This is a genomic window from Microbacterium sp. NPDC055312, assembly GCF_053645675.1.
The window spans coordinates 56,743-112,530 of sequence record NZ_JBSHMU010000002.1; the positions used below are offsets into that span (position 1 = coordinate 56,743).

General features: G+C 66.9%; 56 protein-coding genes, 2 tRNA genes and 1 pseudogene (2 of these 59 cut by a window edge). 22 read left to right on the top strand and 37 right to left on the bottom strand.

Annotated elements, in window-relative coordinates:
* Positions 1-57 carry the end of a cell division protein CrgA gene (locus ACWIDW_RS04600; protein ID WP_454123351.1) on the top strand. The gene continues 183 nt to the left of window position 1, outside the view, so 57 of the gene's 240 nt are visible here — the last part of the coding sequence; its start codon lies beyond the left edge, outside the window; it ends in the stop codon at positions 55-57.
* 232 nt (positions 58-289) lie between these two features.
* Here ACWIDW_RS04600 and ACWIDW_RS04605 read toward each other — a convergent pair whose 3' ends face one another.
* Positions 290-1,171 (bottom strand): rhomboid family intramembrane serine protease, encoded by an 882-nt coding sequence (locus ACWIDW_RS04605; RefSeq protein WP_454123353.1) that lies wholly within the window; start codon positions 1,169-1,171, stop codon positions 290-292.
* 25 nt (positions 1,172-1,196) lie between these two features.
* Complete coding sequence (locus tag ACWIDW_RS04610; protein ID WP_313357467.1) at positions 1,197-1,754, bottom strand: peptidylprolyl isomerase; 558 nt, start codon at positions 1,752-1,754, stop codon at positions 1,197-1,199.
* A 144-nt stretch (positions 1,755-1,898) separates the two neighbouring features.
* On the opposite strand from ACWIDW_RS04610, the gene ACWIDW_RS04615 reads away from it, so the two are divergent.
* Both ACWIDW_RS04615 and ACWIDW_RS04620 read left to right on the top strand, forming a co-directional pair.
* Positions 1,899-2,396 (top strand): DNA helicase, encoded by a 498-nt coding sequence (locus ACWIDW_RS04615; protein WP_452321765.1) that lies wholly within the window; start codon positions 1,899-1,901, stop codon positions 2,394-2,396.
* A gap of 23 nt (positions 2,397-2,419) precedes the next feature.
* Positions 2,420-2,908 carry an aminoacyl-tRNA deacylase gene (locus ACWIDW_RS04620; RefSeq protein WP_454123355.1) on the top strand — a complete coding sequence of 163 codons (489 nt, stop codon included), beginning with the start codon at positions 2,420-2,422 and terminating at the stop codon, positions 2,906-2,908.
* 1 nt (position 2,909) lies between these two features.
* Here the strand turns inward: ACWIDW_RS04620 and ACWIDW_RS04625 are convergent, their stop codons facing one another.
* From ACWIDW_RS04625 to ACWIDW_RS04675, 11 genes are all read right to left on the bottom strand, one after another.
* Positions 2,910-3,995: a glycosyltransferase family 4 protein gene (locus tag ACWIDW_RS04625; protein ID WP_454123356.1), complete on the bottom strand. Its 1,086-nt coding sequence runs from the start codon at positions 3,993-3,995 to the stop codon at positions 2,910-2,912.
* The gene (locus ACWIDW_RS04630) at positions 3,992-5,566 is read right to left on the bottom strand and encodes an ABC transporter permease (RefSeq protein WP_454123357.1); all 1,575 of its coding nucleotides are present in this window, start codon (positions 5,564-5,566) and stop codon (positions 3,992-3,994) included. The genes ACWIDW_RS04625 and ACWIDW_RS04630 overlap by 4 nt, the downstream gene beginning before the upstream one ends.
* Positions 5,563-6,336 carry an ABC transporter ATP-binding protein gene (locus ACWIDW_RS04635; RefSeq protein ID WP_452321768.1) on the bottom strand — a complete coding sequence of 258 codons (774 nt, stop codon included), beginning with the start codon at positions 6,334-6,336 and terminating at the stop codon, positions 5,563-5,565. Before ACWIDW_RS04635 ends, ACWIDW_RS04630 begins: the two co-directional genes overlap by 4 nt.
* A complete protein-coding gene (locus ACWIDW_RS04640; RefSeq protein ID WP_454123358.1) occupies positions 6,326-7,354 on the bottom strand; it encodes an ABC transporter substrate-binding protein in 1,029 nt (342 codons plus the stop codon). Before ACWIDW_RS04640 ends, ACWIDW_RS04635 begins: the two co-directional genes overlap by 11 nt.
* Before the next feature lie 25 nt (positions 7,355-7,379).
* Entirely contained in the window at positions 7,380-8,408 is a 1,029-nt protein-coding gene (locus ACWIDW_RS04645) for a lysylphosphatidylglycerol synthase transmembrane domain-containing protein (RefSeq protein WP_454123360.1), read from the bottom strand.
* On the bottom strand, positions 8,405-9,226 hold the full coding sequence (locus ACWIDW_RS04650; RefSeq protein WP_454123361.1) for a CDP-alcohol phosphatidyltransferase family protein: 822 nt from the start codon (positions 9,224-9,226) through the stop codon (positions 8,405-8,407). Before ACWIDW_RS04650 ends, ACWIDW_RS04645 begins: the two co-directional genes overlap by 4 nt.
* 118 nt (positions 9,227-9,344) lie before the next feature.
* Positions 9,345-9,788: an NUDIX hydrolase gene (locus ACWIDW_RS04655; RefSeq protein WP_452321772.1), complete on the bottom strand. Its 444-nt coding sequence runs from the start codon at positions 9,786-9,788 to the stop codon at positions 9,345-9,347.
* Between the two features lie 35 nt (positions 9,789-9,823).
* Positions 9,824-10,135, bottom strand: a complete 312-nt coding sequence (locus ACWIDW_RS04660; RefSeq protein WP_452321773.1) for a DUF7882 family protein — start codon at positions 10,133-10,135, stop codon at positions 9,824-9,826.
* Between the two features lie 101 nt (positions 10,136-10,236).
* Positions 10,237-11,157 carry a helix-turn-helix transcriptional regulator gene (locus ACWIDW_RS04665; protein WP_454123364.1) on the bottom strand — a complete coding sequence of 307 codons (921 nt, stop codon included), beginning with the start codon at positions 11,155-11,157 and terminating at the stop codon, positions 10,237-10,239.
* Between the two features lie 126 nt (positions 11,158-11,283).
* The gene (locus tag ACWIDW_RS04670) at positions 11,284-12,414 is read right to left on the bottom strand and encodes an aminotransferase class V-fold PLP-dependent enzyme (RefSeq protein WP_454123366.1); all 1,131 of its coding nucleotides are present in this window, start codon (positions 12,412-12,414) and stop codon (positions 11,284-11,286) included.
* 91 nt (positions 12,415-12,505) lie between these two features.
* Positions 12,506-12,578 (bottom strand) — tRNA-Ala (locus ACWIDW_RS04675).
* 158 nt (positions 12,579-12,736) lie between these two features.
* Here ACWIDW_RS04675 and ACWIDW_RS04680 point away from each other — a divergent pair.
* Positions 12,737-13,216, top strand: a complete 480-nt coding sequence (locus ACWIDW_RS04680) for a DUF3253 domain-containing protein (protein ID WP_454123367.1) — start codon at positions 12,737-12,739, stop codon at positions 13,214-13,216.
* 47 nt (positions 13,217-13,263) lie between these two features.
* Here the strand turns inward: ACWIDW_RS04680 and ACWIDW_RS04685 are convergent.
* The 4 genes from ACWIDW_RS04685 to ACWIDW_RS04700 form a co-directional block, all read right to left on the bottom strand.
* Positions 13,264-13,337, bottom strand: a tRNA-Ile gene (locus tag ACWIDW_RS04685).
* Between the two features lie 80 nt (positions 13,338-13,417).
* Positions 13,418-14,221, bottom strand: coding sequence for a hypothetical protein (locus ACWIDW_RS04690; RefSeq protein ID WP_454123369.1), 804 nt, complete (start codon positions 14,219-14,221; stop codon positions 13,418-13,420).
* The gene (locus ACWIDW_RS04695) at positions 14,218-14,919 is read right to left on the bottom strand and encodes a LuxR C-terminal-related transcriptional regulator (RefSeq protein WP_454123371.1); all 702 of its coding nucleotides are present in this window, start codon (positions 14,917-14,919) and stop codon (positions 14,218-14,220) included. Before ACWIDW_RS04695 ends, ACWIDW_RS04690 begins: the two co-directional genes overlap by 4 nt.
* Positions 14,907-16,268 (bottom strand): histidine kinase, encoded by a 1,362-nt coding sequence (locus ACWIDW_RS04700; RefSeq protein WP_454123373.1) that lies wholly within the window; start codon positions 16,266-16,268, stop codon positions 14,907-14,909. Before ACWIDW_RS04700 ends, ACWIDW_RS04695 begins: the two co-directional genes overlap by 13 nt.
* Before the next feature lie 108 nt (positions 16,269-16,376).
* On the opposite strand from ACWIDW_RS04700, the gene ACWIDW_RS04705 reads away from it, so the two are divergent.
* Entirely contained in the window at positions 16,377-17,099 is a 723-nt protein-coding gene (locus ACWIDW_RS04705) for a VIT1/CCC1 transporter family protein (RefSeq protein ID WP_454123375.1), read from the top strand.
* Positions 17,100-17,167: 68 nt separating this feature from the next.
* On the opposite strand, the gene ACWIDW_RS04710 is transcribed toward ACWIDW_RS04705, so the two are convergent.
* The 7 genes from ACWIDW_RS04710 to dnaA all read right to left on the bottom strand — a co-directional run bounded on the left by ACWIDW_RS04710 (position 17,168) and on the right by dnaA (position 27,014).
* On the bottom strand, positions 17,168-17,572 hold the full coding sequence (locus ACWIDW_RS04710; RefSeq protein WP_101188886.1) for a DUF3566 domain-containing protein: 405 nt from the start codon (positions 17,570-17,572) through the stop codon (positions 17,168-17,170).
* 20 nt (positions 17,573-17,592) lie between these two features.
* On the bottom strand, positions 17,593-20,151 hold the full coding sequence (gene gyrA / locus ACWIDW_RS04715) for a DNA gyrase subunit A (protein ID WP_454123377.1): 2,559 nt from the start codon (positions 20,149-20,151) through the stop codon (positions 17,593-17,595).
* A gap of 26 nt (positions 20,152-20,177) precedes the next feature.
* Complete coding sequence (gene gyrB / locus ACWIDW_RS04720; protein ID WP_454123379.1) at positions 20,178-22,226, bottom strand: DNA topoisomerase (ATP-hydrolyzing) subunit B; 2,049 nt, start codon at positions 22,224-22,226, stop codon at positions 20,178-20,180.
* A 116-nt stretch (positions 22,227-22,342) separates the two neighbouring features.
* On the bottom strand, positions 22,343-22,849 hold the full coding sequence (locus ACWIDW_RS04725; RefSeq protein ID WP_454123380.1) for a DUF721 domain-containing protein: 507 nt from the start codon (positions 22,847-22,849) through the stop codon (positions 22,343-22,345).
* Entirely contained in the window at positions 22,833-24,014 is a 1,182-nt protein-coding gene (gene recF, locus ACWIDW_RS04730; protein ID WP_454123382.1) for a DNA replication/repair protein RecF, read from the bottom strand. The genes ACWIDW_RS04725 and recF overlap by 17 nt, the downstream gene beginning before the upstream one ends.
* 45 nt (positions 24,015-24,059) lie before the next feature.
* On the bottom strand, positions 24,060-25,202 hold the full coding sequence (gene dnaN, locus ACWIDW_RS04735) for a DNA polymerase III subunit beta (RefSeq protein WP_454123384.1): 1,143 nt from the start codon (positions 25,200-25,202) through the stop codon (positions 24,060-24,062).
* A 417-nt stretch (positions 25,203-25,619) separates the two neighbouring features.
* Entirely contained in the window at positions 25,620-27,014 is a 1,395-nt protein-coding gene (gene dnaA / locus ACWIDW_RS04740; protein WP_454123386.1) for a chromosomal replication initiator protein DnaA, read from the bottom strand.
* A gap of 343 nt (positions 27,015-27,357) precedes the next feature.
* Here dnaA and rpmH point away from each other — a divergent pair, with 343 nt between their 5' ends.
* From rpmH to ACWIDW_RS04795, 11 genes are all read left to right on the top strand, one after another.
* Positions 27,358-27,495, top strand: coding sequence for a 50S ribosomal protein L34 (rpmH, locus tag ACWIDW_RS04745; RefSeq protein WP_022879826.1), 138 nt, complete (start codon positions 27,358-27,360; stop codon positions 27,493-27,495).
* Positions 27,496-27,550: 55 nt separating this feature from the next.
* The gene (gene rnpA, locus ACWIDW_RS04750) at positions 27,551-27,853 is read left to right on the top strand and encodes a ribonuclease P protein component (RefSeq protein ID WP_454123387.1); all 303 of its coding nucleotides are present in this window, start codon (positions 27,551-27,553) and stop codon (positions 27,851-27,853) included.
* Complete coding sequence (gene yidD / locus ACWIDW_RS04755) at positions 27,850-28,200, top strand: membrane protein insertion efficiency factor YidD (RefSeq protein WP_454123389.1); 351 nt, start codon at positions 27,850-27,852, stop codon at positions 28,198-28,200. The genes rnpA and yidD overlap by 4 nt, the downstream gene beginning before the upstream one ends.
* Positions 28,201-28,203: 3 nt before the next feature.
* Positions 28,204-29,268: a membrane protein insertase YidC gene (yidC, locus tag ACWIDW_RS04760; protein WP_454123390.1), complete on the top strand. Its 1,065-nt coding sequence runs from the start codon at positions 28,204-28,206 to the stop codon at positions 29,266-29,268.
* Positions 29,268-29,753 carry a Jag family protein gene (locus ACWIDW_RS04765; RefSeq protein WP_454123392.1) on the top strand — a complete coding sequence of 162 codons (486 nt, stop codon included), beginning with the start codon at positions 29,268-29,270 and terminating at the stop codon, positions 29,751-29,753. Before yidC ends, ACWIDW_RS04765 begins: the two co-directional genes overlap by 1 nt.
* Before the next feature lie 132 nt (positions 29,754-29,885).
* On the top strand, positions 29,886-30,512 hold the full coding sequence (rsmG, locus tag ACWIDW_RS04770) for a 16S rRNA (guanine(527)-N(7))-methyltransferase RsmG (protein ID WP_454123394.1): 627 nt from the start codon (positions 29,886-29,888) through the stop codon (positions 30,510-30,512).
* 890 nt (positions 30,513-31,402) lie between these two features.
* A complete protein-coding gene (locus tag ACWIDW_RS04775; protein WP_454123396.1) occupies positions 31,403-31,708 on the top strand; it encodes a GIY-YIG nuclease family protein in 306 nt (101 codons plus the stop codon).
* A gap of 1,540 nt (positions 31,709-33,248) precedes the next feature.
* On the top strand, positions 33,249-34,130 hold the full coding sequence (locus ACWIDW_RS04780; RefSeq protein WP_454123398.1) for a ParA family protein: 882 nt from the start codon (positions 33,249-33,251) through the stop codon (positions 34,128-34,130).
* Positions 34,130-35,113 (top strand): ParB/RepB/Spo0J family partition protein, encoded by a 984-nt coding sequence (locus tag ACWIDW_RS04785; protein ID WP_454123400.1) that lies wholly within the window; start codon positions 34,130-34,132, stop codon positions 35,111-35,113. The genes ACWIDW_RS04780 and ACWIDW_RS04785 overlap by 1 nt, the downstream gene beginning before the upstream one ends.
* Positions 35,114-35,294: 181 nt before the next feature.
* Complete coding sequence (locus ACWIDW_RS04790) at positions 35,295-36,743, top strand: sugar porter family MFS transporter (RefSeq protein WP_454123402.1); 1,449 nt, start codon at positions 35,295-35,297, stop codon at positions 36,741-36,743.
* 9 nt (positions 36,744-36,752) lie between these two features.
* Positions 36,753-37,043 (top strand): tryptophan synthase subunit alpha, encoded by a 291-nt coding sequence (locus tag ACWIDW_RS04795; protein WP_177243789.1) that lies wholly within the window; start codon positions 36,753-36,755, stop codon positions 37,041-37,043.
* 161 nt (positions 37,044-37,204) lie between these two features.
* On the opposite strand, the gene trxA is transcribed toward ACWIDW_RS04795, so the two are convergent.
* The 4 genes from trxA to ACWIDW_RS04815 form a co-directional block, all read right to left on the bottom strand.
* Entirely contained in the window at positions 37,205-37,528 is a 324-nt protein-coding gene (gene trxA / locus ACWIDW_RS04800) for a thioredoxin (protein ID WP_454123404.1), read from the bottom strand.
* A gap of 65 nt (positions 37,529-37,593) precedes the next feature.
* The gene (gene trxB / locus ACWIDW_RS04805) at positions 37,594-38,568 is read right to left on the bottom strand and encodes a thioredoxin-disulfide reductase (RefSeq protein ID WP_454123406.1); all 975 of its coding nucleotides are present in this window, start codon (positions 38,566-38,568) and stop codon (positions 37,594-37,596) included.
* A gap of 154 nt (positions 38,569-38,722) precedes the next feature.
* Complete coding sequence (gene murJ / locus ACWIDW_RS04810; protein WP_454123408.1) at positions 38,723-40,342, bottom strand: murein biosynthesis integral membrane protein MurJ; 1,620 nt, start codon at positions 40,340-40,342, stop codon at positions 38,723-38,725.
* Positions 40,339-42,453 carry a DUF6049 family protein gene (locus ACWIDW_RS04815; protein ID WP_454123409.1) on the bottom strand — a complete coding sequence of 705 codons (2,115 nt, stop codon included), beginning with the start codon at positions 42,451-42,453 and terminating at the stop codon, positions 40,339-40,341. The genes murJ and ACWIDW_RS04815 overlap by 4 nt, the downstream gene beginning before the upstream one ends.
* 82 nt (positions 42,454-42,535) lie before the next feature.
* Between ACWIDW_RS04815 and ACWIDW_RS04820 the strand changes: the two genes are divergently transcribed.
* The 4 genes from ACWIDW_RS04820 (at position 42,536) to ACWIDW_RS04835 (ending at position 47,555) form a co-directional block, all read left to right on the top strand.
* Positions 42,536-44,053, top strand: a complete 1,518-nt coding sequence (locus ACWIDW_RS04820) for a class I SAM-dependent methyltransferase (protein WP_454123411.1) — start codon at positions 42,536-42,538, stop codon at positions 44,051-44,053.
* Between the two features lie 29 nt (positions 44,054-44,082).
* A complete protein-coding gene (locus ACWIDW_RS04825; RefSeq protein WP_454123413.1) occupies positions 44,083-45,138 on the top strand; it encodes an LLM class flavin-dependent oxidoreductase in 1,056 nt (351 codons plus the stop codon).
* Between the two features lie 207 nt (positions 45,139-45,345).
* Complete coding sequence (locus tag ACWIDW_RS04830) at positions 45,346-46,458, top strand: adenine-specific methyltransferase EcoRI family protein (protein WP_454123414.1); 1,113 nt, start codon at positions 45,346-45,348, stop codon at positions 46,456-46,458.
* Positions 46,455-47,555, top strand: coding sequence for an HNH endonuclease family protein (locus ACWIDW_RS04835; protein ID WP_454123415.1), 1,101 nt, complete (start codon positions 46,455-46,457; stop codon positions 47,553-47,555). The genes ACWIDW_RS04830 and ACWIDW_RS04835 overlap by 4 nt, the downstream gene beginning before the upstream one ends.
* A 233-nt stretch (positions 47,556-47,788) precedes the next feature.
* Here ACWIDW_RS04835 and ACWIDW_RS04840 read toward each other — a convergent pair whose 3' ends face one another.
* From ACWIDW_RS04840 to ACWIDW_RS04850, 3 genes are read right to left on the bottom strand one after another with little or no spacing between them, the layout of a single operon-like run.
* Entirely contained in the window at positions 47,789-48,040 is a 252-nt protein-coding gene (locus tag ACWIDW_RS04840) for a hypothetical protein (RefSeq protein ID WP_454123417.1), read from the bottom strand.
* On the bottom strand, positions 48,033-48,338 hold the full coding sequence (locus ACWIDW_RS04845; protein WP_454123418.1) for a hypothetical protein: 306 nt from the start codon (positions 48,336-48,338) through the stop codon (positions 48,033-48,035). Before ACWIDW_RS04845 ends, ACWIDW_RS04840 begins: the two co-directional genes overlap by 8 nt.
* Positions 48,335-49,042: a recombinase family protein gene (locus ACWIDW_RS04850; RefSeq protein WP_454123420.1), complete on the bottom strand. Its 708-nt coding sequence runs from the start codon at positions 49,040-49,042 to the stop codon at positions 48,335-48,337. The genes ACWIDW_RS04845 and ACWIDW_RS04850 overlap by 4 nt, the downstream gene beginning before the upstream one ends.
* 278 nt (positions 49,043-49,320) lie before the next feature.
* Between ACWIDW_RS04850 and ACWIDW_RS04855 the strand changes: the two genes are divergently transcribed.
* Complete coding sequence (locus tag ACWIDW_RS04855) at positions 49,321-49,827, top strand: hypothetical protein (protein ID WP_454123422.1); 507 nt, start codon at positions 49,321-49,323, stop codon at positions 49,825-49,827.
* A 63-nt stretch (positions 49,828-49,890) separates the two neighbouring features.
* Here the strand turns inward: ACWIDW_RS04855 and ACWIDW_RS04860 are convergent, their stop codons facing one another.
* Positions 49,891-50,736: a hypothetical protein gene (locus tag ACWIDW_RS04860; RefSeq protein ID WP_454123423.1), complete on the bottom strand. Its 846-nt coding sequence runs from the start codon at positions 50,734-50,736 to the stop codon at positions 49,891-49,893.
* A 137-nt stretch (positions 50,737-50,873) separates the two neighbouring features.
* Between ACWIDW_RS04860 and ACWIDW_RS04865 the strand changes: the two genes are divergently transcribed.
* A complete protein-coding gene (locus ACWIDW_RS04865; RefSeq protein WP_454123425.1) occupies positions 50,874-52,004 on the top strand; it encodes a hypothetical protein in 1,131 nt (376 codons plus the stop codon).
* A gap of 341 nt (positions 52,005-52,345) precedes the next feature.
* Here ACWIDW_RS04865 and ACWIDW_RS04870 read toward each other — a convergent pair whose 3' ends face one another.
* The 5 genes and pseudogenes from ACWIDW_RS04870 to ACWIDW_RS04890 all read right to left on the bottom strand — a co-directional run.
* A complete protein-coding gene (locus ACWIDW_RS04870) occupies positions 52,346-52,519 on the bottom strand; it encodes a hypothetical protein (RefSeq protein WP_454123427.1) in 174 nt (57 codons plus the stop codon).
* Positions 52,520-52,529: 10 nt separating this feature from the next.
* The gene (locus ACWIDW_RS04875; RefSeq protein WP_454123429.1) at positions 52,530-52,736 is read right to left on the bottom strand and encodes a hypothetical protein; all 207 of its coding nucleotides are present in this window, start codon (positions 52,734-52,736) and stop codon (positions 52,530-52,532) included.
* 61 nt (positions 52,737-52,797) lie between these two features.
* Positions 52,798-53,235 (bottom strand): hypothetical protein, encoded by a 438-nt coding sequence (locus tag ACWIDW_RS04880; protein ID WP_454124522.1) that lies wholly within the window; start codon positions 53,233-53,235, stop codon positions 52,798-52,800.
* Positions 53,236-53,343: 108 nt separating this feature from the next.
* A pseudogene (locus tag ACWIDW_RS04885) lies at positions 53,344-53,469 on the bottom strand (competence protein CoiA family protein); the annotation flags it as partial.
* Positions 53,470-53,502: 33 nt separating this feature from the next.
* A protein-coding gene (locus tag ACWIDW_RS04890) for a phage/plasmid primase, P4 family (RefSeq protein ID WP_454123430.1) crosses the window boundary here: on the bottom strand, positions 53,503-55,788 show its 3' portion. The gene runs 504 nt beyond the window's last position; only the last 2,286 of its 2,790 coding nucleotides appear in the window; its start codon lies off the right edge, out of view; its stop codon occupies positions 53,503-53,505.

Genomic DNA, 55,788 nt, shown 5'->3' on the forward strand with positions numbered 1-55,788 from the left:
GGCATCGGCCTGGGTATCGCGCTCATCGGCTTCCTGATGACGACCCGCTGGCGCTGACAGTCCTCTACGCGATCGGGCGGTCCGCTGCTCGACAGACGCCCTCTCACGGCCCGGTGAGAGGGCGTCCTGCTTTTCCCCAGAGGGTTGTCAACACCCCTCTCCACCTGTGAATAACACCGGTGTAATTCTCCCCAGGTGTGGACAGTCCTGTGGATAACTGGGCGCAATGCTGTGCAGAGGCGTGTGGACAGCCTGTGCAGAGTGTGTGCAGAACGAGGCGCGGCGAGCGTCAGAACAGGCTGCGCAGCACCACCGGAGACACGAGGAACGCTATGGCCAGAAGCACGATCGTGAGCACGACGAGCAGCAGGATCTGAACCGTGCGCTGCGAGTGCCGGCGGGTACGGGCGAAGATCAGGCCGATCAGCGCGCCGACGGCCGCTCCTCCGATGTGCGCCTGCCAGGCGATGTTGAGCGTCTGGATGAAGCCGATGGCGAGGTTGATCGCGAGGATCACCAGTATCCCGCGGATGTTGGCGCCGATGTGCCGGCCGATCACGAGCAGCGCACCCATCAGGGCGAAGATGCCGCCGGACGCGCCGACCGTGGCGGCGACGGGATCGAGCACGGCCATCGCGACCGAGCCGCCGAGCCCGCCGATCAGATAGAGGGCGACGAACCGCCATCGGCCGAGCAGCGGCTCGAGGCTGCGACCGATCATCCACAGCGCGAGCATGTTCAGCAGGAAGTGCGTGATGCCCGAGTGCACGAGCATCGTCGTCAGCAGCCGCCACGGCTGGAACGAGAAGTCGCCGCCGAACATGTCGGGGAAGAGGTACGGCGTCGCGAACAGCAGGGTCTGGTTGATGATCGGGCCGAGCAGCAGCTGCAGCACGCCCACCACCGAGGTCACGGCGATGATCGCGTACGTGGCGATCGGCTTCGAGGAGTCTGCGCCCGAGCGCCAGACGCGACCTGCGCGGCGCTGCGCCGGTGTCCGCGCCTTGCGGTCGGCCTTCATGCACTCCGGGCAGATGACGCCGACGGGTGCCTGGGTCTGGCAGTCGGCGCAGACGGTGCGCGTGCAGCGCTGGCAGAGCACGAAGCTCTGCCGATCCGGATGCCGGTAGCAGAAGTTCTCGCGGTTGCGCGTGAAATCAGGAGAGGTCATCCGGATCGGCTCGAGCGGTCGTGGGTCAGTTGGCGACGACGTCGACGGAGTGCAGCACGACGTCCTCGACGGGACGGTCCTGCGCGCCGGTGCGCACCGCGGCGATCTCGTCGACGACAGCCTTCGAGGCGTCATCGGCGACGACGCCGAAGATGGTGTGCTTGCCCTGCAGCCACGGGGTCGGGTCGGTCGTGATGAAGAACTGCGAGCCGTTGGTGCCCTCGGCCTGGCCGGTGATGGCGTTGCGGCGCAGGCCGGCGTTGGCCATGGCGAGCACGTACGGGTCGTTGAAGTTCAGCTCGGGGTGGATCTCGTCGTTGAAGTTGTACCCGGGACCGCCGATGCCCTGACCGAGCGGGTCGCCGCCCTGGATCATGAAGTTGGGGATGATGCGGTGGAAGATGACGTCCTTGTACAGCGCGCCCTCGCCGGGCTTGCCGGTGGCGGGGTGCGTCCACGCCTTCGAGCCGTCGGCGAGGCCGACGAAGTTGGCGACCGTGTTCGGAGCGTGATCGCCGAACAGGTTGATGACGATGTCACCGTGGTTGGTGTGCAGGGTTGCGACGTGAGATGCATGAGGCATGGATCCATTGTCGCAGAGCCGCCCTGTGCGAGCGCGGCGTATTCTCTCCTTTCCTCACGCCGACCGCCAGACTCTGCTCGTATCCAGTGTGTTGTGATTGGATGATCAGCGGAACGGACATCGACCGACCGACGGGAGAGCAACGTGAATCTCAGCCGCAAGCGCAAGAAGGAACTGCGTCGACTTCAGCAGGACGCCGGACGACTCTGGGAGTCGCAGCAGGTTCTCGTCGGGCACGCTGCCGACGTCGCCCGTGAGGCCGGCCGCCAGCTCGGGCATTTCAACCGCGAGCAGGTCCTGCCCACCGTGCACGACTCGTACGAGCGTCACCTCGCACCCGCCGTCGACCGCGGCGTCAAGTTCGGCAAGCACGTCGTCGACCACCGGGTCGTGCCGGTCGTGGGTGGCGTCGTGGGAACCGCGCTGTCGGCGTGGGATGTCGCGAACAAGAAGCGTCACGATCTCGGCTGGGGCCCCCGTCACGTCGCCCCGCCCAAGAAGAGCATGGGCTTCGGCTCGGTCGTCGCCATCGTGCTCGGCGTCGCCGCGGCGGTCGGCGTCGTCGCCGCCGCCTGGCAGGCACTGCGCGCCGACGACGAGCTGTGGGTCGCCGACGACCCGCTGTCGCCGCCCAACGCGTGATCGAAGCCGACCCGCATCAGCGGGTGCGTGCTGCTGCGACCGCTCGAGGACTCGACATCGAGATCCGTGAGCGGCCGCAGGCGCGCAGTCTGCCGGAGGCGGCGGCCCTTCTCGGCCTGCAGCCCTCCGACATCGTGAAGACCCTCGTCGTGAAGACCTCGGCGACCGGCTCGGGGAACCGGGCCCCCTACGTCTTCGCCCTGGTGCCCGGTGGACGTTCCATCTCGTGGCCGAAGCTGCGCGCCGTCGTCGGCGTGAACAGGCTGCGCCTGCCCGAGCCCGAGCTCGCTCTGGCTGCCACCGGCTTCGAGCGAGGCACGATCGTGCCGATCGGCAGCACTACCGACTGGCCCGTGTACGCCGACGAGACCATCGTCGGGCGGCGCATCGCGATGGGCGCGGGCGCCCACGGCTACAGTCTCTTCGTCGAGGCCGACGATCTGATCCGGGCCTACGGCGCGACGATCGCCGACATCTCCCAGCCCGAAGCGTCTCCCGACAGCCGTCGCTGATTCACAGCCCGTCGACCACGTCGGCGAGCACCGCGTCGAGTACGCCGGCAGCGACCTCAGCGGTGTCCTCCCATGTCGGCAGCCGTGCACCGGCGCGCGCTGCGGCCGCTGCGAGGCGGGCTCGATGCGCGCGGTCGACGAGCAGCGGGCGCAGCGCATCGGCGAACGCCTCCGGGTCGTCGGGTGCGGCCAGCACCCCGGCATCCGGCGGCACCGTCTCGGGAACCGCTCCGGTACGGCACGACACGATCGGCAGGCCGTGGGCGAGGGCCTCGTCGAAGACGAGCCCGTATCCCTCGTAGCGAGTGGCGAGGGCGAACACGTCCGCCGCTCGGTAGAGTGCGTCGCGCTCGGCGCTGCTCACCGCGCCGGCCAGCCGCACCCGCGACTGCAGACCCAGCCGGACGGTCAGCCGGCGCAGCTCTTCGACGTGGTCGGCGTCGTGCGGCGTGCCCGCGATCACCGCCCGCCACGGCAGGTCCGCGAGCCGGGCCAGTGCGCGCAGCAGCACGTCATGACCCTTGCGCGGGTGCTGGATGCCGACCGCGAGAACGAGCGGCGACGTGTCGCCCGTCGCACCGACAGCCGACGACGAGGGGGTGGGCGGGCGCGGCGGCTCGGTTCCCGGCCGGGCGACGATCACCCGCTCGGCAGGGACCTCGTATTCGCCGATCAGGATCCGCGCGGTGTGCGGACTGGGTACGAGCACCGCGCGCAGCAGGGTCAGGTTGTCGCGCTCGGTGCGGAACAGGTGCTCTCTGCGCGCGTCGTCGAGTCCGTCCTCGTGCGCGAGGGGGTGGTGCACGATGCCGACCATGGGCGCGGTGACGGTCTGGAGCGCCGCGGTGGGCATCGCGCCGACCAGGAAGCCGTCGAGGATGAGCGGCACCCCGCGGTCGACGGCCGCGAGCGCGGCGGCGGCGTCAGCGACATCGGCGGCACTGGGCTCGGGAAACGAATCGCCGAGCGCGAGATGGGCGACCTCGAGGCCGAGCGCGCGCAGCCCCTCCAGCAGGTTCCGCTCGTAGACGTAGCCGCCGGTCACCGTGTGCAGGTCGCCCGGCACGGCGAACACGGCCCGGCTCACCACTGCTGCTCCGGTGCGTAGCGGCGCAGCACGCGCGATTCCACCGCGCCCACCAGTGCGTAGCCGAGCGCCGACGCCGCGGTGACGAGCACGGTCGCTCCGGCGAGCAGGTCGTATCCCGAGCGCGACGCCGCCAGCGCCATGAGGTTGCCGATCCCCGAACCGGTGGCCAGCCACTCCACCACGGTGACGGCGAGCACGGCCGCCGGCACGCTCATCCGCGCGGCGGCGAAGAAGCCCGGCAGCATCGCGGGTACGCGCACCCGCATCAGGGCGGTGAGGTCGGATGCCGCGTAGCTGCGCAGCACGTCCAGTGCCTGCCCCGGTGCCTGGCGCAGTCCCTGCAGGCAGGCGATGAGCGTGGGGAAGAAGACCATGATCGCCACGAGGACGATACCGCCGACCGGCCCGCGACCGAGCAGCAGCACCACCAGGGGAGCGGTCGTGACGATCGGCACGGCGCGCAGGGCGATGGCGAGAGGCATGCTCACCGCCGCGATCGGCGGAGCGAGCACGAGCAGCATGGCGAGCCCCGCACCCACGGCGAGACCGACGAGGTAGCCGGGCACGGCGAGCGCGGCCGTCTGTCCGAGCGCGGCGACGAGGGTGTCACGCACCGCGCCCTCGTCGTCGACGCCGAGCAGCACGCGCGCGACGTCGACCGGCGTGCGGGCGAAGAACGGGTTCAGCCCGGTGACGATGATCCCACCCCACCACAGCACGAGGATCACGACGATGAAGCCGACGGCGGATGCCATCGCGCGGCGCACCCGGTGCGCGGCCGAGGCGGGCGGGCGCGGCGGGGCCAGGATGAGCGGAGGCGGGCCCGCGTGCATCCGACGCCCCACGGCGCCGACGAGGGCGTAGGCGAGCACCGACACGATGGTCGCGACGGTGGCGATCGCCCAGGTCAGCTGCACGTCGAGATCACGAGCGGCGCGCACAGTCAGCACGCCGAGTCCGCTCTCGGCGCCGGTGAACTCGCCGACCATCGCGCCGAGGAACGCCGCGGGCGCCGCGATCTGCAGCCCGGCGACGAGGTACGGCAGGCTTGCGCGTGCCCGCACGTACCGCAGGGCGGCGGCATGCCCGCGCCCGTAGCTCTGCACGAGATCGAACCAGCCGGCCGGGGCGGCGCGCAGACCGACCAGCACGGGGATCATCGTGGTGTAGTACACCGCGAGCGCGGCCAGGGCGATCTGCGGGCCGTCGCCCGGGCCCAGCACCACCCGCAGCACGGGGCCGGTCGCCACCAGCGGAAGGCAGAACACGACCAGCGCGACCGTGGTGATCACCGGCTGCGTGCGCGGCAGCAGCACCGCGAGCGCGGCCAGGGCGACGGCGGCGAGATTTCCCAGCACGAAACCGGCGAGCGCCGCGGCGCCGGTGACCCCGAGCGCGCGCAGCAGCAGTCCGGCGTCGTCTTTCAGCGTGAGCAGGATCTCACTCGGCGCGGCCAGCACGTATGCGCCGGCGAGCAGCCGGGCGACCGCCTCCCAGAGCAGCAGCAGCGCGAGCACCGTGAGCAGGGTCAGCAGCCGGCGCCGCACCACAGGGGGACTCGCGCTCATGCGGCCGCCGTACCCCGCGAGCGGGCGAGGGCGAGGGTCACCTCGTCGAGGACGGCCTCGAAGCCCGGGGTGCGGACGCTGTCCGCCGTGCGGGGATGCGGCAGATCGACGACCACGTCGGCCACCACCCGCGCCGGACGCGGGCTGAGCACGACGATCCGGTCCGCGAGGCGCACCGCCTCGACTATCGAGTGGGTGACGAGCAGCGTCGTCGCGCCGCCCTCGCGCCACAGCGGGGGCAGGTCGACGAGCAGGTCCTGCCGGGTCAGTTCGTCGACCGCGCCGAAGGGCTCGTCGAGCAGCAGCAGCCGCGGGCGCGTCACCAGCGCACGGGCGATCGCCGCACGCTGACGCATGCCGCCCGACAGCTCGGCGGGGCGCGCGTCGCCGAAGCCGTGCAGACCCACCAGCGCGATGAGCCGGTCGACGGCATCCGGATCGGCGGGGCGACGAGCCAGTCGCAGGGCGAGCGCGATATTGCCGCGCACGGTGCGCCACGGCAGCAGAGACGGATCCTGGAATGCCACCGCGAGGTCGCCGCGCCCGGCGACCTCGCTCGGTGGGGCGTCGTCGATGGCGACCCGGCCGCTGCTGGGCCGCTCCAGACCGGCGACGAGGCGCAGCAGGGTCGACTTCCCGCAGCCCGACGGCCCGACCAGCGCCGTCGTCTGTCCGGCGGCGAAGGTGAGATCGGTGGGGGTGAGCGCCTCGAGATCACCGAACGTCCTGCTCGCCCCGGCAAGATGAACGACCGGGGGCTCAGCCACCATGGATCTGCTCCAGGATCGACCGATCCCACAGGTCGGCATCGACGTCACGACCGAGCAGGGCGAGGGTCCTGCGATTCGCCTCGACGGTCTCATCGGTCCAACAGCCGAAGCCGTGCTCGTCGGTGAGATCGGAGAACATCAGCGGAACCTGCCGCTGCGCCTGCAGCTTCTGCACCTCGGCGTCGAGACCGGCGTCGGGGAACATCTTCAGCGTGAGCTGCGCGGCCGCATCGGTGTCTTCGCGGTACTTCTCCCAGCCGCGGATCTCACCGGTCATCAGCGCCACGAGCTCGTCGCGGCGCTCGGCCAGGCTCTGCTCGGTGGCGATGTAGGTCTGCGAGTGCAGCACGTAGCCGTGATCGGCCATCAGCATGGTCACGGACTCGACCCCCTGCACCGCCATCGCCACGGGCAGATCGGTCTCCCAGCACAGCAGGCAGTCCACCTCTCCCGCCAGCAGCGGCTGCGCGGAGTACTGCGTGGGAACGACCTCGATGCGATCGATGTCGACGTCGTTCAGCGTGCACAGCGTCTCGAGCACCGGGGTGTTCGCGGTGGCCATGCCGATGCGCAGGCCCTCGAGGTCTTTCGGCTCGTTCACCGGCTTCGCCGGCAGCGAGGCGATCACGAAGGGGTTCTTCTGCATGGCGACGCCGATGATCTTGAACGGCGCGCCTTCGGCCACCGCCGCCGCCGTGTAGTCGGCGGCGGAGATGCCGATCAGCGCCGCTCCCGACACCACCGGCGGTTCGACCGGGGCGTTCGGACCGCCCTGCAGCAGGCTGACCTCGAGATTCGCGTCGCGCCACCAGCCGCGGTCGAGCGCGATGTAGCTGCCGGCGAACTGCACGGAGTGCAGCCACGAGAGCTGCAGCGAGGCCTTCGCGGGGTCGCCGGCCGACGGCCGGCCGCCCCCGGGCGCGCTGCAGGCCACGGCGCCGAGACCGATCATGCCGAGCACGCCCGCGCCGAGAAGCGTGCGGCGCGAGAGCACGGGGGTGTGATGCAGGTCGTTCATGAGGTCTCCTGATGTTCGAGGCGAGTCATCGGTTCGGTGACGACGCCGGTGCGGCACGCACGTCGTCCAGGCCGTGCACGTCGGGGGGAGTCAGGTCACCGCGGTTCGAGTGGCGCCGTCGTGCCCACACGGCGCCGATTCCCGGCAGCGCGGCGAGCAGGGATGTCAGGCCGAAGGCGATGCTGACCGCGAGGGACTGCGACGCGCTGATGCCCGCGATCGGCAGCAGCGCCACGGCGGCGCCCTCGCGCACCCCCCAGCCGGCGATCGAGACGGGGATGAGCATGGCCAGCAGCACCAGCGGCACGACGGAGACGACCGCAGCGAAGCTGAGCGGCGCACCGATCGCGAGCGCGCAGCAGCCGAACGCGCCGAGCACGCAGCTCGCCGTGGCCGCGCCGAGCATCACCTGCTGCCACGGCGCGGCGCGCAGACTGCGGCGCAGACCCTGCGCAGCGCGCGCCGCCCGGCCCGAGCCTGCCCGCTGCGCGCGCAGGCTGAGAAGCACGGCGAGCGTCGTGCCCCAGGCCAGCGGAAGCAGCACCGCGAGGGCGGTCAGCACGGGGCGAGGCCAGTCGATCGACGGGCGCACGACGAGCGTGCCCACGAAGCCGGTGGTGAGCACGACGAGCATGGCGAACTGCCCGATCGTCCGCTCCACGACGACCGCTCCGGCCGCCGCGGCCGCTCCGGCGTCGTGGCGCGAGCGTGCGGCGCGGCCGACGTCGCCGAGCACGCCGCCGGGCACGGTGGTGTTAACCAGCTGCGCCAGGTAGTACTCGCCGATCGCCTGGCGGATGCCGAGCCGGATGCCCAGAGGCGCGGCGGTCAGGCGCCAGCGCAGCGCGCCGAGAACGGTCAGCGCCATCAGCAGCATCAGCGCCGCCGCCAGCCAGCCGACGTGCGCGCCGCGGACGAGGTCGAGCGCGTCCGCGCCTCCGGCGATGCGCCAGACGAGCAGCAGCAGCACGAGGGCGGCGGCGGTCTGCACGGCGCGCATCAGCCGGCGGCGCGCCCGGTGGTGCCGCGTCACAGGTTCGTCCGTCGTGCTCACGACGGCACCCGGCGTCTCCAGAGGGCGCGCACGTCGACGCCGAACGACCACGCCAGCGACAGTCCGGTCACCGCGACCAGCGCGACCGCCGCTGTCGGGGGCAGGAAGGGCAGCTGCAGCGTCAGCAGGGCGATCAGCTGCACCACGCACACCACCTTGCGGCTGTACCGCTCGTCGAGTGGGCCGTTGAGCCAGGGAGCGACGACGGCGGCGATCGCGAACAGGTACCGCGGCAGGCCGAGCAGCAGTGCGAGCGCACCGGCCGGGCCGTGCATGGCGAGCAGCGCGAGCACCAGGCCGAAGGCCGCGTCGACCTCCATGTCGAAGGAGGCCCCGAACGGCGACGCCGTTCCCTGACGGCGGGCCAGGAAGCCGTCGAGGCCGTCGAGGGCCAGCGCGAGCGTGCCGGCGCTTACCGTCAGCACGACGACCGCGTCGGTGAGGGGGCCGCTCGCGGGGAGCACACCCAGCAGCAGCGCGACGATGGCCATCCGCACGAGAGTGACCACGTTCGCCGCGCCGAGGCGGGAATGCGGATGACGGCGCGACAGCAGCACAGCGAACAGCGCAGTGGCGGCGGCGAACGATGTGCCCGCCACGGCCAGCCTCGCCGCCGGAATGCCCAACGATGCCGCGACGGCCAGCATGCCCGTCCCGGTGAGCGCGGCGACCGCCAGGAAGCGGCCGACGGGAGGGATCCGGCGAGGATCTCGGGCGCGGCTTCCGTCGTCCTCAGCGGGACCGCGGTCGGCCCTGCCCTGCCCGCGACCGTCTGACACCGGCCAGCGGCCGAGCATCCCTGCGGGTGCGGCAGCCATGCTCGCACGATATCAGCGCACGACGGTATGCCGGCCCGTCTCGCCCCGCCGGATGGCGCGTCGCCCACGGTCGGCGAGGCGCCGCGGCCGACGGCCCGGCGCCCGGGAATCGCAGCGCTCAGCCGGCAGCGGTCGGCAGCAGGCCGGCCATTCGCAGGCCGATGTCGACGAGCTTCACCCGCTGCAGCTCGGCCACCTCGTCGAGGGTGAACCACGCCGCCTTGTCGGTGGATCCGTTCTTCTCGAACTGCAGCTCTCCGCCCGTGATCTCGGCACGATAGACGATCCGCAGCGTGTGCAGCGGCAGCTTCTTCTCGTCGCGGCGCACGCGTCGCGACGCCGGGATCACCCGCGAGTGGATGCCCAGCAGCGCCGTCGTCTCGATTCGGAAGCCCGTCTCCTCGCGCAGCTCACGGCGCACGGCGAGCTCGGGATCCTCCCCCTCCTCGAGTCCGCCGCCGGGAAGGGTCCACGCCATGCGACGCCCCTCGACCCACCGGGCCAGCAGCACGTGCCCGTCGTCGTCTGTGACGATCCCGTAGGCGGCGACGCGCAGGTCCATGCACTCACAGTAGTCGCGGTGCGGCCGACTTCCGGTCAGACGGTCTCGACGGGCTCGATGTGCTCTTCGGTGAGCAGGATGCCACCGCTCGTGTTCGCGGAGGTCGACAGCTCTCTGAGCCACTGCTGGCTGAGCTCGGGAGCCACGGGCTCGTCGAAGCTGAAACGCAGCGGGATCGAGGGGTGCAGCCACAGCGTCGATCGTCCGGATCCGTCAGGATGCCGCCACGACAGCGTGAAGCTCTCGTTTCGGCGCAGCTTCAGCGCGATCACGACCTTGATGTGGGCGAGCGTGCGATCGTCCACCTCGATCGGATCGGGTGAGTTGCCGTAGTAGATGAGTCCCATTTGTCCTCACCGTACGAGCGCCCCGCCACCCCGTGCATCCTCGGGGTCCGCCGCGCAACGCAACGCGCAACCGCTGTTCGTTCTCTGAACGGTTCGCGCACTCAATCCCCGCGCAGCGTCTCCTTGGCCGTGCGACCGTACGTCTGCCGGTACAGCGCGTTGAACCGCGATCCGTTGGCGAAGCCCCAGCGCCGCGCGATCTGCGACACCGACTCGTCGGTGCCGCCGTTGCGCAGGTCGCGATGCGCGCCGTCCAGACGCACCCGGCGCAGATACTCGGTCGGAGTGGTGTCAAGACTGCGGCGGAACGCGTACTGCAGCCCGCGGGTCGAGATGTGCACGGCCTCGGCGACGTCATCGACGGTGATCGGCCGGTGGGCGTTCTCGTCGATGTAGGTCAGTGCCCGGCGCACGGTGGCCGCGCCGTGACCGCCGCCGTCGCGGGTGATCGCCGACGAGAAGGTCGAGGGGAAGCAGCTCAGGATGCTCGTCAGAGCATGACGGGTGAGACCCGCCTCGATCAGCTCGTCGTCGACACCGTCGAGCGACATCGCCGAGGTGAGCAGGTAGTCGAATGCGCGGATCCACTGACGCGCCGCGGGATCCGACCGCGGATGCACCGACGTCAGCCGCAGCGAGAGCAGCTCGTCTCCGGTGATCCGGCGCGCGAGCTCCTGCGCGCGCACGCGATCGAGGATGAGGGCGGACACCTCGGCCGTGCCCGTCCATTCGGCTTCGACCTGGGCGCTGTCGGTCGCCCACGGCATCCCCGGTTCGATGATCGACCGCCGCGTGCGCAGCTCGCTGTCGGCGGCCACCAGCCGGCATGCGAAGAGCTGATCCTCGGGTTGCACGCGGGAGTGCACCTCGGCGGTGAGCGAGTACCGCACGATCGCGACGTCGCTCAGCGTCGCCGACCGCCACCGGAATGCGAACTCGGCCGGGTCGATGTGCAGCAGGGACGCCGAGGGCACGAAGGTCTTCCAGATCTCCGCGACATCGGCGCTGTCGTCTGATTCCACTCGCAGAATCTCCGCCACAGACTCCTCCTGTGCGTACCGTCGACGATGGGCATGGCGCACCCTTCAGAATAAACCGAGGGGTCGCCCGCCCGCGGAACGACGGCGTTCCGGCGTGCCCGTCGATGCTCAGACGCGAAGATCGATGAGCGCTCGCTCGAGGCGGGCCACGGCGGCATCCACGTCGCCGAGCTTGTCGAGGCCGAACAGCCCGACCCGCAACGTTGAGAAGCCCTCCGGCTCGTCGCAGTGCAGGGGCACGCCGGCCGCGACCTGCACTCCGTGCTGCCGGAATGCCGCGCCGGTTCGCAGCTCGGGATCGGCGGTGTGCACGACCACCACGGTCGGCGCAGCGAACTCCGGTGCGGCGACCGACGGCATCCCGTGCTCGGCCAGCAGCGCGCGCACGCGCGTGCCAAGGTCGATCTGCGCGGCGCGCAGCGTGTCGAAGCCGCGCTCGCGGGTCTCGACCATCTGGCGCAGGTTGCGCGCGATGGTGTCGGTGGGCATGGTCGAGTGGTATCCGGCTGAGCCGTCCCGATAGCCGTCGGAGATGCCGAGCCAGCGGTTCAGGTCGAGGGCGAAGCTGGTCGCGGTGCCGGATGCCACGGCATCCCTGCCCTTCCCGCTGAGCATCACGTACCCGACTCCCGGCGACCCGCTCCACCCCTTCTGCGGGGCGGAGAGGAGCACGTCGACGCCGAGGGCGCGCATGTCGACCCACATCGCACCGGAGGCGATGCAGTCGAGCACGAGCACGCCGCCGCCCTCGTGCACCGCGTCGGCGAGCGCGCGGACGTAGTCGTCGGTCAGGATGATGCCGGCGGCCGTCTCGACGTGCGGCGCGAAGACCACCTCCGGGCGCTTCGCGCGGATGGCGGCGACAACCTCGTCGATCGGCGCCGGGCTCCATGCCGCCTGCACGTCATCGCTGTCGGGCCGGGCGAGGCAGACGGTGACGTCGGAGGCGATTCCGCCCATCTCGAGGATCTGCGACCAGCGGTACGAGAACAGGCCGTTGCGCACGATCAGGGCACGCCTGCCCGTGGCGAGGTGGCGGGCGACGGATTCCATCGCGAAGCTGCCGCCGCCGTTGACGAGTGCGGCGCTGTCGGCGCGGTACGCCTCGCAGAGGATGTCGATGGTCTGCTGCATGATGCCGATGAAGCGCGTCGACATGTGGTTCAGCGACCGATCGGTGAACACCACCGAGTACTCGAGAAGTCCGTCCGGATCGATGTCAGCGTGCGGCAGAGTCATGCGTCCACCCTGGCACTGTCTGCGGATGAAGAGAACAGCGCTTCCGTGAAGCGGAAGAAAGCCCCGGCAATGCCGGGGCTTTCTTCTCTTGTGGAGCCTAGGAGATTCGAACTCCTGACATCTTGCTTGCAAAGCAAGCGCTCTACCAACTGAGCTAAGGCCCCTCACGGTGCGAGCACCGCGTCAATGATACATGCCGCCGGGTTCGCCGTCGCAATCGCCGCCGGCGGCCGGGCATCCGCGCGTGTCGGGAAACTGCCGGCAGCGAGGCAGCGAGGTCAAGTCCCTGTCGGTGAGCGCGCGTCGGGCGGATGCTTGTGACATGGATCCGGAGATGACGGCCGACGGTCACCACATCATCGTCGACGGGCGGCGGTGGCGGGCGACCGACCCGTCGATCCCCGACTCGTTCCGTCAGGAGCTGGTGGACGAGCTCATGTCGGCGCGACGCGCCGTGAAGGCGGGGGAGAGCGACGCTCGACGCCGGGTGAACGATGCGAAGACCGCCCTCGGCGAGAGGGGAGCGCCCTGGTGGGACGAGCGCGCCGGCGCGGACTTCGACGAGCGGATCGCCGCGGCCGTGCGCGCCCTCGTGCGCAAGCGCCACGCGTCGTCGATCTGCCCGAGTGATGTCGCTCGCACGGTCGGCGCGCAGTCGTGGCGGTCGATCATGGACGACGTGCGGCGCGTCACCGCTCGGCTGGCGGACGAACGGCAGGTGATCGTGACGCAGAAGGGCGAGCCGGTGCAGATCGGCGATTCCCGCGGACCGGTGCGCATCGTGCGCGGCCCCGAGCTGTGACGACGAAGAAGGCCCCGCCGGAGCGGGGCCTTCTTCGTCGTCTTGAGTGGGGCTACCAGGACTTGAACCTGGGACCTCTTCATTATCAGTGAAGCGCTCTAACCGCCTGAGCTATAGCCCCGTCAACCTCCAAGACTTTACCGGATGATCCTGCCGAAAAGCGAATCGAGCCCGGCCTGCGCACAGGCCGGGCGTTTCGACTCATTCCGCGGTGCCGCCGGGACGCAGCGTCGCGGATCCGGCGGAGACGCTCCCCGTGATCCGATGCCGGCTGGAGCTGCTCTGATCGAGGCTGCTGTCCAGGGATCCTGCACTCACCTCGCGGCGCAGGTCGTACTCCTCGTCGGGCAGCGTGAGGTCGAGCGCTCCGGCCGACACTGTGAAGTCGACACTGTCGGGCACGCTCGTGAGGGTCGACACCACGCGACCCGCGCTGATCCGGTACTGCGCCTGCTCGACGCCTCGCAGCTCGACATCGGCGCGCCCGGCGTTCAGCTCGATGTCGAGCGCGCGAGCATCCCCGGCCAGCGCGAGCGATCCGGCGTTCACATCGACTCCCAGATCGGCGAACTCACCCGCGACGTCGAGCCGGCCGGCGTGCAGGGTGAGCTCGGCATCCACTCCCTCCAGAGCGAGCGGCAGCACGAGGGTCGCCTGCTGGTCGCCTCGCAGCCAGTCCGGACTCCACCAGTCGAAGCCCCGGTCGGGCCCGCGGACCTTCAGCCGGCCGTCGTCGGCACGCATCAGCCACCCGCCGGTGGAGGCGCCTTCGACCCGCAGCTCGGCGTCGTCGACGTCGTCGAACAGGACGCGCATGCTCGCCCCGCCCACTTCGACGTCGATCGAGTTCACGCCCTCGACGTCTGCTGTCAGCTGACCCGACTGCGGGCCGATCTGCTGCAGTCCGGTGACGGCTGCGGATGCCGCGGAGCCGAGCATCACCACCCCGCCGACTGCGGCGATCACCACGGTGATCGCGCCGATGCTCTTCTTCGTGCCGCTCATCGCAGCCCTCCCTGTTCCGTGCGGCCGGCGTCGGCCGAGCCGTGATTCTCGATGTGAGCGAGTGCGGCCAGCACCCGCCGGTTACCGTCTTCGCGCTCCAACCCGAGCTTCTGGAAGATCGCGGTGATGTGCTTCTCGACGCTGGCCTCGCTGAGGAACAGCATCCCGGCGATCGCACTGTTCGACTTGCCCTCGGCGATCAGCGCGAGAACCGTGCGCTCGCGCTCGGTCAGTCGCAGCATCCGCTCGTCGCGGTTGCGCCGGGTGAGCAGCTGCGCGACCACCTCGGGATCGAGCACCGTGCCGCCGGCCGCGATGCGCTCGACCGACTCGACGAACTCGGCGACGTCGGCCACCCGGTCCTTGAGCAGGTAGCCGAGAGCGCCACCCTGCGTCTGTCCCGTCTGGGCGGCGATGAGGTCGCTGGCGTAGCGCTCCTCGACGTACTGCGAGAGCACGAGGATGGCGAGCGCGGGAAGCGCCGCCCGGATGGCGAGCGCCGCGCGGATGCCCTCATCGGTGAACGTGGGTGGCAGTCGCACATCGAGGATCGCCAGGTCGGGGGCGGATTCGGTGATGGCATCCATCAGGCCGGTCGTGTCGGGCAGCGCCGCGACGACCTCGTGACCGGCGTCGTCGAGGAGGCGGACGAGTCCTTCGCGCAGCAGAACCGAGTCCTCGCAGATCAGGATGCGCATGGCACGCTCACCTCCAGGCTGGTCGGACCGCCCGCGGGGCTGTCCAGGCGGAACGTGCCGCCCGCGGCGATCACCCGGTTGGTGATCCCGTCGAGGCCGCCGCCCGGCTGCACCTGCGCGCCGCCCATGCCGTTGTCCTCGACGCGGGCCCACAGCCCGCCGTCGCGGCTGCGCACGACGACGCGGCATTCGCTGGCGCGGGAGTGCTTGGCCGCGTTGGTCAGCGACTCGGCGATCGCGAAGTAGACCGCCGCTTCCGCGTCGCGGCAGGACGCGCCGGCTCCCGTCGCCGAGGGATCGATGCGCACGTCGAGCTGCACCGGGATGTGCGATCGGCCGGCCAGGGCCGACAGGGCGGCGTCGAGGCCACGGTCGTCGAGCACGGAGGTGTGGATGCCGCGGGCCAACTGCCTGAGTTCGGTGATCGCGGCCTTCGTCGAGGTGTGCGCCTCGTCGATCAGCGCCTTCGCGGCCGCCGGATCGGCGTCGATCTTCTGCTGGGCGAGGCCCAGCGTCATCCCGACCGACACCAGCCGGGGCTGGACGCCGTCGTGCAGGTCGCGCTCGATGCGGGTGCGCTCGAGCTCGGCTGCGCGCACCGCTCCGGCGCGCTGGGCGGTGGTCGTGCGCACCTGAGCGGTGAGCTCGGCCTCGCGACTGGGGATGACGAGTGCGCGGCTCAGCACGCGATGCAGCAGTGCGAGGCCGATCATCCCGGCTACGCCGACGATCACGCCGACGATGCCGATCAGCGGCGCCCACTCGACGGCGAGATAGCTGCCGAAGGGTCCGGCGATGCTGCCCTCGGACGACAGCGGCGCGAATGCGAAGAAGACCGACCAGATCACGCCCCAGAACAGCCGCAGCACGACCGTGCCGAGGATGCACGCGAGCACGAAGTTGAGCATCGTGCGCCACATGCGCCCGTCGACCGACTGTCGCGCGAGATTTCGCAGCCATCCGCCGAAGCCGGGCCGGGTGCGCTCTCGCCAGCGCAGGTCGGGAAGGTCGACGCCGTACAGGCTTCCCACCCGCCGCACCTCGAACCACGCGACACCGTAGATCGCGTAGACGACGCCGATGAGGAAGAGCAGGCCGATGCCGAAGACGAGCAGCAGTGCGAGCCCGACGCCGAGCACCGCACTCAGTGCGGCGAGCGCCGCCGAGCCGACAGCCCCGAGCGCGGCGAGCTGGAGGATGGTGAGGACGATGCGCAGCGGCGGCCGTGCGGCATCCGCGTTCGACCGAGTCGCCGCGGGTGCGGGCGCCGGCGGGGCGGGCGCCGGGGGCGGCGCGATGTGCGCGGCCCCGGAGGGGCGCGGTGCCGGGGGAGTCGGGTTCATGGTCATGACTCAAAGCTACGGTTCCCCCGCGCATCCCGACACGGAGCCAGCCAGACATCCGCATTCGGGTTTTCCCTACCCGCCGCCCCGCACGCGACGTGGTTCACTGGCTGCATGAGCGCATCGGACGCAACGCACGACGACGAGCCGCACTCGAGCGGAACGGGGCAGCGCCTGAACTGGCTGCGCGCCGGGGTGCTCGGCGCGAACGACGGGATCGTCTCGGTCGCGTCGCTCGTCGTCGGCGTCGCGGGCGCGACCACCGACAACGCGGCACTGCTCGTCGCCGGCCTCGCCGGCCTGGTGGGCGGGGCGATCTCGATGGCGCTGGGGGAGTACGTCTCGGTCAGCAGTCAGCGCGACACCGAGCGCGCGCTGATCGAGAAGGAGCGCGAAGAGCTGCGCACCATGCCGTCGCAGGAGCTGGCCGAGCTCGCCGACCTGTACCGGCAGCGCGGGCTCAGTGACGAGACCGCTCAGCAGGTGGCGATCGAGCTCACCGAGCACGACGCGCTCGCGGCGCACCTCGAGGTCGAACTCGGCATCGATCAGCACGACCTGGTGAACCCGTGGCACGCGGCGCTGTCGTCGGCGATCTCGTTCACGATCGGCGCACTTCTGCCCCTGCTGGCCATCCTGCTGCCCCCGCCCGGATGGCGGGTGCCCGTCACCTTCGCCGCGGTGCTGCTCGCCCTGGCAGCCACCGGCGTGATCTCGGCACGGGTGGGCGGTGCGTCAGCGGGGCTGGCATCGCTGCGGCTCGTCGTCGGCGGCGCGATCGCCCTGCTCGTCACCTGGCTGATCGGCACCCTGCTCGGCACCACCGGCGTGGTGTGATCGCCCGGAACGCCCGAAACGCGCGAAGACCCCCGGCCACGACGGCCGGGGGTCTTCGTGCAGAGAGATCAGTTCGACATGAATCCGACGAGCAGCCCGCCGGTCACCTTCACCGCCAGGTTGTAGATTCCGGCGATGACCGCGCCGAGCACGGTGAACACGATGAGGTTCAGGATCGAGACGACCGCGCCGAAGGCCATGATCTGCGGCAGCCCGATCAGGCTCGACAGGTCGATGGCTCCGTCGGTGAGCGTGTCGAGGATCTTGCCGACCTGCGCGATGACGTTCGTCGCCTGCAGCACGAGGTACACCAGGAAGAACGACACCATCGTGACGATCGCCAGCGCCACCGCTCCGAGGAACGACAGCTTCACAGCCGACCAGAAGTCGACGTAGACCAGGCGCAGGCGCACCTGCTTGCCCCCGGTCTTGCGCGTGGACTTCTTCGCCAGCTTGTCAGCGACTGTACTCATCTATCGGTGCTCTCTTCGGATCAGGCTTCGGGGGTGTCAGCGGGTGGCGTGGCGGGCTCGGAGACCTCGATCTCGCCGAGAGACTCGTCATCCTCCTCGATGCCGCGCTCGCTGTTGCGGGCGACGGCGAGGATGCGGTCATCACCGGACATGCGGGCGAACACGACTCCCATCGTGTCCCGACCCTTCGCCGGCACCTCGGCCACGGCAGAGCGTACCACCTTGCCGCTGGAGAGAACCACCAAGACCTCGTCGTCTTCGGAGACGATGAGACCACCCGCGAGAACGCCCCGTTCGTCGCTCAGCTTGGCGACCTTGATGCCTGTTCCGCCGCGCTTCTGCACCTTGTATTCGGCGACCGTCGTGCGCTTCGCGTACCCGCCGTCGGTGACGGTGAAGACGAACGAGTCGTCGTGCACGACGGATGCCGAGAGCAGGCAGTCCTCGTCGTCCTTGAACTTCATCCCGCGCACGCCCTCGGTGGCGCGGCCCATCGGACGCAGCGCCTCGTCGGTCGCGTGGAAGCGCACCGACATGCCCTTCGCGCTGATGAGCAGGATGTCCTCGTCGGAGTTGACCAGCTTCGCGCTGACCAGCTCGTCGGTCTCGCGCAGACGGATGGCGATGACCCCGCCCTGTCGATTGGTGTCGTAGTCGCCGAGGCGGGTCTTCTTCACCAGCCCGCTGCGGGTGGCGAGCACCAGGTAGTCCTTCGCCTCGTAATCGCTGATGGCGAGCACCTGGGCGATCTTCTCGTCGGGCTGCAGGGCGAGCAGGTTGGCCACGTGCTGGCCCTTCGCATCGCGCCCCGCCTCGGGAACCTCGTACGTCTTGGTGCGGTAGACGCGTCCCTTGTCGGTGAAGAAGAGCAGCCAGTGGTGCGTGGTGGTCACGAAGAAGTGCTCGACGAGGTCGTCGGCGCGCAGCTGCGCGCCCTTGACTCCCTTGCCGCCGCGGTGCTGCGAGCGGTAGTTGTCGCTGCGGGTGCGCTTGATGTACCCCTCGCGGGTGACGGTGACGACCATCTCCTCGACGGGGATGAGGTCCTCCATCGACATGTCGCCGTCGAAGCCGTGCAGGATGTGCGTGCGACGCTCATCGCCGAACCGGTCGACGATCTCGGTGAGCTCGGTGCGCACGATGTCGCGCTGACGCGCCTCGGTGGCGATGATCTCCTTGTAGTCGGCGATCTTCAGCTCGAGCTCGGTGGCCTCGTCGATGATCTTCTGCCGCTCGAGTGCCGCGAGGCGGCGCAGCTGCATCTGCAGGATGGCCTCGGCCTGGTCGTCGTCGATGTCGAGCAGCGTCTTCAGACCCTCGCGCGCCTCGTCGACGGTCGGCGAGCGGCGGATCAGGGCGATGACCTCGTCGAGCGCGTCGAGCGCCTTCAGGTATCCCTGCAGGATGTGCATGCGCGCCTGCGCCTTGCGCAGCCGGTAGCCGGTGCGCCGCACGATGACGTCCAGCTGGTGATCGAGCCAGTGCGTGATGAATCCGTCGATGCCGAGCGTGCGGGGCACGCCGTCGACGATCGCCAGCATGTTCGCGCCGAAGTTCTCCTGCAGCTGGGTGTGCTTGTACAGGTTGTTCAGCACGACCTTCGCCACCGCGTCGCGCTTGAGCACGACGACGAGACGCTGACCGGTGCGGTCGGAGGACTCGTCGCGGATGTCGGCGATGCCGGTGATCTTGCCGTCACGGGCCAGGTCGCCGATCTTCACCGCGAGGTTGTCGGGGTTCACCTGGTACGGCAGCTCGGTGATCACCAGGCACGTGCGGCCCTGGATCTCCTCGACCTCGACGATCGCGCGCATCGTGATCGAGCCGCGGCCGGTGCGGTACGCCTCGTGGATGCCCTTGGTGCCGAGGATCTGCGCACCGGTCGGGAAGTCGGGGCCCGGAACCCGCTGGATGAGACCCTCGAGCAGCTCCTCGCGGGGGAGGTGCGGGTTCTCGAGCGCCCACAGCGCCGCGGCCGACACCTCGCGCAGGTTGTGCGGCGGGATGTTGGTGGCCATGCCGACCGCGATGCCGATCGACCCGTTGACGAGCAGGTTCGGGAACCGCGCCGGCAGCACGTCGGGCTCCTGCGTCTGCCCGTCGTAGTTCGGCGAGAAGTCGACGGTGTCCTCTTCGATGTCGCGCACCATCTCGAGCGCGAGCGGGGCCATCTTCGTCTCGGTGTATCGCGGGGCGGCGGCGCCCATGTTGCCGGGGGAGCCGAAGTTGCCCTGGCCGAGCGCGAGCGGGTATCGCAGCGACCACGGCTGCACGAGGCGCACGAGGGTGTCGTAGATCGCCGTGTCACCGTGCGGGTGGTACTGGCCCATCACCTCGCCGACGACGCGCGCGCACTTCGAGAACGACTTGTCGGGGCGGAAGCCGCCGTCGTACATGCCGTACAGCACCCGGCGGTGCACGGGCTTGAGACCATCGCGCACGTCGGGCAGCGCGCGGCCGACGATGACCGCCATCGCGTAGTCGAGGTACGACCGCTGCATCTCGGACTGCAGGTCGACCTGGTTGATGCGGCCGTGCTCGTGGCCCGCGGTGATGTCGGGGCGTTCTTCGTCAGTCATGTTCTTTCCTGGAAATCGTCGCGACGTCAGATGTCGAGGAAGCGGACGTCCTTGGCGTTGCGCTGGATGAAGGTGCGTCGCGACTCGACGTCCTCACCCATCAGCACGCTGAAGATCTCGTCCGCCGCGGCGGCGTCGTCGATGGTGATCTGGCGGAGCGTGCGCGTGGTGTGATCCATCGTCGTCTCCCACAGCTCCTTGGCGTTCATCTCGCCCAGACCCTTGTAGCGCTGCACCCCGGCATCCTTCGGCAGGCGCTTGCCGTTCTCGGCTCCGTGGGCGAGCAGCGCATCGCGCTCGGCGTCGGAGTACACGTACTCGTGCGGCGCGTTCGACCACTTCAGGCGGTACAGCGGGGGCATCGCGAGGTACACGAATCCGGCCTCGATGAGTCCGCGCATGTAGCGGAACAGCAGCGTGAGCAGCAGGGTGGTGATGTGCTGGCCGTCGACATCGGCATCCGCCATCAGCACGATCTTGTGATAGCGGGCCTTCTCGATGTCGAAGTCCTCGCCGATGCCGGTGCCGAAGGCCTGGATCATCGCCTGCACCTCGCGATTGCCCAGCGCCTTGTCGAGTCGCGCGCGCTCGACATTGAGGATCTTGCCGCGCAGCGCCAGGATCGCCTGGGTGTGCGGGTCGCGCCCCTGCACCGCCGAGCCGCCGGCCGAGTCACCCTCGACGAGGAAGATCTCGCTGATCGACGGGTCCTTGCTCGTGCAGTCCTTGAGCTTGTCGGGCATCGCTGCCGACTCGAACACGCTCTTGCGGCGGGCGGTCTCGCGCGCCTTCCGGGCTGCCAGTCGCGCGGTCGCGGCATCGATCGCCTTGCGGATGATGTTCTTCGCCTGCTGCGGGTTGCGGTCGAACCAGTCGCCCAGCTGGTCGTTCACGATCTTCTGCGTGAACGCCTTCGCCTCGGTGTTGCCGAGCTTGGTCTTCGTCTGACCCTCGAACTGCGGCTCGCCGAGCTTGATCGAGATGACCGCCGTGAGGCCTTCGCGGACGTCGTCTCCGGAGAGGTTCTCGTCCTTCTCCTTGAGCAGGTTGTTCGCCCGGGCGTAGCGGTTGACGAGGCTGGTCAGCGCGGCACGGAAGCCCTCTTCGTGCGTGCCGCCCTCGTGCGTGTTGATCGTGTTGGCGTAGGTGAACACGTTCTCGGTGTACGACGTGGTCCACTGCATCGCCAGCTCGAGCGAGATCTTGCGCACCGTGTCCTCCGACTCGAACGCGATGATCTCGTCGTTGACGACCTCGGCCTTGCGCACCTTGTTGAGGTACTCGACGTAGTCGACCAGACCGCGCTCGTAGAGGAACACGTCGCCCGGCTGGCGGGTGACGACGGTGCCGTCGACCTCGTCTTCCAGGGCGGATGCCGGGCGCTCGTCGCGCAGCGCGATGCGCAGTCCCTTGTTCAGGAACGCCATCTGCTGGAAGCGGGTGCGCAGCGTGTCGTAGTCGAAGTCGACCGTCTCGGTGAAGATCTCGGGATCCGGCCAGAACGTGATGGCCGTACCGGTCTCATCGGTCGGCTCGCCCTTCTCGAGCTGCTGCTGCGGCACGCCGCCCTCGGCGAACCGGTGCCGCCAGACGAAGCCCTTCTGCCTGACCTCGACGTCGAAACGGGTCGAGAGCGCGTTGACCACCGACGAGCCGACGCCGTGCAGACCGCCCGAGACGGCGTAGGCGCCGCCGCCGAACTTGCCGCCCGCGTGCAGGATCGTGAGCACGACCTCGACCGTCGACTTGCTGGGATCGGAGGAGTGCGGATCGACGGGGATGCCGCGGCCGTTGTCGACCACGCGCACCGCGCCGTCTTCGAGAATGGTGACTTCGATGTTGTCGGCATGACCGGCCAGGGCCTCGTCGACCGAGTTGTCGACGATCTCGTACACGAGGTGGTGCAGACCGCGCGGCCCGGTGGAGCCGATGTACATGCCGGGCCGTTTGCGGACGGCTTCGAGACCTTCGAGGATCTGGATCTGGTCGGCCCCGTAGTCGCCGGAGACCTTCGCGGAGCTGTTCTCGGTCGGCGCGTTCGTCGAAGCGTCGTCGGCGTTGTCTTCAGGCGTCATCAGAAATGGTTCTCCACATCGAAAGTAGTACCCATTCTAGCGGGTTGCGAAGGTCGACATGCGCCTCAAACGCCGTGTGATCGCTTCTGAGCGCTTGAGGGTGCGGCCGTGGTGTCCTACCCGTAGGTGTCCCGCGGGCCCCGCCCGGGCACAACCCGCGGACCCCATTTCCACGACGGCACGTCCGGTCCGATGAAGCGGATGTTCTGCACGCCGGCATCGGGATACCGGGTGGTGATCTCGGTCATGATGACCGCCCGCATGAACTGCAGGTTCTTCGCCCATGCGGTCGAATCGCACTTCACCGTGAGCACCCCGCGCTCGAGAGACACGGGTTCGGAGTGCTTCGCCGTGTCGGCGCCGGCGAGCTCGGCCCACTGCCTGACGAGGTCCTCGGCGGCGAGGGTCTTCTCCCACCCCGAGTCCTTCGTGAGCTTCGCCAGCACATCGCCGAGCATGCCGGGATCGCGCCCCTTGGTGAACGGCGCATTGTCGTCGTCGACCTCGATGCGCTTCCGGCGCTTCCAGTTCTTCGCGCTCGGCTTGAGCCCGCGCAGACGCAGGTAGGTCGCGATCGTCTCGGGAGGCTGCGGCCCGTCGACCGGCTCAGAGACCCGGGTCATCGGCATCCTCCCTCTCATCGCTGATCGTGCCGGCGCTGATCCGCACGACATGACGGTGCAGCGGCTCGGGGATGTCGGCCTCCACGGCCGCCGTGACGATCACCTGCTCGTAGCCGGCGGTCAGCGCCGCGAGGCGCTGGCGGCGGTCGGCATCCAGCTCGGCGAACACGTCGTCGAGGATCAGCACCGGATCGCCGGCCGGGGACTCGGCTCGCAGCAGCTCGGCGGATGCCAGACGCAGGGCCAGCGCGACCGACCACGATTCGCCGTGGGAGGCGTAGCCCTTCACCGGCAGGTCGCGCACGCGCAGGATGAGATCGTCGCGGTGCGGACCGACGAGGGTGAGACCGCGATCGATCTCCTTGCTGCGCTTGGCCTGCAGCGCCGAGCGGAACTGGTCGGCGATCTCGCCGCGTGGATCGGCGTCGGCGTCGACCTCGTCGTCGGAGTCGTCTTCGGGAACCGCACCGCGCACCGACAGTGCCCATTCGAGCTGCGGACGGTGGTCCGCACCCGCGATCGCCGCGTAGGCGTCGGCCACCGGACCCTGCAGGTCGGCGGCGAGCCGAAGTCGCGCGTGGATGATCTCCGAGCCCAGGGCGATGAGCTTGTCGTCCCACACATCCAGAGTCGACAGCCCCTCGCCGCGCACGCCGCGGGCGCGCGCCGACTTCAGCAGCGCCGTGCGCTGGCGCAGCACCCGCTCGTAGTCGGCGATCACACCGGCCATGCGCGGCATGCGCTGAATCAGCATCTGATCAGCGAATCGTCGGCGCGATGACGGGTCGCCGCGCACGATCTGCAGGTCTTCCGGGGCGAACAGCACGACGTGCGCATAGCGGGGCAGCTCGTTGGTCTTCGACGGGGATCCGTTGATGCGGGCCTTGTTCGAGCCCTGCCTGTTCAGCTGCACCTCGACGAGCACCTTGCGCTCTCCGTGCGCGAGACGCGCGCGGATGACGGCGAAGTCCTTCGTATCCTTCACCAACGGGGCGTCTGACGACACCCGATGCGATCCCAGGGTGGCGAGGAAGACGATCGCCTCGGCGAGATTCGTCTTGCCCTGGCCGTTGCTGCCGACCAGCACATTCGGACCGCGATGCAGAGCCAGGTCAGCGGTCGCGTAATTGCGGAAATCGACCAGGTTCAGGTGCTCCACAATCACCGCTTCAGCCTACCTTCGGGCCCCGACATCGGCCCCTGCAGAACCTCAGCGCAGCAGGAGGTTCGGCTGCAGCAGGTACTTGAACGAATCGAGGCCGGCCTGGTCGACCGAGGTCTGGCTGGTGATGAGCACCGGGCTGAGCTTGTTCGCGTTGTCGCTCGACGTGAACGTGACGCGGGTGAACTCGCTGCGGACCGCGCCGAGCGCCTCGAGCAGGTACTGCGGGTTGAGACCCAGGGTCACCTCGTCGCCGCCGTTGAGGTGCGCGTCGACCGACTCGGATGCCCGTGCCTGCTCGCTGCCCGAGGCATCCATCGTCACACCGTCGGCGCCGAAGGTGAATCGCAGCGGTGCCGAGCGATCGAGCACCAGCGCGACGCGACGGACGGCCTCGATGAGCTCTGCCGTGTTGACCACCGCGTAGTGGTCGGTCTGCTCGGGGAAGAGCCGGCGCACAGGCGGGAAATTGCCCTTGATCAGCAGAGAAGTGACCGTCTTGTTGCCGGCGGTGAAGGCGATGATCTCGCGGTCGCCCGCGCCCGAGAACGCGACCTCGATGGTGCCTGCGTGTGCGAAGGTCTTGCCGACCTCGGTCAGGGTGCGCGCCGGAACCAGTGCGGACTGCTCGGCGACCTCGCCGTCCCAGGGCACGTCACGCAGCGACACGCGGTAGCGGTCGGTGGCGACCAGGCTGAGGTTGTGCTCGGCGACCTCGAGCTGCACGCCGGTGAGCACCGGGGTGACGTCATCGCGCGATGCGGCGAAGGCCACCTGGGCGATCGCGGTCGCGAATTCCTCAGCCGGGACGACGCCGGTCGAGCCGGTGACCTCGGGGATCGAGGGATATTCCTCGACCGGCATGGCCGCAAGGGTGAAGCGTGCCGATCCGCAGGTGACGGCGATCCCGCCGTCGTCCTCGACGGCGATCTCGATCGGCGCGTTGGGCAGGCGGCTCGCGATGTCGGAGAGCAGGCGTCCGTGCACGAGGATCGTGCCGGGCTCGTCGACGGTCGCCTCGATCGTCGTGCGGGCGGAGGCTTCGTAGTCGAAAGCCGAGAGGGTCAGTCCCTCACCGGATGCCTCGATCAGCACTCCTGCGAGGATCGGCTGCGGATTGCGCTGCGGGAGCAGCTTGACGACGAAGGACACAGCCTCGCTGAACACATCGCGGTTGACCTGGAACCTCACGGGCGCTCCCTCGTTGCCTCGGCTCACTGCAGTGGGCGCACTGCAGGCGATCCCATGCTAGCCGCAGGAGACGAGCGCTCCACCACCCGGATTGCGAGATCGGCGCCGGTTCGTCCACATCCGTCTGGTCATCGGATGAACCCTCTCCAGATGGAAATCTCTTAACGGTGTTAACAACTGTGGATTCTGTGGATAACTCGGTGGATATCAGCGGGGAGTAGGAAACTACACACGTGTCAGATGTGGAATCCCTGAGGAATCCGCGGGATACGGAGGTGCGAGGCTCTCGAGCGACGATGCCGGTTATCCACAGGTGGGTGGTGGCGGAGGCATCCGGACGCGAGAGTTTCCACAACTTATCCACAGGCCCTGCGGAGAACCGCCGCGATTTGCGGTGGGATCAGGCGTGTCGCACGATCAGCGACGGCTGATCTGGGTGGTGATCTCGGTGACCTGGTTGTAGAGCGATCGGCGCTGCTTCATGAGCTCGCTGATCTTCTTGCAGGCGTACATGACCGTGGTGTGATCGCGGTTGCCGAAGAGCTGGCCGATCTTCGGCAGCGACAGGCTCGTGCGCTCCCGGCACAGGTACATGGCGATCTGGCGTGCGGTCGCGATCTGCTGCGAGCGGCTCGATCCGTACAGGTCGTCGACCGTGAGCTTGAAGTAGGCCGCCGTCGCCGTGATGATGTCGGTCGGCGAGATGATGTTGTCTTCGGTGGTGTCGACGATGTCGCGCAGCACCGTCTGGGCCAGGGAGATGTCGAGCATCGAGCGGTTCAGGCTCGCGAACGCCGAGACCCGGATGAGGGCCCCCTCGAGCTCGCGGATGTTCGACGAGACGACGGTCGCGATGTACTCGAGCACCTCGTCCGGGATGTGCAGCGACTCGCTCTGCGCCTTCTTGCGGAGGATCGCGATGCGGGTCTCGAGATCGGGCGCCTGCACGTCGGTGATCAGACCCCACTCGAAGCGGCTGCGCATGCGGTCCTCGAAGCCGGTGAGCAGCTTGGGCGCGACATCGCTCGTGATCACGACCTGCTTGTTGTGGTCGTGCAGCTGGTTGAAGGTGTGGAAGAACGCCTCCTGCGTCTCGGCACGACCCTGCAGGAACTGGATGTCGTCGATGAGCAGGATGTCGACCTCGCGGTACCGGCTCTGGAATGCGGCGCCGCGGTTGTTGGCGATCGAGTTGATGAAGTCGTTCGTGAACTCTTCGCTCGAGACGTATCTGACCTTCACCCCGGCATAGAGCGACTGGGCGTAGTCGCCGATCGCGTGCAGCAGGTGCGTCTTGCCCAGTCCGGAATCGCCGTAGATGAACAGCGGGTTGTACGCCTTCGCCGGGGCTTCGGCGACCGCGACCGCGGCGGCGTGGGCGAAGCGATTCGACTGCCCGATGACGAAGTTGTCGAAGGTGTACTTGGGGTTCAGACGCGATTCGTGCCGCAGGGGAGCAGGCTGCTGCTCCATCGGGGACTCGACACGCGCCGGCTCGGCGATCGCGAAGTCCGAGACGGCGATCGGTGCCGTCGGCTGGTCGACGAGTTCGTGGTTCACGACCGTGCGGTACGAGGTGACCTCGTCGCCGATCGCCGAGAGCGCCTCCATCATGGGCACCCGCAGTCGCTTGTTGATCTGTGCGGCAGTGAGGTCGTTGGGCACGTCCAGGTACAGCACGCCGCCCATGATCCCGGCCGGTACGACGAGGCTCAGGAAGCCGTGCAGCTGCGGACTGACGCGATCGTCTTCGGCGAGTCGCTCGAGCAGGGTCGACCAGATGGGCACATCGGGATGGGCGGCAGAGGTCATGGTGCTCCGGGCGAAGTTGTGGAAAACGCGCCGTCAAGCGTGATCTTCCCCTGTGGATAACGTCGGATGCCACGGTAGTCACCGGTGCGGTTAACAGCAAGCCGCCCGCGGAAACACGCGGGTGTCTCACGTGCGAGTGAGATCTTCACAGTTGTGGATAATGGGTGTGCGCAACTCGACGGTCATGGCGCCGCGATCGGATGCGGCAGACCCTGGCATCCGGACGCGGATTTGCCCTGCGTCGCGGCAGGTCGTACCCTTAATCGGTTGACTTATGCCATTCAGGCAGTACCCCCCGTCTCCGGTTGATTCGACCCGGTGACACCATTCCCGGAGTGATTCCATGAGCAAGCGCACTTTCCAGCCCAACAACCGTCGTCGCGCCAAGAAGCACGGCTTCCGCGCCCGCATGCGCACCCGCGCCGGCCGCGCCATCCTGTCGGCTCGCCGCGCGAAGGGCCGCACCGAGCTCTCGGCCTGACCGCCCAGTGCTCGCCCGTCAGAATCGACTGACTCGCGGCGTCGACTACCGACAGGTGGTTCGCCGCGGAACGCGATGCGGCGGACCACGCCTGATCACCTCGGTGCTCGCCGGCGCGGACCAGCGGGCACCCCGGTTCGGGTTCATCATCAGCAAGCAGGTAGGAACCGCCGTGGTTCGCAACACCGTTCGCCGACGCCTCAAGGCCGTGTGCGCGGAGTTCATCGACATGGTTCCTGAGGGCACGGATGTCGTCATCCGTGCCCTTCCTGCATCCGCCGAAGCGGATTTCTCCTCCCTCCGCGCCGATGTCGAGCGCTGCCTGCGTCGCGTTCTCGTCGGATCGGCACCGGCATGAGCGCGCTGCCCTCCTACGCCTTCGGAACGGCGCGGTTCCGGGCATCCGATCTGCTGCGCGGCATCCTGCTGCTGCCCCGCAATCTCGTTCTCGCATTCCTCACCCTGTATCGCGCCGTGATCTCCCCGCTCTATGGGGATGTGTGCAGGTATTACCCGTCCTGTTCCGCGTACGCTGTAGGAGCGGTTCAGCAGAACGGCGCCGTGTGGGGAGCAGTGCTCTCGGCCTGGCGCATCCTGCGTTGCAATCCGTGGAGCGCGGGCGGCGTCGACGACGTCAAGCACCACGCTCGTTTCCGATACGACCTGACCCCGCGCGGGTTCGTCGTACCCGCTCGAAAGGACTGAACAGTGGGTCTTGACCTCCTGCTCGCAAGCACCACCCCGCCGGCCGATTCCGGCGGTGGGTTCGACTTCATCGGGATCATTCTCTGGCCGCTGAGGTGGGCTGTCGAGCTGATCCTGGTCGCCTGGCATTGGCTGTTCACGGCCGTCGGCATGGAGGCGGCCGCTGGTGTGACCTGGGTCCTGTCGATCGTGGGCCTCGTGATCGTCGTGCGCGCTGCGGTCTTCCCGCTGTTCGTGAAGCAGATCAAGAGCCAGCGGAAGATGATGGAAATCGCTCCTGAACTGCGAAAAGTTCAGGAGAAGTATCGCGGCAAGAAGGATCAGCTCTCTCGCGAGGCGATGAGCCGCGAGACCATGGCGCTGTACAAGAAGCACGGTACGACTCCGATGTCGAGCTGCCTGCCGCTGCTGGTGCAGATGCCGATCTTCTTCGCGCTGTTCAGCGTGCTGCGCGATGTGAAGATGCATGCCGAGGCCGGAATGGGCGGGGTGGGCGCCCTGAGCCCGGAGCTGACCAAGGAGTTCTACGACGCGAAGCTGCTCGGCTCCGTCTCGCTGCATGAGACTCTCGGCGATGCGTGGAACAGCGGGAACACCCCCGCGATCATCCTGCTCGCCATCCTCGTCGTGCTGATGATCGTGTCGCAGTTCTTCACTCAGCTGCAGATCATCTCGAAGAACCTGTCGCCCGAGGCCAAGACCGGCCAGGCGTACCAGATGCAGAAGATCATGCTGTACGTGCTGCCGCTGGGCTTCATCTTCTCGGGTGTGTTCTTCCCGCTCGGTGTGGTCATGTACTGGTTCGTGTCGAACCTGTGGACCATGGCGCAGCAGTTCCTCGTCATCCGCGAGATGCCCACCCACGGGTCAGAGGCGGCGAAGGCGCGCGAAGAGCGTCTGGCTCGCAAGGGCAAGGCGATCAACGCGGAGGGCAAGGTCGTCCCGATTGCCGTGTACGAGGCGGAAGAGCAGCGCAAGTTCGAGGAGCTCGAGAAGGCGAAGGCCGAGATTCCGAAGCGCGAGCAGCCGATGAGCAAGAAGCGTGCGAAGAAGAAGGGCTCCAACTGATGACCGACGATGTGAAGACCGCTCCCTCGCTCGAGGAGCTCGAGCACGAAGGCGACGTTGCCGCTGACTTCATCGAGGAGCTGCTCGACATCGCCGACATCGACGGCGACCTGAACCTCGACGTGCGCCAGGGGCGCGCCTACGTCTCTGTCGAGGCGGAGGGCGATGGTCTGTCGGTGCTCTCCGAGCCCGATACCGTGCAGGCGCTGCAGGAGCTGACGCGTCTGGCCGTGCAGAGCAAGACCGGCACGTTCTCGCGTCTGATCCTCGACATCGGCGGATCTCGCGACACGCGCCGGCGTCAGCTGGAGCAGCTGGTGGATGCCGCGGTCGCCAAGCTCGACGCGGGTGCCACCCAGGCGTCCCTGCCGTCGATGTCGAGCTACGAGCGCAAGCTGGTGCACGACATCGTCTCAGAGCGTGGCCTCACCTCGGAGTCGTACGGCGACGGTGCTGACCGGCACACGGTGATCTCCCGCGGCTGATGTTTCACGTGGAACGTGGCATACGTTCCGTCGCCGACCCCCCGGTCGTTGAGCGAGCTTCCCGGTCGTGGAGCGAGCGCAGCGAGTCGAAACGCCCTTCCCTTACACCCCCTGAGTTCTAGGATCCCCGTCATGACCACCTCCGATGTCGAGTCCGAGCCCGCGATCGCGGTGGAGCTGTTCGGTGATCGCATCGACCTGGCGCGCCGGTTCACGGCGGCGCTCGTGGCCGAGGGGGAGCTGCGAGGCTTGATCGGCCCGTTGGAACTGCCCCGCATCTGGACGCGTCACATCCTGAACTCGGCCATTGCCGCGCCTCTCTTCTCTGGCTCGGTCGCGGATGTCGGCTCCGGCGCCGGTCTGCCCGGCCTCGTCTTGGCGATCAGCCGTCCGGACCTGCAGTGGACGCTGATCGAGCCGATGGAGCGACGCGTCTCCTGGCTGAATGAGCAGGTGGACGCTCTAGGCCTGGACAACGTGCGAGTGATGCGCGCACGGGCCGAGGATGTGGGCCTCGAGTTCGACGTCGTCACGGCTCGTGCGGTGAGTGCGATGCGCACGCTAATCCCGATCACCGCTCCGCTGGTGAGGGACGGCGGCGAGCTGATCCTACTCAAGGGGCACAACGTGCCGGCCGAAATCGAATCGGCACAGAAGGTGCTGAAGAAGCACAAGGTGACGGATGTCGCTGTCCAGGTGCTGGGGGAGGACCTCCTCTCCGAGCCCACTCGCGTCGTGCGCGCCCGCGTCCGCGCGTAACCCTCGCGATCACCGAGCGAGCCCAGCAAGTCGAACGCACCCCCGCATCGCGCATCCCCGTTCGCCCATAGGCGTAACTCTCCGTTTCACGTGAAACATCTCGCCCACCCCTCGGTCGTTGAGCGAGCGCAGCGAGTCGAAACGGACTCCTGCATCGCGCATCCCATTCGCGCAGGGGCGCAGCTCTCCGTTCTCACATGAAACGCCTCGCGCATCCCTCGGTCATTGAGCGAGCGCAGCGAGTCGAAACGCACTCCTGCATCGCGCATCCCACTCGCGCATGGGCGCAACTCTTCGTTCTCACGTGAAACGCCTCGCGCACCCCTCGGTCGTTGAGCGAGCGCAGCGAGTCGAAACGCCCCCGCGCCCCGAATCCACGTTCTCGCATCAGCACAGCGCTTCGGTTCAAGTGATACACCCCGCACGCTGCCGGTCGTTGAGCGAGCGCAGCGAGTCGAAACGCTCCCAGCGCCTTCGCGCGAGCTCACCCCGCCCCCGTTCTTGCACGGATCGAGTACGTCGTTTTACGTGAAACGCCTCGCACACCGGTCGGTCGTTGAGCGAGCGCAGCGGGTCCAAACGCTCCCAGCGCGTTCGCCGCGCTCCCCCCACCCTCGTTCTCAGATGAGAGCAGTGTTTAGTCACCCGTTGCACCCATCAGGCTGGCGGTCGTTGAGCGAGCGCAGCGAGTCGAAACGCACGTCCGGCCCGTGTCGGAGAAAACTGTCTTGTGGCACGAGAGCTCACACGGTTCGACGAATAGCTGTGTCCGTCGTCTATCTCCAAGTCCGCGTTGTCACTCGTCCTGCACAAGACGTCGTGCGGGTCGATTTTCCAGGTCTTCCGACCCCAGGGGTTCGTCGGCCAGGCGCTGTCTCTACAGTTCTTCTATGAACGGCTATACCTACATTCTGCGCTGTGCCGATGGCACGTTCTACGCGGGCAGCACTAAGCACCTCGACGACCGACTAGCAGCACATCAGCAGGGTTTGGGTAGTGACTACACGACGGGTCGCCGTCCGGTGGAGCTTATCTGGTGGGCCGAGTTCGATCGAATTGACGAAGCCTTTGCCCTAGAGAAGCAGATCCAGGGATGGAGTCACGCAAAGCGCCTGGCCTTCGTCGAAGGTGGGTTCGCGGCGATCAAAGGGTGGAGCGCTCGTGAGCGGGCCCTTCGATCCGCAGGGCCGCGGTGAACTCCCGACGTTTCACGTGAAACAGGGCCTTCTTGCGCATTGACTCATCATGGTCGACAGCGTGCGAATGCAGGCGGGGGCTCCGGGCATTTCGACTCGTCGCTGCGCTGGTTGCTCAATGACCGGAGGAGAGGAGTAGCTCGATGAGCCCTTGCGGCCGGTGGGCATTTCGACTCGTCGCTGCGCTCCTCGCTCAATGACCGGGGGCCTCGAAGATTTCGACATATCGCTGCGCTTCTGGGTGGATGATCGGCGTGAAGGTGAGCGTGGGCTGCGCGTTTCACGTGAAACAGGTGTTTGCCGGGTGCGGCGGTGCTGCGTGTGCGGGGTGGCGTGCTGCTGGTTGTGGACGGGTGGGCATTTCGAGTCGTCGCTGCGCTCCTCGCTCAATGACCGGGGGGCCTCGAGGATTTCGACATATCGCTGCGCTTCTGGGTGGATGATCGGCGTGAAGGCGAGCCTGGGATGCTCGTTTCACGTGAAACAGGTGTTTGCCGGATGCGGCGGTGCTCCGTTATCGGGGTCGCGTGCTGCTGGTTGTGGTCGGGAGGGCATTTCGACTCGTCGCTGCGCTCCTCGCTCAATGACCGGGGGTGCCTCGAGGATTTCGACATATCGCTGCGCTTCTGGGTGGATGATCGACGTGAAGGCGAGCCTGGGATGCGCGTTTCACGTGAAACAGGTGTTTGCCGGGGGCGGCGGTGCTCCGTTCTCGGGGTGGCGTGCTGCTGGTTGTGGACGGGAGGACATTTCGACTCCTCGCTGCGCTCCTCGCTCAATGACCGGGGTTGCCTCGAGGATTTCGACATATCGCTGCGCTTATGGGTGGATGATCGGCGTGAAGGTGAGCGTGGGATTCGCGTTTCACGTGAAACAGGTGTTTGTCGGGTGCGTCGGTGCTGCGTGTGCGGGGTGGTGTTCGGCTGCTTGTGGACGGGAGGACATTTCGACTCGTCGCTGCGCTCCTCGCTCAATGACCGGGGGGGCCTCGGGGATTTCGACATATCGCTGCGCTTCTGGGTGGATGATCGGCGTGAAGGTGAGCGTGGGCTGCGCGTTTCACGTGAAAAGGTGTTTGGAGGGCTCGCGGTGCTACGTGAGCGGGGCGGTGTTCGGCTGGTTGTGGACGGGAGGACATTTCGACTCGTCGCTGCGCTCCTCGCTCAATGACTGGGGGGCCTCGAGGATTTCGACATATCGCTGCGCTCCTCGGCGAATGCACGTTTCACGTGAAACGGGTGTAGGGGGTCGCGGAGCTGAGTGTTCGGGGTGGTGTGTGGCTGGTTGGGGATGGGGCGAGCATTTCGACTCGTCGCTGCGCTCCTCGCTCAATGACCGGGGAAGGGAATGCGTGCACTGCGCCTAACCGGGGGGGGGCAGGCATTTCGACTCGTCGCTGCGCTCCTCGCTCAATGAGCACGGGAGGGTGGGGCGGCGGGGGAGTGGGGGAGTGATCACGTAGAGTGGAGGACGGTCCCGAAAGGAGTCGATGTTTCACGTGAAACCATCCGACAACGCATCGCCGAACCAGGATTTCGGGATGGATACCCCGCTCGCTCGGGAACTCGCAGACCTCTCGTCTCGGCGCAAGGCGCTCAAGACGGTCGAGGTCGAGTTCAGCGGGGATACCCGCATCTTCACGGTGTCGAACCAGAAGGGCGGGGTGGGAAAAACCACGACGGCCGTCAATCTGGCATCCGCCCTCGCTGATCTCGGCGCGAAAGTGCTCGTGGTCGACCTCGACCCGCAGGGAAACGCCTCGACGGCGCTGGGAGTGACGCATTCCGCCGACACCAAGAGCATCTACGACGTTCTGATCAACGATCTTCCGTTCGGCGAGATCGTTCAGGACAGTCCTGAGTCCGACAACCTCCGCTGCGCACCCAGCACGATCCACCTCGCCGGCGCCGAGATCGAACTTGTCTCCCAGGTCGCCCGAGAATTCCGTCTGCGTCGTGCTCTGGAGGAGTACCTGCGCGACCATCCCGTCGACTTCGTCATCATCGACTGCCCGCCCTCGCTCGGACTGCTCACCATCAACGCGTTCACCGCGGCATCCGAGGTGCTCATTCCCATCCAGTGCGAGTACTACGCGCTCGAGGGCCTGAGCCAGCTGCTCGGCAGCATCCAGATGATCCAGAAGCACCTCAACCCAGAACTTCACCTCTCGACCATCCTGCTCACGATGTACGACGCGCGCACACGCCTCGCCCAGCAGGTCGCCGACGAGGTGCGGACCCACTTCCCGCAGCAGGTGCTCAGCGCCGTGATCCCGCGCTCGGTGCGGGTCTCCGAAGCTCCGAGCTTCGGACAGACCGTCATCTCGTACGACGGCACGTCGGCGGGGGCGGTCGCCTACCGGGAAGCAGCAGTCGAGATCGCGCAGCGCAAGGAATCCGCCGCGCAGAACAAGGGAGCATGATGGCCAAGCGCACTGGACTGGGTCGGGGAATCGGCGCACTCATCCCCACGACGGATCAGACGGAGCGTCCGGTCGACGTCTTCTTCCCCGGCGCGACCAAGGTGAAGACGGATGCCGCCCCCGCGCAGCCCGAGAAGACCGTCACCGCCACCGATGAGGCGGAGCTCTCGCAGGTTCCTGGCGTGCGGCTGATCCAGATCGACCCGAACAGCATCGTTCCGAATCCCCGTCAGCCGCGCACGCACTTCGATGAGGATCACCTTGCCGAACTCGTGCACAGCGTGCGCGAGTTCGGCGTCCTGCAGCCGGTGATCGTCCGCCAGAACGCGGACGGCGAGTACGAGCTGATCATGGGCGAGCGGCGTACCCGCGCCGCACGCGAGGCCGGCCTCGCCACGATCCCGGCGATCCTGCGCGAGACGGCAGATGAGGATCTGCTGCGCGACGCTCTTCTCGAGAACCTGCACCGATCGCAGCTGAACCCGCTCGAGGAGGCATCCGCTTACCAGCAGCTTCTCGAAGATTTCGGCATCACGCAGGAGCAGCTCGCCACTCGCATCGGCCGCTCGCGTCCGCAGATCAGCAACACCATCCGGCTGCTGCGCCTGCCGGTGCCTGTGCAGCAGCGCGTCGCCGCCGGAGTCCTCTCGGCCGGCCATGCCCGTGCCATCCTGTCTGTCGAGACGCCCGAGCAGATGCAGCGCCTCGCCGACAAGGTCGTGAACGAAGACCTCTCGGTGCGCGCCACCGAGGCCGCCGCGAAGATCCTGCCCACCACGTCGACTCCGTCGAGCAAGCCCACCGCGGGGGCGCGCCGTGCGTACCTCGACGAGGTCTCGCACAAGCTCGGTGATCGCCTGAACACGCGGGTGCAGATCGCTCTCGGTGCGCGAAAAGGCCAGATCAAGATCGAATTCGCGTCGATCCAGGATCTCAACCGGATTCTCGCCGAACTCGGCGAAGAGGAGTTCGGATCGCGCTGATCCGAGTCGATCACCACAACCGCCGATGAGCACCGGGTACGCCCGGTGCTCATCGGCCATTCGGGCGCAGGATCGACACCCCGCACGCCCTCTCTACCGCTTTCCACGCCCCGGCGCACGCCCCTTTCTGCCCGTGTGCGCGCTCCGCTAGCATCCGGAACACCGGAAGAGGAGGGGCATCATGACACATCCAGCAGGAGCAGGCCCGGCGAAGGGCATTCGCGGCCGAGTCATCGGGGTGAGTATCGCCGCAGCGCTCGGCGGATTCCTCTTCGGATTCGACACAGCGGTGATCAACGGGGCGGTGGATGCCCTGGCGGGGGCGTTCGGTCTCGGCGTCGGACTCAAGGGCTTCGCCGTGTCGTCGGCGCTCATCGGCTGCGCGGTCGGCGCGTGGTTCGCCGGTCCACTGGCCAACCGCTACGGGCGCATCCCCACGATGCTCGTCGCGGCCGTGCTGTTCCTCGTCTCGGCCATCGGATCAGGCCTCGCATTCGGGGTGATCGACCTCATCATCTGGCGCGTCGTCGGCGGCCTCGGCGTCGGCGCCGCCTCCGTCATCGCCCCCGCCTACATCGCCGAGGTGTCGCCCGCGCACGTCCGCGGCAGGCTCGGATCGTTGCAGCAGCTCGCGATCGTCACCGGCATCTTCATCGCCCTGCTCTCGGATGCCCTTCTCGCGAACGTCGCGGGCGGCGCGGCTGAGCCGCTGTGGGGGCTGGATGCCTGGCGCTGGATGTTCATCGCCGAGGCCGTCCCCGCGGTCGTCTACGGAATCATGGCGATGCGCCTGCCCGAGTCGCCGCGCTACCTCGTGGCACGCGGCGACGTCGACAGGGCAGCCGAGGTGCTGACCCTGGTCACCGGCACCGTCGACGTGAAGGCGAAGATCACCGAGATCACCGGCACCATCAACACCGAGCGCACCGAGTCGCTGAGCGATCTGCGCGGCCACCGCTTCGGTCTGAAGCCGATCGTCTGGGTCGGGATCCTGCTGAGCATCTTCCAGCAGTTCGTCGGCATCAACGTGATCTTCTACTACTCGACGACCCTGTGGCGGTCGGTCGGCTTCGACGAGTCGGATGCCCTGACGATCACCGTCATCACATCGGTGACGAACATCGTCGTGACGATCATCGCGATCCTGCTGGTCGATCGCGTCGGTCGCCGGCTGATGCTGATGGTCGGTTCGATCGGGATGACGGTCACGCTGGGGCTGATGGCGGTCGCCTTCTCGTTCGGGACGCTGGATGCCGAGGGCGCGGTCACCCTTCCCGACCCGTGGTCGACGGTCGCTCTGATCAGCGCCAACGCGTTCGTGGTGTTCTTCGGTGCGACCTGGGGCCCGCTGGTGTGGGTGCTGCTGGGGGAGATGTTCCCGAACTCGATCCGCGCCGGCGCTCTCGCGGTGGCTGCGGCAGCGCAGTGGGCGGCGAACTTCTTCATCTCGACGACCTTCCCGGCGTTCGCCGAGATCGGACTCACGTTCGCGTACGGGTTCTACGCGTTCTTCGCACTGCTGTCGTTCTTCTTCGTGTACTTCAAGGTCGCCGAGACGAAGGGGAGGGAGCTCGAATCGATGAGCGAGGATGTGAAGGTCGAGCGCCGCACACGCGCTCGGCGCTCGTAGAATTGTGTGGTGATCCCCTCGTTCCCCCGCCGCGCCAGTCTCGAAGTGCTGCGCGCGGAGGCGGGCGACGAGCGCTCGGTGCTCGTCCACGAGCGGCTGCGCAGCGGCGAGGATCCCTGGGACTTCATGTCGGAGCTGCCGTCGGTCGACGAGCTCGTGGTGCTGCTGTTGCGCACCGACGTGTACGAGGATCGCGGCGGGAATCCGCGCGATCCGCGCTGGAACGACAGCGTGCTGCGCAGCATCGCGCACGAGTACCCCGAGCTCAGCACCACCGTCTGGCGGATGCTGGCCGCGTAAGACGACGAAGGGCCTGTCACCGCAGATGGTGACAGGCCCTTCGACAGGCTCAGGGACCCAGGATGGGGTCGGGGGCCGGCGTGGGGTCAGGGCCCTTCGGCAGGCTCAGGGACCCAGGTTGGGCTCAGGGACCCAGGTTGGGCTCAGGACCCAGGATGGGCTCAGCCGATGAACGGGGCGAGGTCCTGCTCAAGGGCGAACTTCGGCTTGGCGCCGATGATGGTCGTCTTGACCTCTCCGCCCTGGAACACCTTCATCGCCGGGATCGAGGTGATCTGGTACTTCATGGCCAGATCGGGGTTCTCGTCGACGTTGAGCTTGAGGATCGTGATCTTGTCGGGGTTCTCGGCCTGGATCTCGTCGAGCACGGGCGCGACCATGCGGCACGGTCCGCACCACGCGGCCCAGAAGTCGACCAGCACGAGTCCTTCGGCCTGCAGGACGTCCTGCTCCCAGGTGGCCTGCGTGGTTGCCTTGGCAGTCATACGAATACTCCTTGTTCGGTGTCACCCGTACCAACGTCGAGTGAGCGGAAAGTGTTCCCGGTGTCTCAGCCGACGATGATCTCGGCGGCCAGCGCCGCCGGCTCTTCGACCGACGCGTCTTCGAGGTCGGCGATGAAGTGCTCGGCGTCGAGCGCCGCGACGACGCCCGATCCTGCGGCGGTGGCGGCCTGACGGTACGTCGGGTCGATCACGTCGCCGGCGGCGAACACACCGGGAACCGAGGTGCGCGACGAGCGCCCGTCGACCCAAATCGTGCCGGCGTCGGTGAGCCGCAGCTTGTCGTGCACGAGGTGGGTGCGCGGGTCGTTGCCGATCGCGACGAACACGCCGTCGACGGCGAGCTCACGGGTCGATTCGTCGACGGTCGAGCGCAGACGCACACCGCTGACCGAGTCGCCGCCGAGGATCTCGTCGACGGTGCTGTTCCAGATGAATTCGATCTTCTCGTTGGCGAACGCCCGCTCCTGCATGATCTTCGATGCGCGCAGGGTGTCCTTGCGGTGGATGACGTACACCTTCGAGGCGAAGCGGGTGAGGAAGGTCGCCTCTTCCATGGCCGAGTCGCCACCGCCGACGACCGCGATCTCCTTCTCGCGGAAGAAGAAGCCGTCGCACGTCGCGCACCACGAGACGCCATAGCCCGACAGGCGCTCTTCGCCCTCGACCCCGAGCTTGCGGTAGGCCGAGCCGGTCGCGTAGATGATCGTCGACGCCTCGTGCACCGCACCGCTGCCCAGGATGACCTTCTTGACCGGTCCGTCGAGCTGAAGCTCGGTGACGTCGTCGTACAGCACCTCGGTGCCGAACTTCTCGGCCTGCGCCTGCAGCTTGGCCATCAGGTCGGGCCCCTGGATGCCGTCGGGGAAACCGGGGAAGTTCTCGACGTCGGTCGTGTTCATCAGCTCGCCGCCGACCTCGACGGTGCTGGCGACCAGCAGCGGCTCGAGGTTGGCGCGCGCCGCGTAGATCGCGGCGGTGAAACCGGCCGGGCCGGAGCCGATGATGATGACCTGACGCATGTGCTCTCCTAAGGCTGCGGATGTCCGGCGGGCGCGGGATGATCCGCGTCGTCTGCTTCAACCCATGGTAACCGGGTGGCATTCCCGCGCGCCGGGAGAGCCGCCGCGCAGGACGACGAGTCCGGATGCCCGATGCCGCCGCCTTCGACGGGTCTCAGCGTCGCGGCAGAATCCGCGTGACGAGCCTGCGGGCGACATCCATCTCGGGCGCACGCAGCACCAGCAGCACGAGCGCGTAGACGACGACGGCGACGAGGCCGATCACACCGGTGCCGACCGCGCCGAGCAGCTTGTCGATGAACGTCGATCCGGTCTGCCCGGCGGCCCATCCCCGGTCGGCGCCCAGCAGCAGGTAGGTGCCCCATCCGGCCAGGCCCGCGGGCACGGCGGCGATCACGAAGCGGCCGAGAGAGAGCAACGTCTGCGGCAGCTCGAGACCGCCGAGACGGTGCCGCAGGATGAGCACGGCGATCACCGTCTGCACGAGCCCGGCGATCGACTGCCCCAGGGCGACCGCGGCGGCGAGCTGGCTGAGCGGCGCGACCGCGGCGGCGAGGTACGACAAGCCGATGATCAGGCCCACCTGCACGAGGGTGAACACGAACGGGGTGCGGGTGTCGCCGAACGCGTAGAACGCGCGCTGCACGATGAACAGCAGCGACAGCGGCAGCAGACCCACGAGATAGCAGATCAGCACGGGGGCCGCGGCGACGGCATCCGCGGGGCTCTCGGTGAAGATGCGCGTGGCCGGCACCGCGGCGACGGCGAGGGCGATGCCCGAGCCGACGATGAACAGCGACACGACCCGGATGCAGCGGGCGACGTCGGAGCGCACTTCATCGCGCCGGTTCGCGTGGGCGTGCTCGGCGATCTGGGTGAAGTACGGGGTGCCGATCGAGATCGCGAAGATCGAGTACGGCAGCATGAACACCAGCCAGGCGGCCTGCATCATGAACACCGAGGGGTAGTCGCCCGACGAGTCGGTGACGACGCGGGTCTGGATGAGTCCGGCGATCTGCCCCGCGATCACCATCAGGAACGTCCAGCCGGCGAGCGTGCCCACCTGGCCGAGGCCGACGCCCTTCCACCGGAAGTCGGGGCGCAGGTGCAGACCCGTGCGACGCCAGGCGAAGAGCAGCAGCAGGGCCTGCACGGCGATGCCGAGCGTCGCGGTGCCGCCGAGCACCGCGATCATCGTCGGATCCCAGACATCCACCCGGCTCTGGTTGTCGCCGAACAGGGCGATGAACACGAGGAATCCCGCGATCGAGACGATGTTGTTCGCGACCGGGGTCCACGTGTACGGCCCGAAGACGCGCTTGGCGTTGAGTGTCTCGCCGATCAGGGCATACAGCCCGTAGAAGAAGATCTGCGGCAGGCACCAGAAGGCGAACGCGATCGCGAGGGCCATCTGCTCGGGGGTGAAGTTCGGGCCGTACAGCGCCACCAGCCAGGGCGCGGCGAGCATGGCCAGCACAGTCGCGCCGAGGAAGACGACCGTGCCCAGGGTGAACAGCTTCGAGATGTATGCCTGCCCGCCGTCGCGGTGGCTGGCGGACTTCACGATCTGCGGGATGATCACCGCGGTGAGGATGCCCGTCTGGATGATCGTGAAGACGTTGTTCGGCAGCTGGTTCGCGACACCGAAGGCGTCACCCGCCTGGCCGATCGTGCCGATCGCGGCGACCAGCACGATCGTGCGGATCAGGCCGGTGACGCGGGAGATCAGCGTCCCCGCCCCGAGGATGGCGCTGGCGCGGCCGAGACTTGTCACTGCTCTCCTTCTGCGGGCCCGGTCGGCCCCTGAGCCTGCTGCAGGGCATCCGCTCTGCGGCGACGAGCCATCCGCAGGCTGCCGACGATCAGCAGCAGCACGATCACTGCACCGAGGATGCCGAGGCCGATGCCCTCCCAGTCGGCGCGCAGCGTGACGTCGGCGACCTCGGGCTGCCCGATCGGCACCCCCGTGGGGCTGTTGAGCCGGAAGGTCACGTCGACGCGGCCGCTCGCGACGCGAGCCTCGATCGGAACGTCGACGCGGGTCGAGCTCGAGGCGAGCGCCGTCACCTCGGTCGCCGGCTGGATGTCGAGACGGTTGTCTGAGGGGGTGCTGTACAGCGTGACGGTGACCGGCCAGGGCAGGTCGTTGCGCACCCAGACCGGAAGAGGTGCGGCCGAGGTGAACAGCTGCACGGGCTTCGGCTTGACCACGGTCACCGAGGCGAGGGTGGTGTTCACGCGTTTCGTGTGAGCGGCGACCTGCTCGGCGAACTCCTCGTCGGTGAGGCCGACCCCGATCACCCGCAGCGTGCGGATGCGATCCGGGACGAGCAGCACGGCCGGCTCGTCGAGGATCGTCGCGAAGGCGGTGAGCCGGTCGGCGGCGGCCAGCATGCTGTTCAGCTCTGCCACCCGCGCACCGGCGGTCGTCTCGGTGAGGGAGACGGATGCCGGATCGCCGGCGCGCAGTGTGCTGAGCGTCGCTCCCGGGCTGGCGAACGCGACGAGGGCCGTGCGCAGCGCCTCCGGCGAGCGGGTCTCGGATCGCTCGAGCGCGACCGCGGTGAGGGCGCTGCGCTGCCGGGCGAAGAAGAGGTGCCCGGCGACTGCGGCCATCCCGGCATCCGCCGCGGCCGGATCGGTCTGCTCGACGGCGGCCGACAGGCGGGCGGACGCCGCCGCGTCGGTGATCAGCAGGTCACGCGCGTCGACCGCGCTGTGCACGGCCGCCCCGTCGCCCTGCACCGAGGTGGAGGGGAGGATCGTGGTGACCTTGTCGCCGAGGTAGGCGCCGAAGGCGGCGAGATCCTGCTCGGTCACCGACGGGCGCGGCCAGAGGATGCCGCCCTGCGCACCGCGCACGGCCGTCAGCTCACTGCTGTCGGGCAGTTCGGGCTCGGCGGTGGGGACGGGCGTGGGGGTGGGATTCGAGGTCGGCTCGAGCTTCGGATCCACGGCGGGGAAGTCGGCGGGGTCGAGAAGCGGGGTGAGATCGGGCGTGCCGAGCAGCTCGGAGCGCCCGCTCTGAGACTGCACCGTGGCATCCGCATCGCCGAACTGCAGGGTGAACATGTCGTTCGGCAGCGCCTCGAAGCGCTCCAGCCACTGGCCGGCGCTGACGGGAGCGCGGTCGCCGAGCACGCGGATCGATGCGGGGATCGCCGGGTCGATCGCCAGGATCGCACCGGTGCCGGCGACGGCGTCGATCAGCTCGGCGAGGGAGCCGCCCTCGGCGGTGAGGGTGCTCAGCTCGTCGGCCGTGAGCAGGGCGCCGTTCTCGGGTGTCGCGGTGACCGGCACGATCACCGCCGTGCGGGCGTCGGAGGGCGCGGGAACGACGAGCACCGATCCGGTGGTGACGCTCAACGGCACGGTCTTGCCTGCTGCATCAGTGGTGGTCGCCCCGGTGAGCCGGGCCCGGAGCGGGTAGACGCCGGGAGCGAGCTCGCCCAGCGCGGCGGGCTCGACCGTCAGATCGACCGTCTCATCAGACCCGTCGGCGACCGCAGGCGAGCTCTCGACGGCCAGGGTGCGGAACGCACCGCCGAGGGTGTCGCCGTCGAGCCACGCGTCGAGCGCGGCGCCGTCGGAGAGGGGGGTGGTGCTCAGCTCGACGCTGAGGCTGCCGGGGGTGAGGTCGCTGTCGGTGGGGTTCTCGATCGTCACGCTGCCGAGCAGCGGGGCGCCGAGCGCGGCCTCACCGGTGTCGCCGACCGAGAGGAACATCTCGACGCTCGCCTTGGCCGGCTGCTCGGCATCCGCGTCGTCGGCGACCGCCGCCGGTGCGGCGGTCAGGCCGAGAGAACCGACGACGAGCGCCGCGGCGAGGCGGCTCAGCAGCCGCCGCGCGCGCGGGCGTCGGCCTTCGCGGAGTGTCGAGATCATGAGTGCGGGTCGCCGGATGCCAGCACCGACGACGCCCCCGATTCTAGGGCGCGCAACGCGGGGAACCCTGAAGGCGCGTAGAGTGACCGCCGTGCCTGATCGCGCTCAGCCCCGCCCCGACGCCGCTCTGACACGGGCGCTCGCCGCCGATCTCGACGCCGCCGACTTCCGTTCCGAGCCGCTGCGGTCGCTGTGGGGTGACGAGGCCGACGACGCGCTCGGTCGCGGACTGCGCGAGCCGATCCTGCGCGCACTCCGGTCGCGCGACGACGTGCTCGCCACCCTGGGCCGGCTGTGGGTGCTCGGGATGCCGCAGCCGCAGGCCGCCGTCGAACGGGCGCTGCCGGGCGTCGGGGTCGACGGCGTGGTCGCGCTGGGTCTCGCCCGCGTGCAGGGAGCGAGCGTGCATCCGGCGGCGCTGATCCGGCCGCAGTCGTTCGTCGACGCCGACGGGGTCGGCGAGTGGTGGATCGCCAGCGACCTCGACGAGGTCGCTCTCGGCTCGGCGCTGCCCGCCGATCACGTGCTGGGTGTCGGTGGCGCATCGCGCACCCTCGCTGAGCTGGTGATCCCCGTGCCCGTGGGTCGCGCGCTCGACCTGGGCACCGGATGCGGCATCCAGGCGCTGCTCGTGTCGCGGCATGCGGCCGTGGTGGTGGCGTCCGACATCTCGGCGCGCGCCCTCGCCTACGCCGAGCTGAACGCGCAGCTGAACGGCGTGCACAACATCGAGTTCCGCCTGGGCAGTCTCTTCGAGCCCGTCGCGGGGGAGGCGTTCGACCTGATCGTGTCGAACCCGCCGTTCGTGATCACCCCGCGGGCCACCGGCGTGCCCGCGTACGAGTACCGCGACGGCGGCCTGGTGGGCGACGCCCTGGTCGAGGAGTTCCTGCGGCGCGCGCCGGCGCATCTCGCGCCGGGCGGCATCGCGCAGCTACTCGGCAACTGGGAGTCGCGGGCCGGCGCGCGCGGCCTCGACCGCGTGCGCTCGTGGGTGGGCGCCGATCTCGACGCATGGGTGATCCAGCGTGAGGAGCTCACCCCGCTCGGATACGCCGAACTGTGGATCCGCGACGGCGGCACCCTGCCGCGCGATGCCGAGTTCACGCGGCTGCTCGCCGCGTGGCTCGACGACTTCGCCGAGCGCGGCGTGACCGCGGTCGGCTTCGGGTACATCCTGCTGCGTCGTGCGATGCCGGATGCCGAGGTGCTGCGCCGCTTCGAGACCATCCCGCAGCCCGTGTCGAACCTCGGCCGTGCGCTCGGTGCGGGCCTCGCTGCGCACGACGCGCTGGCCGCGGGCATCCCGGACCGCCTCGTGGTCGCGCCCGACGTGACCGAGGCGCGGCACCACATGCCCGGTGAAGACGACCCGAGCGTCATCGAGCTGCGTCAGGGCGGCGGCTTCGGGCGCACGATCGGCGTCGACAGCGCGCTCGCCGGGTTCGTCGGCGCGTGTGACGGCGAACTGACCGTCGGGCAGATCGTCGCCGCGCTCGCCGACCTGTTCGACGTGCCGCTCGCCGACCTGTGGGCCGACATCGAACCGCGCATCCGTCGCCTGGTGCTCGACGGCCTGCTGCTGCCCGCTGCGGAATAGCATCCGCCTTTCATGCGTTTGCATACGACATGAAGGCATTCGGCTTCCTCTCCTTCGGGCACTACGCAGACGTGCCCGGCTCTTTGACCCGCACCGCCGGCGACATGCTGCGCCAGACCATCGAGCTCGCCGAGGGTGCCGATGAGATCGGCGTCAACGGCGCGTACGTGCGGGTGCACCACTGGGCGCGCCAGGCCGCCTCTCCCATGCCACTGCTGTCGGCGATGGCCGCGCGCACGACGCGCATCGAGGTCGGCACCGGCGTGATCGACATGCGCTACGAGAACCCGTTCCAATTCGCCGAGGAGGCCGCCGCGCTCGACCTGATCGCCGACGGCCGCATCGCGCTCGGGGTGAGCCGGGGGTCACCCGAGACGGCGCTGCGCGGCTACGAGACCTTCGGCTTCCACGACGAGGCCGACACCGAGCGCGGCAGCGTGATGGCACGCGAGAAGTTCGACCTCTTCCTCCGCGCGATCGACGGGGAGCGCGTCGCTCCCGGCGACCCGCGCATGGTCGGCGAGGGTCACTACCTGGCCATCGAGCCGCAGTCGCCCACCCTGCGCGACCACATCTGGTGGGGTGCCGGATCGCGGGCGACGGCTGAGACCACGGGGCGCATGGGCCTGAACATGATGAGCTCGACCCTGCTCACCGAGGCGACCGGCCAGCCGTTCCATGAGCTGCAGCGCGAGCAGATCGACCTGTTCCGCGCCGCGTACAAAGACGCGGGCCACACCGGCGCCCCACGCGTCTCGGTGAGCCGCAGCGTGTTCCCGCTGGTCAGCGACCGCGACCGCGCCTACTTCGGACTGCGCTCGCGTGAGAACAGCGACCAGGTCGGCATCATCGACGGCTATCGCTCGACCTTCGGCAAGACCTACGCGGCCGAGCCCGACGAGCTGATCGAGCAGCTGAAGGCCGACGAGGCCGTGATGGCGGCGGACACGCTCATGCTGACGATCCCGAACCAATTGGGAGTCGCTTATTGTGTACATATCTTGGAGTCGTTCGCGAAGTATGTTGCGCCGGAGCTTGGCTGGAAGCCGAACACGGAAGGACCCGTCGAGGGATACGCGATCTGAGCCCGTTTGCCCTCAAACGGTTGGCATGTGCGTCCCTGGAGGGCCACGCGCTGAGATCGCAGCCTGTGAACGCGGAGGGCACAAAGAAGGCCGTGTGATCAGCTCTGCCCCCGGGTTCGCGACCTCGACGTGGGGCGCCCGGTCATCGTGTCGGATACCCCTGGATAGACTCGGGTCCGTGGACAGTACAGCGATGTGGGCGGCGGCGTGAGCGCGAGCGCGCCGAAGGGGAAAAATAGCAGTTTGGCGGCTGCAAAGAAGGCGAAGGCGGACGAGTTCTACACTCAGCTGACCGACATCGAGCGAGAGCTTCGCCACTACAAGAAGCACTTCAAAGGCAAAACTGTCTATCTGAACTGCGACGACCCCCGGGTGAGCAACTTCTTCCATTACTTCAGCTACAACTTCGAAACGCTCGGCCTCAAGAAGCTCATCGCGGCTTGCTACAAAAGTCAGGCAGTCGATTCCTTCAGCGAGAACTCCGATAGCCAGGCCATCTATCTCGTCTATGAAGGAGACAAGAACGGCAGCGGCGTGCCCGATCTAGACGAGATCGGAGTCAGTCAGTTCAGGGAAGACGGCGACTTCAGGAGCGAGGAGAGCATCGAGCTTCTCAAAGAAGCTGACATCGTGGTCTCAAACCCTCCGTTCTCTCTCTTCCGCGAGTACGTCGCTCAGCTCATGGAGTACGACAAGAAGTTCATCATCCTCGGCAACCAGAACACGCTCACGACGAAGGACATCTTTGAGCTGGTGCGGGCGAACAAGCTCTGGCTCGGCTACAACAACGGGGACATGTCTTTCAAAGTTCCCGCCCACTATCCTCCCCGGGACACTCGATTCTGGATCGATGAGGACGGCCAGAAGTGGCGCAGCTTTGGCACGATGTGCTGGCTCACCAACCTGGACATCGCGAAACGCCATGAGGATCTGATCGTGTGGAAGAGCTACGATCCCAAGGTTTACCCGTCCTACGACAACTTCGATGGGATCGAGGTTGCAAAGACTGCCGACATTCCAGCGGACTACGACGGTGTGATGGGTGTGCCGGTCGGCTTTCTCACGAAGCACAATCCCGATCAGTTCGAGATTGTCGGCATTACGAAGACCTGGGCGAAGCTTGCTACCAAGAAGTACCCGACGCAGACGCAGGTCAGCTCGACGGGCAGGCGCAGCCAGGTCGGCAAGCTGAACGATGGTGCCGTGCTGGAGGTCGCCACTCCGCCTGCCCGCAAGACCCACTACATCGTGGATGGCAAGACCTACATTCAGACCTATCCCCGCATTCTCATCCGCCGTAGGAGCAAGGACGCTTCATGAAGATCACCCCCATCGAACTGACCCTCCGCGAGCTTGCCGAAGGCTATCTGGACAATGCTGAAGGTGGAGTGGTCGCCTTCGATGGGAATCTGGATATCCGGCCTCCCTACCAGCGCGAGTTCGTCTACAACGAGAAGCAGCGGCGCGCGGTGGTCGAAACTGCTTCCAAGGGCTTCCCGCTGAACGTGATGTATTGGGCAGTGCAGGAGGACGGTACCTTCGAGGTCATCGACGGCCAGCAGCGAACGATCTCCCTCTGCCAGTACGTGGATGGCGAGTTCGCCATGCCGCTCTTCGGGAAGCCCGAACAGCGCTACTTCAACAACTTGCAGGTGGATGAGAAGCAGAGGCTCCTCGACTATAAGATCACCATCTACCTCTGCGAAGGCGAGCCGAGCGAAAAGCTCGACTGGTTCAAGATCATCAACACTGCCGGCGAGAAGCTGACCAACCAGGAGCTGCTGAACGCGATCTACAGCGGCCCCTGGGTATCGAGCGCCAAGCAGTACTTCTCCAAGACCAACTGCCCCGCCTACCAGCTCGGCAGCGCCTATATGAGCGGCGTACCGATCCGCCAGGACTACCTGGAGGATGTGATCCAGTGGATCAATGACGGCGATGTGGAAGGCTACATGGGCCTCCACAAGGACGACCCCAACGCGAGCAAGCTCTGGATCTACTTCCAGACTGTCATCGAGTGGGTCAAGGCCACCTTCCCCCACTACCGCAGCAACATGAAGGGCGTGAAGTGGGGCCCGCTCTACAACCGCTTCAAGGATGAGATCATCGACGCGGACGCACTGGAGGCGCGCGTCAGTGATCTGATTCTCGATGACGAGATCCAGCGCAAGTCTGGAATCTTCGCGTATGTGCTGGACGGCGATGAGCGCCACCTGAACCTGAGATCCTTCTCGGAGAAGCAGAAGCGCGAGGCCTACGAGCGCCAGAAGGGCGTTTGCCCAGTCTGCAAGAAGCACTTCACCTTCGAGGAGATGGCGGGCGATCACATCGTGCCCTGGAGCAAGGGCGGCAAGACAGTCGCGGAGAACTGCCAGATGCTCTGCGCCTTCGACAACGGCAGCAAGGGCAACCGCTGAGGCCAGCCATGGACGATCTTGAAGAGCAGCGGCGGAAGCGCCGGGAGCGGGACGAGCTGCTGAGCACGCCGAACTGCTCCGAGTGCCTACACCGGATGGAGCCTGCGCTCATCGGTACCGATGCGGTCTGGCGATGCCCGAACTGTGGCCATGTCCAGGAGGATGGCTGACAGCACGAAGAAGGCCGGGAACCGTCAGCAGGTTCCCGGCTTTCTGTTGTGTCGCACACCAGCTCAAGCAGCCTGCTCCCACTCAAGATCCCGAGCCTCGATCAGCCCGGAGATCAGCACCGAGGCCGTGCCTCGCGTGAGCGTGCCGAAGGCCATCCAGAGGGAAGCGTGGCTCATCTTCAGCAGCTCGGAGAGCAGCCGGATCTGTTCTGCAGTTGCTGGCCTCTGGTAGCCATCCTCAGCGTGCTCATCCATGCTCGCTCGCTGGGCATCGATCCTTTCGAGCTCGTGCTCAATCGCGTTGAGGTCAAGCATGGGAGGAGTCCCTCGTGGGGTAGAAGTGTGGGTGGCCGTAGTCGCGGCAAAGAAGGGCCTCCCGCGCCAGCTCATTTTGTGTGGGTCCGGTCGATGACGAGGCGTTTCGTTTCGCCATCTCTATCGCTTCAAGCGTTAGGCGGATTGCGGTTGACTGTTCGCTCGTGTCAATTACAGTCAAGTCAATGTCCTCGATGTGGACTGTGATGCCCGACTCAGTTATGTCTTCGAGGAGACTGAGGGCATGACCGGGTCGCCGGTTGATCGCGCTCAACGTGGGAAATGTCAGCGTGGTCATGCCATCTTCTCCTCTGCTTGTTCCGCCTTCTCCTTGTCTGCCGCGCGCTTGGCGGCTTCGAGCTTTCGAACGGCTTCCTGCTCTTCCTTCTGTTGGGCTCTGACTGTGCGCCTCAGTTCGGGATCCCGCTCGATGCGCTCTTCGTCGCTACCCTGTTCGATTGCCTTCGCCACAGTGGCGCGTGCCACTCCGTATATCTTCGCGATCTGGCTCTTGGACAGCCCCGCCGCGAATGCCTTCGCCGCCTCCGTCTTCTGTCGCTTCGTGAGCGCTGGCTTCCTGCCGATGTGCTTCCCGTCAGCCTTCATCTGTGCGAGCCTGCGTCGGGTTCGATCAGCGATGAACTCTCGCTCAAGCTCAGCCACCATCGAGAGCACGAGGAAGAGGGTTCGCCCCTCGAAGGTGCTGGGATCGTGGATCGTGCCACCGATGCCGAGCTTCACCTTCTTCTGCTCCAGGAGTCTGCCGACCTCTCCCAGCTCCTCCATGTCCCTGCCAAGGCGGTCAAGCTTCACCACATGAAGCTCATCGCCTTCCCGAAGCTCTGCGAGAACCCGTTCCAGCGCCTCGCGCTTCTGCTTGCGGCTGCTGATGATCTCGTGCTCGATGTAGCTTCGATCCACGCCGAAGCTCTCCACCTGGGCGATCTGGTCTTCGAGGTCCTGTTTGGCTGTACTTACTCTGGCGTAGCCATATTTGGTCATGGTCGTGCCTCCTCCGTCGGTTGTTGACACGGCCAAATATCAAAGCGACTTGTCAGCCGTTTCTTTCACCCCTCAGCCATGCTGTGCTCCGTTCTGAGCCGCTACTACTGAGACTCATCCTGACCGTGTGAGCCGATCGGTAGATGACATGCTGAAAGCAGTAGAACCCGTTATCGAACTTTGGATCGTGGTCCCGTGGTGTCGCACACCAGTGGGACACTGAGGCGGCTTCGCCCGACTGTATGATCTGGCTAGTCGAGTTGAGAGAGCGGGCTGCGGTGAAGTACAACGACGAGGAATCCATCAAGAAGGAGCTGGGAATCGACTCCTGGCGGAACCTCTCCCGAGACAAGATAGTGCGGTTCGCGGCGATGATGCCGGACATGGACACCGAGGTAGCGCTCAAGATCATCGAGCAGTTCCCGGCCTTCAAGGAGTTCGCTGAAGAAGTCGTGGACACGATGGAGAAGGCCCATGTCTCGACGCTCGATGCGAACACTCAGAGTCAGGATCAGGTTCACCTCGCCTATCAGGAGATCCGCGCCATCCTCAAGGGACAGCTGGAGAAGGACGACCTGAGCTGGGAGGAGAGAAAGTTCCTCATTGAACAGATCCAGGACACCGGACGGCAGCAATTCCAGAAGGACACTGAGAACAAGAGCTTCCTCGACACCCTCTTCGGCAAGGTCGTGGTCGGTGCAGGCGTAGTGGTCGCCGGAGCCCTTGTCTTCGTAGGAGCCAAGGTCATCGCCGAGAACGGCCCGGACGGAATCCTCGACGCCTGAGCCCAAGGGAAGAGCCTCGATCCGAGCGCGGAACGCTGCCCGCTGGTGTCGCTCGCCGGACCACTAGCCCTGAAGCCGCCGGAGCATGTTGGCGAGAAGGATGACAGAGTCTGCCGCGATCCCGGCCTCGGTACGAGTCGCGGTCTCCCGGCGATGCTTCACCGCCTGTGCCAGTTCCACAGCAGCCCGAGCAAGCTTCCGAAGGTGGGAACTCTCGGGACCAGGCAGCTCAACCTCGATGTAGCGGTCGAACCGAGCCTTCGTTCTTGCCACCGAAGGCTCCTCCTCACCAGCCGAGCCGTGTCTGTCATGGTCGTAGACCACTGCCGACAGGGCTTCGAGCACAGCGATGCAGTCGTTGCCGATGTTGGAATAGTCCTGCTGGGTCGAGGCCATGTTGAAATGCCGCCGCATCTCAGAGATTTCTTCGTCTACCCGCGGCCAGCCTACGACCGGATGGGGAGATATCCCAGAGGCAAGAGTCCATTCGAGAGTTGCCGCTTCACGGCGTTCGAGCTGTTCGTGGAGCGGATCGAAGAGGCCGTTGAGGATGTCTCGGCGGGCCTGCCAGCTGCCGTAGCCATCGTTTCTGAGCCAGTAGCTGCGGAAGCCCTCGAAGTCTCGAAACGGCAAGCTGAAATCCGAGATGCCGAGGCGCTGAAGTACCCGTGTGAGCGTCGTGGCCATAAGAGCTGAGTCATCCCTCGATAGGGATGAGCCGGAGGTTCCGTACAGCTCGAACTCGCTGTGGACGAAATGGGCCAACGCCGCCGCCAGCTCGACATCCGACGTCTCGCCCAGCGGTCCGCTCGCCGCCTGCTGGAGGAGCGGTTCGTTGAGCTGTGGAGTCGCAGCTGAACCCCACGGGTCGGTATCGGAACTCCGGTTGTAGAAGTCATCTGCCCTCACACCCATCGAGCGTACCGATACACACAGACACCCGTCCCACGCCAGGTGGCCACCACGGCGGCGGCGCCGGCGATGCCCGACATCAGTGCTATGGCTACGATGCCAAGTAAACCGAACGAGACGAAACGAGCCGACCATTGGCGTTGACACACCACCTCAAGAGCAAGCTCTCTCCGGTTCGTCCGTTTCTGGCTAACATCGCTCCTCAGCTCGCCCTCGCCGGAAGTCGGGGAAACATCGGCAGGGAGGCAGCACGCGAGCTTCGGTTCAACTCGCTGACCGCTCATCAGCTGGCGGTTTCTATCCCACGCGAAGTCGAGGACAAGCGCAGCCACGGAGCGCCCGTCGGAACAGCGTTCGACTACCGCGCAAGGATGATGCTCGGCGGCTTCGCACTCGAGGAGACCGTGGCAGTTGCTGGCCTCGAATACTTCAGCCGGAGCACCACCGGCATCAGCCGCGGGAAGCACATGGCCAGAATGCTGACAGAGGGCCTGGCGCTTGCGGATGCAGAGGGAAACATCAGTGATCCAGAAGCGCTCGACCGCTTGGCTGTTGTTCTGGCGTGGTGCGAGAGCTTTTATCGCGCTGGCGTCCCCACGGTCGTCCGTGGTTCCCTGGGCAGACAGCTGCGCAAGGCGAAGAGCGCCGAGATGCTCTTGGAATCCATCGATCCGATGATGCTGAAGGATCTTGCCGCGCTCAGGGCTGGATCTATCGATCAGATCGACGCATGGATTCAAGCGATCACAAGCGGGCTTCGGTTCGAGCCGAATCCTGTCTTCACTGGGAGCGGACTGGTCGGTGGTGCCGATGGAGATTGGATTCTCGGCGATACGCTGATCGACTGCAAATCCACTGAAACGCTCACGAACCCCTGGATCAGGGATACCCTCTTCCAGCTACTCGGGTACGCGCTACTCGATCTCGATGATTCACTTGCCATCCGACAGATCGGGATCTGGCTTCCCCGCCGTCAGGCGCTCCAGACCTGGAGTCTCGATGAAGTGCTGGGTGAACCGGCCGACACAGCCCTACCCCGGTTGCGCTCGGATTTCGAGAGCACCATACAGGCCTGGAATGAGGAGCGCCTAGCCGCGTCGCGAGCCCGGCGAGAAGCCATGGCGAAATGGCGCGAAGAGTTCGTCGCTGAGATGCGGCGCCGAGAGGAAGCCGAGCTCGCCCGCGAAGAAGAGCGGAAAGCCAAGCGCAGAGAGGCGGACCGTAAACGACGCGAGGCGAAGAAGGCTCAAGGCCAATCCGCCTAGTTCAGACGAACGAAGGTCCTCGATCCAACTTCGGATCGTGGACCTGGGTGTCGCACACCAGCTCATGGGTAGGTGATTTCAAGAAGCTCAGCGGCAGTGAGTTCGAGACAGGTCGAGGCCATCTGGCCAGGGGTTCCGGGCTGATCCCCCGGCAGGTTGTAGTAGACAGCGAAGCGGCGAGGATTCCGGAGCATCCGCCCCGGCTCCCGGTGGTCCCGCACCAGCTTGGAGAGCCGGACTCCAGCGACCGGCCCTCCAGCGGATTCCCGGGCGATAGCCTCGGCTCGATCCATGATGGCTGTATTGCCCATGCTTGTTCCTCCTGTTGTGTCGCACACCTCTCAGGGAAGAGAGATCTGCCCCGCCCACTCCTGCCTGAAGCTGTAGTGGCTTTGAGTTGATTCCTTTTGGCTCCCGATCAGCCAGTAGCGGGACTCGCCTCGCGGTGCTTCGGTCAGGCTGTAGAGCCGGTTGCGGATGATGATTGGTTCGAGAGGTTCAGTGATGTTCTCCATGGCGTCCTCCTCAGTAGCTGATCCGCGCTTCGCGCATGAAGTCATTGAGGCTGACCAGATCCCGAAGGCACTCGTAGAGTTCGGGATGGCTGTTCTTGAAGTAGGGCTGCTTGAAGAGCCAGAGGCAGTAGCTCCGATCCTCGGCGACCTCTTCAAGAAGGTGGCCTCGGTGCTTTCCAAAGGGGAAGGTTCCAGCGGGTGCGTTTACGATTTCCATTGGTCATGAGTTCCTTGCTTCCTCCCGCCTCAGCGGGGTTGGGGGTGAATGGTGGGTAGGTCTATTCCGCGCGCCATCGCACGCGCTGCTTGTCTTCGTCGTAGTAGGCAATCATCGGACGCCGCTTCTTCTTGTTCTCGCGTTGGAGGCTCGTGATGAACTCGAACCGCTCCAGCTTGCGTGCGCGAAACTTCATCTTCTGAGTGAAGTAGCGCCCATCGGGGAACCCCTCGAAGCGGTAGATGTCTTCACCCGTATCGATGTAGACCTGCCGTCTGAATGTCCAGGCAGCCTTCTTCTTGTACTTCCACCAGATCGAGACATACTCACGCCTGTTGAAGGTCCAGGGGCGGCTGACTTCGAAGTTGCCCTTCCAATAAGGCTCCCGCGCATCGAGGATCCAGATCATGCCCGCGTAGAAGCTTTCGCGCTCACGGATCTGCTCAGGGTTGATCGGAGAATGCTGAACCTCGCAGATCAGCCCGTTGTTCAGCACCATGTCAGCCCTGTGGCGTCCGAGCACAATCTCCCGGCGTTCGACAGGAACTACGCTCTGCCAATCGAGATGCCAGGGTGTAGTGCCCTCGTGCCAAGGATCACAGTCTTCTGTTGAAGCGTGCGCCCAGTGCCAACTCACAATCGACCCGCACTTAGCGATCAGGTCGCTCCCACAGATAGGGCAGATGTCCTTGGCTCCGGGTGTGGGCGTGGTTCTACTTGATCCGTATAGCATGTCCGTTCTCCTAACAGCCGACAGGCTGAATACTCAATAGGCCAGCTCTTCGGTGTAGCCGAAGAACTCTTCTAGCTCGTCCTCGTTATCGACTCCGGGCACGAATGAGGGTCGAGCCGCAGGCGTCCTCGCAAGATCCTCTTTCTTGTCCGTGTCGTCCTCGTCTGTGGCCGTGCGGAAACGGATGCCTTTGACCCAGAACCGAGCCTTCGCCGCATCTTCGGCAGTAGAGAGATTGCCGGGGGGATCGGCGAGCGGATGGCTGCTGGAAGGCCCGGTAGTGGTCGAGTGGACGGGTGTGAGCTTGCCGTCAACGCGAGGCACCTTCACTCGCTGCTTGTACTCGGCCTTGGCCTCCAGGAAGAGCGCGTGGGATTCCAGGGCCGCAGTGAACTTCTGCTTCGACCCTGGTTCCCGACCGGACTCCTTCATGCTCATCTTGAAGGTCTCATAGAGGTCCGAGAGGAGAACGAAACGCTCTTCGTCCTTCACGATGTAGTCAGTCCACCAGTACCCGATTTTGTCCTGCTGGTAGCGCCACTCCTTCTGCGCGTCGATCATTGCCTGAGGCACAGGCGGCTCTTGCTTGTTCGCTGCAAACCACTTGACGGCTCCCTCTACAGCCCAAGCCATCGCGGCCTTCAGGATTTCCGGGTTCTGGTTCGCCTTGTTGAGCGCTGGGTTCCTGAGCCGCGTGCTGGCCGGTGCTGTGGCGGGGTCGTAGTTCTCTGGCCGCACATACTTGTTGGGCATCGAGAAGACCTTGAGTCTTCGCCAGGTTCCCTCATCCAGGGCGGTGATTCGCGGCAGTTCGTTGGTGGTGATGAAGTTCGTGGTGATGACCTTGAATGTCTCCTCATCCTTGAACTTCTGCGCTCCGCGCATCTTGTCGGTTCCTGTGATCTTCTTCACGGCTTTGTCATCGAGGTGCTGGCCCTCACCCGTCTCTTCGAAGAGGTTGAGCCGCACGCCCTTGAAGCCGCTCCGTGAGAAGGAGTCATTGCCGCTGAGCATGTCGGAATCCAGGGTTTCGCTGTAGTCGCCCAGCATGTCGACCACCGTGTCAAGGAAGGTGCTCTTGCCGTTGGCTCCGCCGCCGACGAAGAAGTAGACAGAGGGGTCGGAGGGCTGGTAGCCCGTGAGGCCCTGGCCCACGATCACTTGTAGGTATTCCAGGGTGGACGGTTCGAAGGCGGTGAGAATCTCGTCCCAGAGGTCAGACTTGGCTCCCGGTTCGTATGCCACGCCAGCGCGCTTGGTGAAGTAGTCCTCTGGCGTAGCTGCTCTCAGCTCACCTGTGGAGAGGTCCACAACACCGCCCGGCGTGAGCAGCAGATCCGGATTAGCGTCGAAGATGTCAGAGGTTCTGGTGTTCCCACCGAAGAAGGTCTGTGCTGCACTGCTGGCAGATGCCTTACCTCGATACCTGTCGGCGCGGGCGATGAGCCGGCCTTCCGTCTTCTGCTGTTCCTTGTACTCGTCGCTGTCAGTGCCACTGGCCTCCTCAACCTTCGCAAGGCGCTCGTTGCTCTGTCGCAACAGCTCGGGGAAGATCTCGTCGGTGATCCACACCTGAATCGCAGTGGATACCTCCTCGCCGTTGATCTCGCCCCAGGTTCCCCGGGACGCATCGAAAGCCGAGCGGGTTTTTTCACGCCATTCACGGATTGCCATGTATCGATGACCTTGCGCGTCAGCGAAGCCACGAGCGACACCGATGTCGGTGAAGAAGTCGCCGGTGAGATAGGGCACTTCGTAGGCAAGAGCGTCCTCGTTCTGCTCTTCATCCAGCGCCTTGCTCCGCTTGCGAGAGCCGGTGAAAGTGAGTGATGGCGTGAAGATCTCATGCGCCTCGATTCCAGAGAGGAAACCGGCCTCAGCTTGGCGCTGAGCGCAGCCTGGCTTGCAGCCCTCCCTGTGGCCGGAGGCAATCGCTGCCTGGATCACCTCGGGGAGGAAATCGTGCTCGAAGTCCGGGCCGACTACCTTTCCGATGCTTCTGGAAATGCTGAAGATCTTGCTGTGGCGCCCATCGCCGCTCCCGAGGGATGCCATCTCGCTCAGCATGGTCTCAACAGAGTTCCGCTGCTTCTCACTGAGCTTGGCCTCAGGATACAGATCAGGGTTTGCCTTGCGCTCAGCCTGACGCTGGGCGTACTCCTCGATGCGGCGCTGCCGCTCAGCTTCCGCCTCCGCTTCTTCGCGCGCCTTATCCTCAACGGTCTTGAGCATCTTCTTGGATCGAAGCAACTCGCTCAGCCACTCGGGGATTTCGGCAACGGGAGCATCATCAATGACCTCGTAGGCGACACGGCGCGA

Bases quoted from the DNA above. Each gene is read 5' to 3' on its own strand.
- ACWIDW_RS04705 (WP_454123375.1), top strand. From the start codon at position 16,377: ATGAGCGCATCGGACGCAACGCACGACGACGAGCCGCACTCGAGCGGA.
- trxB (WP_454123406.1), bottom strand. From the start codon at position 38,568: ATGCGTCAGGTCATCATCATCGGCTCCGGCCCGGCCGGTTTCACCGCC.
- ACWIDW_RS04610 (WP_313357467.1), bottom strand. From the start codon at position 1,754: ATGCCTCATGCATCTCACGTCGCAACCCTGCACACCAACCACGGTGAC.
- ACWIDW_RS04850 (WP_454123420.1), bottom strand. From the start codon at position 49,042: ATGACCAAATATGGCTACGCCAGAGTAAGTACAGCCAAACAGGACCTC.
- ACWIDW_RS04605 (WP_454123353.1), bottom strand. From the start codon at position 1,171: ATGACCTCTCCTGATTTCACGCGCAACCGCGAGAACTTCTGCTACCGG.
- gyrA (WP_454123377.1), bottom strand. From the start codon at position 20,151: ATGACTGACGAAGAACGCCCCGACATCACCGCGGGCCACGAGCACGGC.
- ACWIDW_RS04875 (WP_454123429.1), bottom strand. From the start codon at position 52,736: ATGGAAATCGTAAACGCACCCGCTGGAACCTTCCCCTTTGGAAAGCAC.
- ACWIDW_RS04880 (WP_454124522.1), bottom strand. From the start codon at position 53,235: ATGGTGCTGAACAACGGGCTGATCTGCGAGGTTCAGCATTCTCCGATC.
- ACWIDW_RS04710 (WP_101188886.1), bottom strand. From the start codon at position 17,572: ATGAGTACAGTCGCTGACAAGCTGGCGAAGAAGTCCACGCGCAAGACC.
- ACWIDW_RS04640 (WP_454123358.1), bottom strand. From the start codon at position 7,354: ATGAACGACCTGCATCACACCCCCGTGCTCTCGCGCCGCACGCTTCTC.
- yidD (WP_454123389.1), top strand. From the start codon at position 27,850: ATGAGCGCGCTGCCCTCCTACGCCTTCGGAACGGCGCGGTTCCGGGCA.
- dnaA (WP_454123386.1), bottom strand. From the start codon at position 27,014: ATGACCTCTGCCGCCCATCCCGATGTGCCCATCTGGTCGACCCTGCTC.
- ACWIDW_RS04725 (WP_454123380.1), bottom strand. From the start codon at position 22,849: ATGACCCGGGTCTCTGAGCCGGTCGACGGGCCGCAGCCTCCCGAGACG.
- rpmH (WP_022879826.1), top strand. From the start codon at position 27,358: ATGAGCAAGCGCACTTTCCAGCCCAACAACCGTCGTCGCGCCAAGAAG.
- ACWIDW_RS04765 (WP_454123392.1), top strand. From the start codon at position 29,268: ATGACCGACGATGTGAAGACCGCTCCCTCGCTCGAGGAGCTCGAGCAC.
- ACWIDW_RS04785 (WP_454123400.1), top strand. From the start codon at position 34,130: ATGGCCAAGCGCACTGGACTGGGTCGGGGAATCGGCGCACTCATCCCC.
- ACWIDW_RS04655 (WP_452321772.1), bottom strand. From the start codon at position 9,788: ATGGACCTGCGCGTCGCCGCCTACGGGATCGTCACAGACGACGACGGG.
- ACWIDW_RS04700 (WP_454123373.1), bottom strand. From the start codon at position 16,268: ATGACCATGAACCCGACTCCCCCGGCACCGCGCCCCTCCGGGGCCGCG.
- ACWIDW_RS04630 (WP_454123357.1), bottom strand. From the start codon at position 5,566: ATGAGCGCGAGTCCCCCTGTGGTGCGGCGCCGGCTGCTGACCCTGCTC.
- ACWIDW_RS04780 (WP_454123398.1), top strand. From the start codon at position 33,249: ATGGATACCCCGCTCGCTCGGGAACTCGCAGACCTCTCGTCTCGGCGC.
- ACWIDW_RS04680 (WP_454123367.1), top strand. From the start codon at position 12,737: ATGGATCCGGAGATGACGGCCGACGGTCACCACATCATCGTCGACGGG.
- ACWIDW_RS04660 (WP_452321773.1), bottom strand. From the start codon at position 10,135: ATGGGACTCATCTACTACGGCAACTCACCCGATCCGATCGAGGTGGAC.
- ACWIDW_RS04650 (WP_454123361.1), bottom strand. From the start codon at position 9,226: ATGGCTGCCGCACCCGCAGGGATGCTCGGCCGCTGGCCGGTGTCAGAC.
- ACWIDW_RS04845 (WP_454123418.1), bottom strand. From the start codon at position 48,338: ATGACCACGCTGACATTTCCCACGTTGAGCGCGATCAACCGGCGACCC.
- ACWIDW_RS04835 (WP_454123415.1), top strand. From the start codon at position 46,455: ATGAAGATCACCCCCATCGAACTGACCCTCCGCGAGCTTGCCGAAGGC.
- ACWIDW_RS04870 (WP_454123427.1), bottom strand. From the start codon at position 52,519: ATGGAGAACATCACTGAACCTCTCGAACCAATCATCATCCGCAACCGG.
- ACWIDW_RS04670 (WP_454123366.1), bottom strand. From the start codon at position 12,414: ATGACTCTGCCGCACGCTGACATCGATCCGGACGGACTTCTCGAGTAC.
- gyrB (WP_454123379.1), bottom strand. From the start codon at position 22,226: ATGACGCCTGAAGACAACGCCGACGACGCTTCGACGAACGCGCCGACC.
- ACWIDW_RS04635 (WP_452321768.1), bottom strand. From the start codon at position 6,336: ATGGTGGCTGAGCCCCCGGTCGTTCATCTTGCCGGGGCGAGCAGGACG.
- rsmG (WP_454123394.1), top strand. From the start codon at position 29,886: ATGACCACCTCCGATGTCGAGTCCGAGCCCGCGATCGCGGTGGAGCTG.
- ACWIDW_RS04790 (WP_454123402.1), top strand. From the start codon at position 35,295: ATGACACATCCAGCAGGAGCAGGCCCGGCGAAGGGCATTCGCGGCCGA.
- ACWIDW_RS04815 (WP_454123409.1), bottom strand. From the start codon at position 42,453: ATGATCTCGACACTCCGCGAAGGCCGACGCCCGCGCGCGCGGCGGCTG.
- ACWIDW_RS04690 (WP_454123369.1), bottom strand. From the start codon at position 14,221: ATGAGCGGCACGAAGAAGAGCATCGGCGCGATCACCGTGGTGATCGCC.
- ACWIDW_RS04695 (WP_454123371.1), bottom strand. From the start codon at position 14,919: ATGCGCATCCTGATCTGCGAGGACTCGGTTCTGCTGCGCGAAGGACTC.
- ACWIDW_RS04840 (WP_454123417.1), bottom strand. From the start codon at position 48,040: ATGCTTGACCTCAACGCGATTGAGCACGAGCTCGAAAGGATCGATGCC.
- ACWIDW_RS04825 (WP_454123413.1), top strand. From the start codon at position 44,083: ATGAAGGCATTCGGCTTCCTCTCCTTCGGGCACTACGCAGACGTGCCC.
- trxA (WP_454123404.1), bottom strand. From the start codon at position 37,528: ATGACTGCCAAGGCAACCACGCAGGCCACCTGGGAGCAGGACGTCCTG.
- ACWIDW_RS04775 (WP_454123396.1), top strand. From the start codon at position 31,403: ATGAACGGCTATACCTACATTCTGCGCTGTGCCGATGGCACGTTCTAC.